The sequence below is a fragment of the Brachybacterium paraconglomeratum genome, assembly GCF_003994255.1.
GTDB classification, from domain to species: domain Bacteria; phylum Actinomycetota; class Actinomycetes; order Actinomycetales; family Dermabacteraceae; genus Brachybacterium; species Brachybacterium conglomeratum.
The window spans coordinates 169,267-224,828 of record NZ_ML133853.1 but is presented as its reverse complement, the minus strand read 5'-3'; the positions used below and the strand labels follow the sequence as shown (position 1 = coordinate 224,828).

The following is a 55,562-nucleotide window of genomic DNA, read 5'->3' as shown; positions in this document are numbered from 1 at the left end:
CCTGCAGGGACATGGGTGCTCTCCGTCGTCGGAGCGGTCACGGTCGCCGTCGATCCTAGTCACGCGGCCGCGGCGGCGGCCAATGCTCGCCCCGGGGCCCGTAGGATCTGCCGGATGACCACCGACCAGGACCCGCGCTGGCTGACGCCCGAGGAGCAGGCCACCTGGCGGGCTCTCACGAGCCTCCTCGTGCGGCTGCCCACGGCGCTCGACGCACAGCTGCGTCGCGACGCCGGGATCACCCACTTCGACTACCAGGTGCTCTCGCAGCTCTCCGAGCAGCCGGAGCGTCGCTTGCGCCTGCGTGAGCTCGCAGCGCGCGCGGACTCGAGCCTCCAGCGCCTCTCGCAGGTGGTCACCCGCCTGGAGGCGAAGGGCTGGGTGGAGCGCCTGCCCGACCCGGCCGACGGACGCACCACCCTCGCCGTGCTCACCGACGCGGGCTTCGAGAAGGTCGTGGCGACCGCGCCGGGCCATGCCGCCGAGGTGCTCGACCTCGCGATCGACCCGTTGGACGCCGCGCAGCTCCGCGCGCTGCGCGAGATCAGCGAGACGATCGTCGGCACGATCGAGCGGACGCGCTGAGCGCGGCCTCCGCATCCTTCGGCCGCTCGGCTTACGCTCTGCCGGCCCCCTCGCGCAGCACGTCGGTTGCAGCAGGCCCCGGCCCGGCCACGTGGGCCAGATCCGTCGCGAACCGCTCCGCTTCTGCGCCGGTGAGGTCGTGCACGGTCAGGCGCAGGTGCCGGGAAGCCTCGGCTCCGGGCCCGCCCGGGGCGAGGCGGAACTCGTCCCCGGTCCGCACCCGCCATCCTCGCCGGGCGAGCTCCGCCATGACCTCCCGGGCGGGGCGCGGGACGGGGACCCACAGGCTCATCCCGTCGGCCGCACGGACGGGCAGGCCCTGCGCCGTGAGCAGCGCAGCAACCTGCGCGTTCCGGGCGGCGTAGTGCTTTCCCGCGCGCTCGACGAGGGCGCGCGACGCGTCGTCGGCGAGGACCCCGTGGGCGAGGCGCTGCAGGAGGTGGCTGACCCAGGTGGTGCCAGGGCTGAGCCGCAGCGCGAGCCGCCCTGCGGTCTCCGGATCGGTCGCGGCGACCGCGAGGCACAGGTCGGGGCCGAGGAACTTCGAGACCGAGCGCACCAGCGCCCAGCGGCGGTGCCCGCGCGGCAGCGGCGAGCGGAAGGGCCGACGGGAGAGGAACGAATAGTAGTCGTCGACGACGACGAGAACGTAGGGGTGCTCGGCGAGCACGGCCCGCAGCTCCTCCGCGCGGCGGGCGCTGAGCGAGGCGCCGGTGGGGTTCTGGGCGCGGGGCGTGAGCACGACGGCGCGGGCCCCGGCCTCGAGCGCGGCGCGGAGCCCGTCCGGGGTCATGCCGTCCGCGTCGACGGGGACGGGCAGGGTCCGGTAGCCGGCGTGGCGGACCGTCTGGATGCTGGCCAGGAAGCACGGGTCCTCCAGCGCCACGGCGTCGTCGCGGACGAGGGACTGCGCCAGCAGCCGCTCGATCGCGTCGACGGCGCCGCTGGTCGGCGTCAGATCCGCATCGGCGCCGGTGGGCACGTCGGGCGCGACCCATTCCCGTGCCCAGGCCTCGAAGCCGGGGTCGATCACCGGTTCGCCGTAGAGCACGGGGCGGCCGACGGCGCCGGCGAGCGCCGGGGCGAGGTCCGGGATGAGGGCGGGGTCCGGATTGCCGGTGCCGAGGTCACGCAGCGTTACCGCGGGAACGTCCCCGGCACCCCGGCCTGCTCTCCCGGGGCTACCGGGAGCTTCGGGGGTGCCCAGTCCATCGGGATCCGCGGAGCCTGCGCGAGCGGCGCGGTCGGTGGGGACCGTGAGCGCGCCCGGGGCGGCGAAGCCCTCCTGCGCCACCGCCTGCGGTCCGGCGATGCGGGTGCCGGCACGGCCCTGCGCGACGACGGCGCCGTCGCGGGCGAGCTTCCGGTACGCGGCGACGGCGGTGTTGCGGTTGACGCCCAGTTGCTCGGCGAGGGCGCGCACCGGCGGCAGAAGGTCGCCGGGGACCAGCTCGCCGCGGTCGACCAGACCGCGCACGCTGCCGGCGATCTCCGCGGCGGTGCTGCCGCTGATCTGCGCGGCCGAGGTGTTCTCCACGCGCCCGAGTCTAGGGCGCGCGCAGGGCGGCGGCCGGAGTGGAGACGGGCCTTGCCGGAAGGGCGGCTGCGAATGGTGGCGCTCAGCCCGCATCCATCCCCGCATACGTGCCTCGCTGCGCGCTGAGCGCCACTTCTCGCGATGGCCGCCCAGATCCGCGCCGCCCTGTGGACCCCCGAGGACGCTCACGCGACCCCGTGCTACGTTTTGGCCTAGACCAAAGTGGTGCAGGGAGGGTCGCGGCGTCAGGAGCCGTCGGCCCGCGCCACGCGAGCTGAGAAGGAGCTCCCATGAGCGCCCCTGCCCCCACCCCGTCGAACGGCACCACCCCCTCCACCGGCACCGGCACCGTCAAGCGCGGCCTCGCCGAGATGCTCAAGGGCGGCGTGATCATGGACGTCGTCACCCCCGAGCAGGCGCGGATCGCCGAGGACGCCGGCGCCGTCGCCGTCATGGCGCTCGAGCGGGTCCCCGCCGACATCCGCGCCGAGGGCGGCGTCTCCCGCATGTCCGACCCCGACATGATCGACGGGATCGTCGAGGCGGTCTCGATCCCGGTGATGGCCAAGGCGCGGATCGGCCACTTCGTCGAGGCGCAGGTGCTGCAGGAGCTGGGCGTCGACTTCATCGACGAGTCCGAGGTGCTCTCCCCCGCCGACTACGTCCACCACATCGACAAGCACCGCTTCACCGTGCCCTTCGTGTGCGGGGCGACGAACCTCGGGGAGGCGCTGCGCCGCATCACCGAGGGCGCGGCGATGATCCGCTCCAAGGGCGAGGCCGGCACCGGCGACGTCTCCGAGGCGACGAAGCACATCCGCACCATCAGCGCCGAGATCCGGGCGCTGGCCGCCCGCTCGGAGGACGAGCTCTACCTCGCGGCGAAGGACCTCCAGGCCCCGTACGCCCTGGTCAAGGAGGTCGCGGAGGCGGGCGCGCTGCCCGTGCCGATGTTCACTGCGGGCGGGGTCGCGACCCCGGCGGACGCCGCGATGATGATGCAGCTCGGGGCCGACGGGGTGTTCGTCGGCTCCGGGATCTTCAAGTCCGGCGAGCCCGCGAAGCGCGCCGCCGCCGTCGTGCGGGCCACCGCCTCCTACGACGACCCCTCCGTGGTCGCGGAGGTCTCGCGCGGCCTCGGCGAGGCGATGGTCGGCATCAACGTCGCCGACCTCCCCGCCCCGCACCGCCTCGCCGAGCGCGGCTGGTGAGCAGGGGCCCGACGGTCACGGAGGCGCCCGGGGGCCCGTCGGCCGTCGCTCCGACCGCCGCTGCGCGAGACGCGACGACGGTCGTCGGCGCGGCCGGCCCGCGCATCGGGGTGCTGGCGCTGCAGGGCGATGTGCGCGAGCACGCCCGGATGCTCGAGCACCTCGGCGCGCAGGTCACGCCGGTGCGACGGCCGGCCCAGCTGGGCGAGGTGGACGGCCTGGTGATCCCGGGTGGGGAGTCCACGGTCATCGATCGTCTCGCCCGGCTCACCGGCCTGCGGGAGCCGCTGCGGGAGGCGATCGCGGGCGGGCTGCCGGTGCTGGGCACCTGCGCGGGGCTGATCCTGCTGGCCGCGCGGCTGCGGGACGGCGGCCCCGGTCAGGAGACCTTCGGCGGGCTGGACGTGACCGTGCGCCGCAACGCCTTCGGCCGGCAGACGGAGTCCTTCGAGACGGATCTCGTGGTCCCCGCGCTCGAGGGGCCCGGGGCCGACGGGCCGCCGGTGCGGGCCGCCTTCATCCGCGCCCCGCTGATCGAGGAGATCGGCCCGGCCGCGGAGCTGCTCGCCGCGCTGCCGGACGGGCGGGCGGTCGCGGCGCGGCAGGGACGGGTGCTCGGGCTCGCCTTCCACCCGGAGTCGACCGGCGAGACGCGCTTCCACGAGCTGTTCCTGCAGGTCGTGCGCGAAAGCTGACGCCCGCGGCCGCGACTCACCCCTGCAGCAGCGGCGCGATCTCCCTCCCCCATGCCGCGACGGCGGGCAGGTCGCGGAAGTCCCCGGTGGGGGTGCGCATGGACTTCAGCAGCACGCGCTCGTGCAGCGGGATGCGGTCCATGAGCACCCAGCCGGGGAAGTTCTTCGTCGCGACGGGGGTGTGGTCGAGGGTCGCGAGGAACGCGTCGGTCGCCTTCTGCTTCCCTCCCTTGGCGGGGTCGGAGGCGGAGCCGGAGCAGGAGAAGAAGGCGAAGGGCCTGGTCCTGAGGGCGTCGGCGTGCTGCGTCGCCCAGGCCGCGGCGCTCTTCTCGATGGACTCGACGCGCACGCCCGAGCCGAGCACGACGGCGTCGTAGCCGGACGGATCCGGCGCCTCCTCGAGGTCGACGAGGTCGCAGTCGAGGCCTGCCTCGCGCAGGGCGTCGGCGAGGGTCTCGGCGAGGGTGCGGGTGGCTCCGGAGTGGGTCGCATAGGCGACGAGCGCTGTCATACGAGGCATCGTGCCAGCCCCTCGGCCGCGACATGCGGGACCGAGGTCCGCCGCCTGCAGCCGCTCGTGCCGCTCATCGGGCATCAGGTGCCGATCTCCCTCGGCACCGGCCGACGCGATGGCTGCGGACAGTTCCGCTCCCGCAGGTCATCCCTAGATCACGATTCGGTCGTCATGACCTGCCGGTCACTGGATCGCGCTCGCGCGGGAGCGGACAATCCCGTCATACGGCCCTGGCCGCCGTGGCCTTCGCCGTCTCCTGAAGGAGGCAGCCGTGAAGAAGAGAATCCTGTCCGTCCTCGCCTCGGGCGCGCTGCTGGTGGGACTGGGCGCCGTCGCCCCGGCCACCGCGTCGGCCGCGCCGTACTGCGGGATCCGCTGGGGATCGCTCCCCGAGTCGGTCACCGCCACCACCTCGGCCCAGGTCGAGAACCTCCGCTCCGGCCGCCACGACTGCTTCGACCGGCTCGTCGTGGACCTGGACGGCACCGTCACCGGGTACTCCGTCTCCTACGTGAGCCGGGTGGAGCAGCTCGGCTCCGGGCAGGTCGTCCCGCTCTCCGGTGCGGCGGACCTGCAGGTCCTCGTCGAGGCGGCGGCCTACGACGACCGCGGCGAGGCGACCTATTCGCCGCGCACCCCGTCGCGCGCGGTGGACGTGACCGGCTATCGCACCTTCCGCCAGGTCGCCTTCACCGGCAGCTTCGAGGGGCAGACCCTGATCGGGCTCGGCGTCCGCGCCCGGCTCCCGATGCGGGCCTTCGTGCTCGACGGCCCCGGCGACGGGTCCCGCCTGGTCATCGACGTCGCCCATCAGTGGTGAGCCCCGGGTCCTCGCCCGCGCCGCCCACCGTCGCCTCGTCGACCGGTCCCCCGTCGTCCGACTCCCCTGCACCGGCGTTCCCGTCCTCGGGGGCGCCGGCGCTGCGCGTCGGCCCGGCGAGGGCGCCCAGCAGGAAGGCGCCGACGAGGAGTGCGGCGCACACGATCGCCGCGGCCGTCCCGCCCACCATCAGCGGGAAGTTCGCCAGCGAGATGCCGAGCACGACGAACAGTCCCAGCCCGCCGAGCCCGGTCGCGGCGAGGGTGCCCGCGCCCGCGCGTCGGCCGTTCGAGTCCCGGGCCGCGCCGGGAGCCGAGCGCACGCCGGGACCCCGTCGGCCGCCGAAGCGGAGCACCGCGAGCGCCGTCAGCGCCATCATCGCGATCACCCCGATCGCGCCGAGGCCCGAGTACCAGGTGTAGATCTCGACCACGGGGTCCAGCTGCGCGAGCGCCGAGACCAGCACGATCACGGCCGTGATGCCGGTGACGGCGAGCGAGGCGCGGGAGGGGGCGCGATGAACCCGGTGCACCTGCCCGAGCGCGGAGGGCAGCACTCCGCGCCGACCGAGGGTGAACAGGTAGCGGGAGACGATGTTGTGGAACCCCAGCATGCACGCGAACATGCTGGTCACGACCAGGACCTGGGTCACGTCGCGCATGATCGGCGCGACCACGTCCCCGGCGAGCGCGACCACCACCGAGTCGGGGCTCGCCGCCGCGGCGTCGAGGGCGTCCTCGGCGCCGAGCCCGGAGATCACCAGCCACGAGGAGACGGTGTAGAGCACGCCGATCAGCAGCACCGCGACGTAGGTGGCGCGCGGGATGGTGCGCAGCGGGTCGCGGGCCTCGTGGCGGAACACGGCGGTCGCCTCGAAGCCGAAGAAGCCGAGGAAGGCGAAGAGGAGCCCGAGGCCCGGTGCGCCCGAGAGCGCCTCGGCGGGGCTGAACGGCCCCGGGGTGAGCTCGCGGCCGGAGGCCAGCACGCCGAGGTCGATCGCGAGCACCGCGAGGATCTCCAGCACCAGCACCACCCCGAGCACTGCGGCGGAGAGATCGATGCGGCGATGCGCGAGCACGCCCACCACGGCGATCATCACCGCGGAGATCAGCCACCACGGCAGCTCGATCCCGGTCCACAGGGCGAGCAGGTTCCCGGCCTGCACGCCGAGATAGCAGGTCATCGACACGGTCAGCAGCACGTAGCTGAGCAGGGCGACCGCCGCGGTACCGAGGCCCGCCCGCCGGCCGAGCCCCTGGTGGACGTAGGCGTAGAAGGCGCCGGCGTCGGGGACGTGCGGGGTCATCCAGGTGAAGCCGACGGCGAAGAGCAGCAGGATGAGCGTGGCCGCGAGGATCATCAGCGGCGCGCCGATGCTCCCGGACTCGAGCAGGATCAGCGGGAAGTTCGCGACCACCACGGTGATCGGGGCCGCGGCGGCGACCACCATCAGCACGATGCCGGCCACTCCCAGCGATCGCGTCATCTCGGTGCGCACAGGGCCACCTCTTTCCGTCCACGGGCGCCCCGGGACGGGCGCAGCTGCTCAGAATAGGGCGCAGCGCCCGGGGCCGAGCCAGGCGTCCACGGCTGCGACCTGCACGGACTTCACCTCCGACGGTCAGGAGCCGCCGGCATGCCCTGCTTCCTGCGCCCTGCTCTCGGCGTGACCTGACGCCGTCCGCCCTCTCAGCGGATCAGCCGACGCTCCCGCGCGACCCGCAGCGCCGCAGTGCGGCTCTCGACCCCGAGCTTCTCGTAGAGGTGGACGAGGTGGGTCTTCACGGTCGACTCGGAGATGAACAGCCGCTTGGCCGCCTCGCGATTCGTCGCACCGGTCGCGAGCACCTCGAGGATCTCGGTCTCGCGCGGTGACAGGGCGGTGCGGGGCTCGGCCATGCGCCGCACCAGCAGCTGCTGCACCTCGGGGGCGAGCACGGAGCGGCCGGCGGCGGCCTCGCGCACGGCGTCCAGCAGCGCCTCGGTGGGCGCGTCCTTGAGCACGTAGCCGGTCGCGCCGGCCTCGAGCGCGCCGACCACGTCGGCCTCCGCGTCGAAGGTGGTCACGGCGAGGACCTGCACGCCCGGGTGCTGCGCACGGAGCTTCCGCGTGGTCTCGATCCCGCCGATCCCGTCGCCGAGGTTCAGGTCCATCAGCACCAGGTCGGGAGCGCCGTCACCGGTGGTCACCAGCCGGTCCAGCGCCTGCAGCGCCTCGTCGCCCGAGCCGACGTCGGCGACGACCTCGACCTCCGCATCGGCCTCGAGCAGGGCGCGCAGCCCGGCGCGGACGACGGGGTGGTCGTCGACCATCATCAGTCGGATGCTCACGGTCGGGCCTCCTGGTCGCGCAGCGGAAGGGACAGACCGACGGCGGTGCCCTCCCCCGGGGTCGAATCGATCGTCACGGTACCCCCGGCCCGGTCCATCCGGGCGCGCAGCAGGCGCAGCCCGTCGCCGCCCTCGGCGCGAGCGGGCGCAGGGGCGCCGACGGCCGGCCCGGCGGCGAGGGCGTCCGCCGAGCGGGCGGCGGGGGCGGTGCGCGCGGCGTCGCCGGTGGCAGCGCCGCCGGCCGCCCAGCCCACGGCCGACGGGTCGAAGCCGCGCCCGTCGTCGACCACGTCGAGGCTCACCCGGTCCGGCCACCAGGCCAGCGTGAGCACGCAGCGCTGCGCCTCCGCATGCCGCTGCACGTTCGCGACCAGCGACTGCGCCGCCCGGTGCAGGGTCTCCACCTGCTCGGGCGCGAGCTCGATCGGGGTCCCGTCGACCCGCAGCTCCCAGCGGGTCGGCCCGCCGAGGGCCTCGACACGGGCGATCACCTCGCGCAGCGCCTGCTCGAGGGTGGTGCGAGGGGCGCGGTCCGCGAGATCGCGGACCAGGCCGCGTGCGTCGGCGAGGTTCTCGCGGGCGGTGCGCTCGATCCGGGAGAATTCCTCGGCGGCCGACGGGTGGGCGGCGCCCGCGGAGCGGGAGAGCATGACGATCGAGTTCAGGCCCTGGGCGAGGGAGTCGTGGATATCGCTGGCCAGGCGCTGCCGCTCCTCGGCCACGCCCTTCCTCCGCTCGGAGTCGGCGAGCTCGGCCTGGGCGGCGCGGAGCTGCGTGACGAGCACCCGGCTGCGATCCGTCTCGCGCAGCAGGCGCCGGTAGACGGCATGCGCGACCAGGGAGAACACGGCGCCGATCAGCGGTCCGAGGATCTCGCCCACCCCCAGCAGGGCCTCGTCCCGCCCGAGCACCGGGGAGACGATCGCCCACAGGGTCACCAGCGCGAGCGCGAGGGGCCCGCCGACGGGGCCCAGCGCGAACAGGACCAGGAAGAACAGCGTGAAGGCGATCCACACGAACGACGGGGAGACGAAGGTGGTCGCCATCCAGGCGGCGGTCAGCGCGAGCACCCACGGCGCCGACGGGAGCAGCAGGTCGGTGGTGTCGGCGCGTCCGGCGTCGCCGCGGCGCAGGGCCCGCTGCGAGCCGAGCAGGTAGATCACGGCGAGCACGACGGCGCACAGGATCGCGAGCGGCGCGGGGACTCCGTCGGCCGTGATCGCGCGGACCGCGCCCACCACCGGCAGCACCAGGAACGCGATGTGCATCGCGCCGCGCAGGGTGGCGGCGAGGGCGGTGGAGGTGTCGCCCGTCGGCGCGGGGTCCTCCCCGATCCGGGGACGGCCCGACTTCTGCTCCGGGACTGGCTCTGCGTTCACCCTCGACACTCTAGGGCCAGTCCCGCCCCCCGCCCCCGCTCACGGCATCGTCCGAAAGGACGACTCGGCGCTCATCCTTCGGGTCATCGGGGACCATCCCGCACAGGCGATGTCGCAGGCCGGGATCCGCGATGGCATGGAGCCATGTTCGTCGCACTCAAGGACATCGTCCACGCCAAGGGTCGATTCACCCTAATGATCGGGGTGATCGCCCTGCTCACGCTGCTGCTGGTGCTGCTGACCGGCCTCACCCGCGGCCTCGCCCACCAGAACATCTCCGCCATCCAGGACCTGCCGGCCGACGCGGTCGTGCTCACCCCCACCCTCGGGGACGAGATCTCCTGGTCCGACTCGCAGATCTCGACCGACCAGGCCGCGACCTGGGAGGCGGCCGACGGGATCACCGCCGAGCCGCTGTCCGTCGGGCAGATGCGCATCGAGGCCGGCGACGCCGTGACCTCGCTGGCCCTGTTCGGCATCGCCCCCGACGGCGAGGCCGCGCAGGCGCTGCCCTCGGCGCCCGCTCCGGGCGAGGCGCTGCTGCCCGAGGACGTCGCCGCCGACCTCGACGTCACGGCCGGGGACACCGTGCAGGTCAACGGGCAGGACCTCACCGTCGCCGGCACCGCCCCGACCTCCTGGTACTCCCACTCCCCGGTCGGCTACGTCGACGTGGGCACCTTCAAGGACCTCGCCCACCAGGCCGAGGACACCGCGGGCTCCGCCCTGCTAATCCACGGCGCCGGACCGGACGACGCCGTCGTCGAGCAGGCCGCCTGGGACTCCGGCACCCGCGCCGTGAGCGTCTCCGACTCACTCGCCGCGCTGCCGTCCTACTCCTCGGAGAACGGCTCGCTGACCCTCATCCAGGGCTTCCTCTACGGCATCTCCGCCCTGGTCACGATCGCCTTCCTGTCCGTCTGGACGATCCAGCGCACCCGCGACATCGCCGTGCTGCGCGCCCTCGGCGCGACCGCCCGCTACGTCCTGCGCGACACCGTCGGCCAGGCCGCGATCCTGCTCGCCGTCGGCGCGGCGGTCGGCGGCATCGTCGGCGGGACCGGCGGTGCGGCGCTCGCGACCGTCGCCCCGTTCGAGTCCTCGGCGGTGACCGTGCTGCTGCCCGTCGCGGGAGTGCTCGTGATCGGCCTGCTCGGCTCCGTCCTCGCCACCCGGCGCGTCACCCGCGTCGATCCGCTGCTCGCCCTCGGAGGGAACTGACCCCCATGACCACCACCGCCACCATCACCACCCCCGACACCACGACGACCGCGCCCGCGCTCTCCGCGCGGGACGTCACCGTCACCTACCCCGACGGCCGGAACCCCGACGGCAGCGAGCGCCTGAACACCGTCCTGCACCAGGCGAGCCTCGACGTGGCCCGCGGCGAGTTCGCGGTGATCCTCGGCCCCTCCGGCTCGGGCAAGTCCACCCTGCTCAGCGTCGCCGCGGGGCTGGTCGTCCCGGGCTCCGGCTCCGTCGAGATCGAGGGCACCGACCTCACCGCCCTGGACGAGAAGCGCCGCACCGCTATGCGCCGTGACCGGATCAGCGTCGTCTTCCAGCAACCGAACCTGCTGCCCGCCCTCACCGTGCGCGACCAGCTGCTGGTCACGAAGCACCTCGCCGGAGTGCGCGGCCGGCGACTGCGCGCCGAACGAGACCGCGCCGAGGCGATGCTCGAGCGCGTCGGGATGGGCCAGTACGCCGGCCGACGCCCCCACGAGCTCTCCGGCGGTCAGCGCCAGCGGGTCAACATCGCCCGCGCCCTGTTCACCGATCCGGCGGTGCTGCTGGTGGACGAGCCGACCAGCGCCCTGGACCACGAGCGATCCCGCGAGGTCGTGGACCTGCTGGTGGGGATCACCCGCGAGCTGAAGGTCGCGACCGTGATGGTCACCCACGACCGCGAGTTCGCCGAGGACGCGGACCGCGTGATCACCCTGCGCGACGGGCGGGTGGAGGACCCGGCCGTCTGAGCCGCGGCGCTGCGCGGGTCCCGCTGTCCCTCGACATGCCGACGCCGACGCACGACGGGTCCGGGCCGCCGTGCGTCGGCGAGGTGCCGGTGCCCCTACTCCAGCGCGCTCCCGGCGTCAGGAGGGTCCGCGAACGAGTTGCAGGAGGCCTGGTCCGGACGGGGTGTCGGCGGACTGCCGGAGCGGTGCGAGCGAGTTCGCGCGACGCATGACGCGGCTGTGCGGGGATCCCCGGCATGACGCCGGCCCGCGGCATGACACCGGCCCGCGCCCCCTGCGTCAGGGGACACGGGCCGGAGCCGGCTGTGCTCAGGGCACGACGCCCGAGGGATCAGGCCTGCGGCACGACGAGACCGGACGCCGACGAGCGCGCGGCCTCGAAGCGGGCCTGCACGTCAGCCCAGTTCACGATGTTCCAGATCGCCTTGACGTAGTCCGCCTTCACGTTCTGGTAGTCGAGGTAGAAGGCGTGCTCCCACATGTCCAGCTGGAACAGCGGGATCGTCGCCACCGGCACACCGTTCTGCTGATCGTAGAACTGCTCGATGACCAGGTTCCCGCCGATCGGCTCGTAGGCCAGCACCGCCCAGCCCGAGCCCTGGATGCCCAGCGCCGCCGCGGTGAAGTGCGCACGGAAGGAGTCGAAGGAGCCGAAGAACTCATCGATCGCCTGCGCGAGCTCACCGGTCGGCTTGTCGCCGCCCTCCGGGGAGAGGTTCTTCCAGAAGATCGAGTGGTTCGTGTGACCGCCCAGGTTGAAGGCGAGATCCTTCGACAGCTGGTTGATCGACCCGAAGTCCCCGGCCTCGCGGGCCGCGGCGAGCTTCTCCAGCGCCGTGTTCGCACCCTTGACGTAGGTCGCGTGGTGCTTGGAGTGGTGCAGCTCCATGATCTTCCCCGAGATCGAGGGATCCAGAGCGCCGTAGTCGTAATCGAGATCGGGAAGCGTGTACTCAGCCATGATCAGTCCTTCCTTTCGTCGAACCCCGCCGGTCCGCCCGACGAGCAACAGCTCGACCATAGAACCTCAGGTCCGCTTGAAGGCAAACCCATGCGCCTTACTCCGCCACCAGCGGACGCAGAGCGCCGCGCTCACGCCTCGTCGTCGTCCTCGATGACGTCCTCGAGCCGGCGGGGCCCGGCGCCGGTCGCGGCGAGCGCGTCGTCGGGGTTCAGCAGCGCGCAGGCCTTCAGCGAGAGGCAGCCGCAGCCGATGCAGCCGGTGAGCTCGTGCTCGAGCCGCTCGATCGCGCGTCGACGCTCCTCGAGAGTGCGGCGCCAGCGGCGGGAGGCCCGCTGCCATTCGGCGTGGGAGGGCGTGCGGTCCATGGGGACGTCGCCGAAAGCGGCGCCGACGTCGGCCAGCGGGATCCCGAGTCGCTTGGCGACCGAGACCAGGGAGACGCGGCGCAGCATGTGCCGGGCGTAGCGGCGCTGGTTCCCGGCGGTGCGCACGGAGGCGATGAGCCCCAGGTCCTCGTAGTAGCGCAGGGCGCTCGCGGCGACGCCGGTGCGTCGGCCCATCTCGCCGATGGTCATGAGCTCCTCGGGTTCGTGGGGCGCGTTCATGCGCATCCGCTCCCTCCACCTTGACCTCAAGTGCACTTGAGATCCTACGGTGCTCGCAGCACCGCGGGAAGAGCCCGCACCGCACCACCGCTCCTGGGAGGACCGCATCCGATGACCTACGTGATCGCCCTGCCCTGCGTCGACGTGAAGGACCGCGCCTGCGTCGACGAGTGCCCCGTCGACTGCATCTACGAGGGCAGCCGGATGCTCTACATCCAACCTGACGAGTGCGTGGACTGCGGCGCCTGCGAACCGGTGTGCCCGGTCGAGGCGATCTTCTACGAGGACGACACCCCCGACGAGTGGGCGGAGTACTACAACGCCAACGTCGAGTTCTTCGACGAGCTCGGAGCGCCCGGCGGCGCGGCGAAGATGGGCGTCATCGAGAAGGACCACCCGCTGGTCGCGGCGCTGCCGCCGCAGGAGAACCCGCTGGAGTGAGGTCAGGGTGCCCGGCGTGGTGCCGTGGAGCGGGCCCGGCGGGGCGCTCGTCGCGCGCTCAGTGTTCGTCCTGTCGGGCCCTCGTCCTCTTGAGGTGTCGTGTGAGCTCGGCGTCGGTCGCGGCTCTCCCCGGCAGGTCCCGGAACCCGGCCTGGGCGAAGGCCCCGCCGCCATCCGCCTCGGGACGCCACCAGACCCCTGACTCCTCGAGGCGCAGCAGGGCGACCGTCCGCCTCCCGATCACGCGGGTGGTGAGGCCGCGATCCAGGTACGCCGTGGCCATGGTGACCGCGGCATCGCCCTCGCCGTAGTCATAGCCCTCCGGGCACCCCACCGTCCAGGGGCCGATGTCGACCTCGATCTCGTCCTCCTCGTCGACGGGCTCCTCGGCGTGTCGGACGACGACCGGAAGCTCCGCCGCGGCGTCCGAGGTGAGCGTGACGTCACCGCCCTCTCCGGCATGGCGGGCCACCTCGGCGGAGCACCGCGCGAGGATCGCTGCCGCGACGAACTCGCGGCTCGTCTCCGCATCGGGCCGTCCGACGAGGACGACCCCGGTGTCGGGCAGGCGCACACGGGGCTCTCTCCTCACCGCGGCCAGGATCTCCTGCACGACCCAGGCGACGGCAGCTCCTGCAACAACGAGGATCAGCATGACGAGCAGAAGAGGTGCGAGCACGATGAAGAGCACGGCGTTGCCGAGCCCGGCGAGCAGCCGCCTCACGCCAGCTCACCTGCCGCCCGCCCAGGCCGCGCACGGAACATCCACGCAGGGCGCTCCCGCACGCCGAAGGGCCAGCCCGGGCGCTCCCGGATGAGCTCGAACCCCAGCCCGCGGATCTCCTGGCGGAACCCGCGGTACTCGGCCTCCAGCTGCTTCGCGAGCTCCGGCGCGACGGGTGGAGGCTTCTCGGAGAAGTACTCGCCGTACGCACCCTCCATCTCCTCGCCCCACGCGTGGATTCGCGCGACGAGATCGGCGGGGAGCAGCTCCTCGACATCCGGCAGGTCGTCGCCCTCCGTGTCGGCCGACCAGTCCAGCAGCACTGAGTAGTCCCACACGAAGCGGAGGCGACGCGACGCGTCCCCTTCTGGCCGTCGGAGTGCGTTCATCCCGGCTCCTGGTCGTCATCGACTCGTCCCGAGCTCGGCGCACCATGGCGCCCCGGCTCGTCCCAGCGGAGCGTACTGCCTTCGCCGCGGGCCGTGAGCACATTGCGCGCCTGCGCGGGCACCGCCTGACGCACCTCCTCGGGTCCGAGCACCTTCGCCGTGCCCGGCAGCACTGCGCGCAGGTGCGCCACCCGGAGCAGATCGCACACTCCCCTCTACGATGCGTGCATGGACGATGCCCGTCCGCCCCGACGCGGGCGGCGCTCCCCCGGGGACCTCTCCCTCGCCCTCGGCCTGATCGCGCTGCTCTGCGCCCTGATCCCGATCATCGGCGACGTGCTCGCCATGCCGCCCGGTCTCGCCGCCGTCGTCCTGGGATACGCCGGGGTCAGCCGTCACGACCGCGGTCTCGAGCACCGCGCACTGCCCGCCTATGCCGGCGCGGCACTCGGCGCGATCGCGCTGCTCCTCGTGGCGGTCTCGCTCATCGCCACGCACGACACCGCCTGAGGCCGACGGGACGGCTCCGACCTGCACCCACCCCGCGAGGCGCCGGGGTGTGCACTGGCGCGGACGGGTTCGAGGCGCTCGCGCAGCACGCACCGTCATCTCGTACGCCTGTGCGATTGAGTCGCCGCGGGGACTAGACCATTTCTCGGGTGACCTCATCGTCGATACATGAAAATCAACCTCCGGAAGCGCATCTCAGATTCTGTCCAACCCGACGACGACGACCGTTCCTGCTCCGCGAGCAGTGCGGCCTCTCCGAACACCATTCCTCTCTGCCTCTCGCGGGAAGACTCCCCCGCAGCTCTGACATTCGACATCGGCCCAGGCGAACAGAACGATATGTCCGAAGCTTCGCACGTCGGGGCAGCTCGCCGACCGTGCCCTCTTGACGCACGCCCCGCCGCCGCAGCAGCGTCAGGACGGGACCGCCCTCCCCACCGTTCCTCCACACACCACGCTTTTCCACATTCTGTGCACAGCTGTGGAGGGGTTTCCACAGATCTCTTCCCTCTATCCGACAGAGATGCGATACTGGTCACATGACAGAGGATCCGCAGCGACGCGACGCCACCGGGGAGGCCGACGACGGCCACCGCCCGGCGCACGACGTCCCGCCCGCGGACGACGCCGCCGAGTGCGCGCCCGAGCCGGCGGACGTCCCCGTGCGTGTGGAAGAGAGCGCGGTCCTCGTCGGAGAGGTCGACGTCGCGGCAGTTCGAAAAGCCCTCATGACGCTCGGCGTGCAGGGCTCCCCGTCGCTCGACCGTCTGTCCGTGGCCGAGACCAAGGCGCTGCTGTCGAGCATCGTCGGGATCGAAGCTGCTCTGGATGCGGTGCGAGCTCGTGCGCTGGTGCGCCTCGAGGCCGCGGTGAAGGAGGACTGCCTGCAGCGCGAGGAGAGCCCGCGCCAGGCGATGCAGGTCGCCCGCTCCGAGGCGTCGCGGATGCTCAAGGAGTCGCGGTCCGTGGCCGGTCGGAGCCTGGCGACCTGCCGGCGACTGGTCCAGAGCATGCCGGGCATGCTCACCGCCCTGGCTGAGGGCACACTGAACCCCCGCTCGGTGCACACCGTCGGCTCGGCGATGGGGCCGGTGCCGCCGCATGTGCGGGAACTGGTCGACACGATGCTCACCGCGCAGCTCCCCGACCTGCAGGACTGCGGCACCCGGGAGATCTCCGACCACGTCGCACGGATGCTCCATGCGCTGGATCCGGAGGGGGCGGCGGAGCGCCATCGTCGGGCGATGAGGGACCGACACGTCACGATCACCCGCGAGGACCACGGTATGGCCTCCGTGCGGGCGCTGATCCCGGCGATCGACGCCGCCCGGATCCGGAAGGGGCTGTCCGTCGCGGCGGAGGGCGCGCGCGCCGCCGGCGACCGGCGCGGCCATCAACAGATCATGGCGGACATGTTCGCCGACGCCCTGGTCGGCCGGGGCGACGGCATCGATCCGACCACCCTGGACATCGGGATCATCATCACCGACCGGTCACTGCTCGCCCCGGCGCACGCCGACGCGGCGACCATCGAGGGATTCGGGCCGGTCCCCTACGACCACGTCCGCGAGGCGATGCTGCGAGCCGTGGACTCCGGGAGCGAGGACACCGACCTCGCGCTGACGATCCGGAACCTCTACGCCGACCTCGACGTCGGCCAGCTCGTCGGTGTCGAGGCGAGGTCCAGAGCCTTCCCCGCCTCCCTGAGGCGCTTCCTCACGCTCGCCCATCAGACCTGCCGGGCACCGTTCTGCAATGCCCCGATCCGCCAGATGGACCACATCGTGCCCTGGTCGCAGGGCGGTGCGACCAGCCTCGACAACGGGAACGGCACCTGCGGCGGGGACAACCAGAAGGAGGAGTCCGGGGAGAGCGTCCGCGTCATCCACGACGAGGACGGGACGCGGCGCACGGTCGAGTGGACCACCCGCTACGGCCAGAAGTCGCGGCGGGGCGGCATCAACTTCGACCCGGTCGGCACCTACCGACGGCAGCGCCGGCGTCAGCTGGCGGAGTCCGGGATCGCGGGCCTGCCCGCGCCTCCCGCCGCAGGCTCTTCCGCCCCTGCCCACCCTGCTCTCCCCGCAGCCACCGCACTCGACGGCGTCCCGCTGTCCGCTGCCGAGACTCCACCCGTCGTCGACAGCCCCCTTGAAACGGCGCCCCCGCCCGTCCCATCGGCCCACGGCACCGGAGCGACCGGAGAGGAACCAGCGTTGGACGAGGGCTCGCCGGCGAAGGGATGGTCGACGATCTACCGCGCCTTCGACCGCCTGCAGCTGCGGATCACGGACCTGCCGATCATCCGGCCCCGCCCTGTCAGCGACGGCGTCCTCGTCCTGCTGGACGACATGGCCAGGGGCAGTGCTCCGAGACCGTCGCAGCCACCTGGACCGACGGACGCTCCCGAGCCCCCAGCGCACTGATCCGGAGACCGCACAGATCAGGCGAGGACGAGCTCGATCCGGGGATGGTCCGCGAACACCTCGAGCACCGTGTCGAAGTACGTCGGCCCGCCCTCCGCCTCCAGCCGATCCAGCTTCCGACGCGCGATCGCCTGATCGAATCGGGGATCCTCGAGCTTCGCCAGCAGCTGTGCACGCGTGACCTCCACACCGAGCGCCTCCGCGGACGCGGCGTGCTCCGCCCAGATCACCCGCGCCTCCTCCGCGTCATGCAGTGCGCCGTAGCCGCCGCGCAGCATGTCGTCCAGCGCATCGAGGCTCGGCCCGAGCCGCCAGTCCTCCCCGGCCATGAACACCCTGTTGATCTCGTCGTAGAACGAGGGGATGTCGCAGATGCGGAGGCCATCGAGGCGCAGGGTCAGCATGGGGACAGTCTCTCCCGACGACTCTCCCGAAAGCGTCGATCCGCTCGGCCCGCCCACCGCAGGCCCGAGCTCCGCGTCCTTCAGACCGCGACCGGGCCGCGCCCCCTGCGCCGAGAGGGCGCCTCACCGGTGTCGACGGCAGGAGCGGGATCACATCGATGTCATTTATCGCGACACGACCCTGACCTGCACGATCTGATGGCGACTCGGACATACTGTGGCGCCATGACCGCTGTTGACACCCGTGTGAACCCTGCTGCGAGCACCGGTGCTCCCGCACGCTTCGGCATCGGCGAGCTGTCCGCGCGCACCGGCGTGAGCGCCCGCTCGCTGCGCTACTACGAGGAGCAGGGCCTGCTGACCCCGGCCCGCACCGCCGCCGGCCACCGACGCTTCGACGCCGAGGCGGTGGACCGGGTGCTGCTCGTGCAGCGGCTCTTCGCCGCCGGCCTCACGAGCACCGAGATCGCGCCGCTGCTGCCGCCGCTGCTCGGAAGGCACGACGGCGGGGCCGACGGGATCGACTCGCTGCGCACCCACCGCCGGGAGCTCGAAGGACGGATCGCCCGCCTCCGCGACACGGCGGAGATCCTCGACGAGGTGCTCGAGGAGTTCCCCGGCGCTCGCTGAGCACGCCCGCCCCCGCCGTCACCCCCGCCGGGCGAGGCCGTACTCCCGGCTGAACCCGCTGTCCAGGTCCGTGATCCGCAGCGTCACCGCGCCGGAGGGGTGCAGCTCGTAGCGCTCCTCGATGCGGGGCCCGCCCTCGCGGCGCGTCACCTCCACCTCGGCGAGCGCCGCCTCGTCGAGCGAGCGCAGCGCCGGATCGAAGGGGAAGAGCACGTCCGCGAACGGGACCAGGTCCCCGCGCGGCTCGCCGCTCGCATCCAGCGCCGCATGCTCCACGAAGCGGAACCATCCCAGGTCGTGCGCGGCGGTGTAGCTCCGGGTCACGGCGGTGGTGCCGGCGGTCGGCAGCGGCGCGTCGGGGGTGAGGACCTGGTCGAAGGAGACCCCCTCCCCCGCCCTGACCTCGCGGAACACGCCGATGCCGCGGGAGAGCCGGTCGGCGAGGGAGACCCCGGAGTCCGGGTCCGCGGCGATCGCGAGGCCGATCGCGGTGGAGGCCGCCGGGTACGGGGAGCGGTGCACGCGCCGTCCGAAGCGCTCGCGCAGCATCCGTCCCACCAGCGGCAGACCGGACCCGCCGCCGACGAGATAGATCCCGGCGATGCCGGACTCCGCATCAAGCTCGCCCACCAGCGGGGCCATGACCTCGAGGGTCCGCTCGATCAGCGGCGCGGCCGAGGCGTAGAAGTCCTCGACCGGGAGGATCACGGGGTCGTGCTCCTCGCCGAGGTCGATCATCATCCGACGCGTCTGCGGCAGCAGACGCTCCTTCGCCGCGCGGCACTCCTCGCGCAGCGCGTCCACGGCAGGCGCCCCGAGCTCCTCCACGGTCAGCCCTGCCCGCTCCAGCACCAGCTCGAGCAGCACCTGGTCCATGTCGTCGCCGCCGAGACGGCTGACGCCGTGGCTGCCGAGCACGGCGTGCCCGCCGCCGTCGGCCTCCACCAGCGAGCTGTCGAAGGTGCCGCCGCCGAGGTCGTAGACCGCGATGCGGGTGCGTCGGGCGGTGAGGCTGCGGGACTGGTGGTGGGTGTACTCGAAGCCGGCCGCGGAGGGCTCGTTGAGCAGGGCGACCACGTCGGTGCCGGCGCGCCGGAAGGCCTCGAGCGTCATGATCCGCTGGGCGGAGTGGGCGTGGGCGGGGACCGAGGCGGCGACCTGGCCGACCGGGACCGGCAGCGCCTCCCGCACCGCGGTGAGATAGGCGGTCATGAGGTCCAGCAGCAGGTGCTCGCGCCCGCCGAGCCGGACCGTCGTGCCGGGGTGCGTGTCCGGGTCGCCGAGCGGGCGCTTGAAGGAGCGCAGGTGCGGGGCGCCGGCGCGGGCGGCGCGCTCCGCCTCGAAGCCGTGGACGAGCTGCCCGTCGACCTCGGCGATCACGGAGGGGAAGTGGCTGTGCTCGTCCCCGTCGGGGTCGGTGAAGGGGAGGACGGGATAGTTGCCGCGGTCCACGCCCGCCGCGATGGTGCGGGTGGTGCCCATGTCGATGCCGATGCGCATGGCCTGAACATAGCCGGGCCGACGCACGGGTGTCCGATCTGTCCGGAACGCTCGACCGAGCACCTTCCGGACCTCACCCGTGCGCCGACCCGGTGCACCGTCACCTGCCCAACATCACGCCAGGTGGCGCTCGTACGCGCCGTTGGTGAGGAAGGCGGGGAACTCCTCGCCGAGGACCGCCTCCTTGAGCAGCTCGGCCGCCTCGGGGATGCGACTGCCCTGCTCGGTGTCGAGCTCGAGCACGGCCCGGTCGATGAAGTACTCGACCCGCTCCCGCGTCACCGGCATGCCCTCGTCGGTGAGCATCCCCTGGGTGATCCACTGCCACAGCTGCGAGCGGGAGATCTCCACGGTCGCGGCGTCCTCCATCAGGTGGTCGATCGCGACCGCGCCCGAGCCGCGCAGCCAGGCGTCCAGATACCGCAGGGAGACGCGGATGTTCTGCCGGATCCCCTGGGCCGTGATGGCCCCGCCCTCGACCTCGAGGTCGAGCAGGTCCTCGGCGGTCACATGCACGTCCTCGCGCAGCCGGTCCACCTGGTGCGGACGCTCGCCCAGGACCGCGTCGAACTCGGCCTGCGCGGCGGGCACCAGGTCCGGATGCGCCACCCAGGTGCCGTCGAAGCCGTCGCTCGCCTCGCGCTGCTTGTCCTCGGCGACCATGACCAGCGCCTGCCGCGTCACCTCCGGGTCCCGGCGGTCGGGGATGAAGGCGCTCATCCCGCCGATCGCATGAGCGCCGCGGCGGTGGCAGGTCGCCACCAGCAGCTCGGTGTACGCCCGCATGAACGGCACGGTCATCGTCAGCTGCGAGCGGTCCGGGAGCACGCGGCGTCGGCCCCGGTCGCGGAACATCTTGATGATCGAGAAGAGATAGTCCCAGCGCCCCGCGTTCAGCCCCGCGCAGTGATCGCGCAGCTCGTAGAGGATCTCCTCCATCTCGAAGGCCGCGGGCAGGGTCTCGATCAGCACGGTCGCGCGGATCGTGCCGTGCTCGATCCCGAGCCGGCGCTCGGCGGTCGTGAACACCTCGTCCCACAGCCGCGCCTCGAGATGCGACTCGAGCTTGGGCAGGTAGAGGTAGGGGCCGGAGCCGCGCTCGATCAGCTCGCGCGCGTTGTGGAAGAGGTACAGCCCCGCGTCGACCAGCGAGGCGGAGGCCCGCATCGAGCGGCCGTCGGCCCGCACCCAGCGCAGATGCTGCTCGGGCAGGTGCCAGCCGCGGGGCCGGAACACGATCGTCGCCGTCTCCTCGGCCAGGCGGTACTCCTTGCCGTTCTCGCCGGTGAAGTCGATCTGCCGACGGATCGCGTCGTGCAGGTTCAGCTGCCCGTCGATGACGGCGTCCCAGGTGGGGCTCAGCGCGTCCTCGTGGTCGGCGAGCCACACCCTCGCCCCCGAGTTCAGGGCGTTGATCGTCATCTTCCGATCGGTGGGGCCGGTGATCTCGACGCGTCGGTCCTCGAGGCCGGGCCCGGGGCCGGCGACGCGCCAGCTGCGGTCCTCGCGGATCGCACGGGTGGCGGGGAGGAAGTCGAACATGGCCCCGCCCGCGATGGACTCCCGGCGCAGGGTGCGGGCGGTGAGCAGCTCGGTGCGTCGGCTCGCGAAGCGGTCGTGCAGCAGGGCGAGGAAGTCGAGCGCCTCGGGGGTGAGGATCTCCTCGAAGCGGGGCCCCAGAGGGCCGACGACCTCGAGGCGTCCGCGCGGGGTGCTGCGGTCGGGGGCCGACGGGTCGGTCGAGGTGCCGGCGGCGGGGCGCTGCTCGGAGAGGGGGCGGCGGTAGTCGATGAGGGTCATGGCGAGGTCCTTCCGGGACACGTGGCTGGTCAGGATGGTCGTTGGGGTCCGGCGCGGGGTGGCGGGCCGAGGGGACGGGTCAGGTGGACGCTGGTTCTTCGCCCGGGGGCGGCGGGGTCTCCGCTCGCGGCCCCGGGGACGGGGCCGACGGCGCTCAGTGGAACTGGGCCGTCTCGGTGGAGCCCGCGAGGGCGAGCGTGGAGGAGGTGGGGTTCAGGGCGGTGGCGACCCGGTCGAAGTAGCCGGTGCCCACCTCGGCCTGGTGGCGATGGGCGGTGAAGCCGTGCTCGGCGGAGGCGAACTCGGCCTCCTGCAGCTCGACGAAGGCGCTCATCTGCCGGTCGCGGTAACCGCTGGCCAGCTCGAACATGGCGTGGTTCAGGGAGTGGAAGCCGGCCAGGGTGATGAACTGGAAGGCGTAGCCCATCGCGGAGAGCTCGCGCTGGAAGCGGGCGATCTGCGCATCGTCCAGGTGCCGCTTCCAGTTGAAGCTCGGCGAGCAGTTGTAGGCGAGCTTCTGGTCCGGGAACCGCGCATGGATCGCCTCGGCGAAACGGCGGGCGAGCTCGAGGTCCGGTGTCGAGGACTCGACCCACAGCAGGTCCGCGTACTCGGCGTAGGCGAGGCCCCGCGCGATGACGGGCTCGATCCCGGGGGTGACCTCGTAGAAGCCCTCCGCGGTGCGCTCCCCGGTGAGGAAGGGCCGGTCGCGCTCGTCGACGTCGCTGGTCAGCAGGGTCGCGGCGAGCGCGTCGGTGCGCGCGATGATCACCGTCGGGGTGCCGGCGACGTCCGCGGCGAGACGAGCGGCGTTCAGGGTGCGCACGTGCTGGGAGGTCGGGATGAGCACCTTCCCGCCCAGGTGGCCGCACTTCTTCTCGCTCGCCAGCTGGTCCTCCCAGTGCACGCCCGCGGCGCCCGCCTCGATCATCGAGCGCATCAGCTCGTAGGCGTTCAGGGCGCCGCCGAAGCCGGCCTCGGCGTCGGCGACGATCGGCGCCTGCCAGTCGCGGCTGGTGGTGCCGGTCTCGGCGAACTCGATCTGTCCGGCGCGCAGCAGCGCGTTGTTGATCCGGCGCACGACGGAGGGGACGGAGTTGGCGGGGTAGAGCGACTGGTCGGGGTAGGTCTGGCCGGAGAGGTTGGCGTCGGCGGCGACCTGCCATCCGGAGAGGTAGATGGCCTTCAGCCCGGCGCGGACCTGCTGGACGGCCTGGTTGCCGGTGAGCGCGCCGAGGGCGGAGATCCAGGAGCCGGGGTCCTCGTCGTTCTCGCGGATCATCTCCCAGAGGCGCTCGGCTCCACGCCGGGCGAGGGTGTGCTCCTCGCGGACGGGGCCGGTGAGGGAGAGGACGTCCTCGGCGCTGTGGTCGCGGCGGACCCCCGCCCAGCGCGGGTCGATCTCCCAGTCGCGGGCGAGCTCCTCGGCGGTCATGGTGGGGTCCCCGGGGCGGGTGGTGCTGCGCGGGGCGGAGGGGGTCGGGGTGGTCATCGTCGGCTCCTCGGGCTGCTCCGGCGGCCGGTGGGGCTGCCGTCCTCGGCGAACTTCGTCGAGTGGTCACACTCTTGCCGCTCCAGAGCCCCCTCAGAAGGCCCGATCCGGAAGAACTTCCGCCATATTTCTGCTCTTCAGAAGTTATCTGTGTCACTCTGGTCCGCATGACCGCTCAGCCCCGCACCTCCGGCCGACGCCCCGACGACGCCGCACGACGGCTCGCTGCCGGCGCCCCCGGCTCCGGCACGGGCGGGCGCCGGCCCGCCGGCCGCCCCTCCCCCGCGGCCGACGGGCCCGCGCCCGGCGCACCAGCCCCCGGCGCACTCGCGCCCGATCCCGACGACGACGTCGACCCGCTGCTCATCGGCCGACGGATCCGTGCCGCGCGCACCGCGAGAGGCCTCTCCCTCGCCGAGCTCGCCGCGGCCCTGGACCGCGCTCCCTCGCAGCTGTCCGTGATCGAGAACGGCAAGCGCGAGTTGCGCCTCGGGGAGCTGCGCCGCATCGCGCGCGTGCTCGAGGTGGGGGTCGAGGACCTGCTGGACCCGGAGCCCCCGTCGCGTCGGGCGGCGCTCGAGATCGCACTCGAGAAGGCGCAGGCCGGAGCCCTGTACCAGGGGCTCGGCCTGCCGGACCTGCCCGTGCGCAAGTCCCTCTCCGACGCGGCGATCGAGACGATCCTGACCCTGCACGAGGAGCTGCGGCGCCTGCACGAGCAGCGGGCCGCGACCCCGGAGGAGGCGCGGCGCGTCAACGGGCAGCTGCGCCAGGAGCAGTCCGAGGCGGGCAACTACTACCCCGCCCTCGAAGAGACGGCGCGGGAGCTGCTGGCCCGGATCGGGCACAGCGGCGGCCCGCTCTCGCACCGCAAGGTCTCGCTGCTGGCCGAGGAGCTCGGCTTCTCCCTCCACTCGGTGCCGGACCTCCCCCACTCGGCCCGCTCGATCACCGATGCGTCCTCGATGCGGATCTACCTGCCGCTCGGGCGCGACGCGGCCGATCCCCGCACCACGGTGCTGCAGGCCCTGGCCGCGCACGTGCTGGGGATGGACGAGCCCGCGGACTACGGCGAGCTGCTGCGCCAGCGGGTGGAGGTGAACTACCTGGCCGCGGCGATGCTGGTGCCGGAAGCGGGGGCGAGCGAGCTCCTGCAGCGGGCGAAGGCGCAGCGGGAGCTGTCGGTCGAGGACCTGCGCGACGAGTTCGCCGTCACCTACGAGCTGGCCGCGCACAGGTTCACGAACCTCGCCACCCATCACCTCGACATCCCGGTGCACTTCCTGAAGGTGCACTCCTCGGGCGCGATCGTGAAGGCGTACCAGAACGACCACGTCCGCTTCCCGACCGATGCGCTCGGCGCGGTGGAGGGGCAGCTGGTGTGCCGCTGGTGGAGCGCGCGGCGGGTGTTCCGCTCCGAGGACCGGATGCGGCAGTACAGCCAGTACACCGACAAGCCCGGCGGCACCTACTGGTGCACCTCCCGCATCGAGTCCGGCTCCGGCGGGGAGTTCTCCATCTCGGTGGGCACCGACTTCGCGCACACGAAGTGGTTCCGGGGCCGGGAGACGAGCGTGCGCCATTCCTCGAGCTGCCCCGACCCGGACTGCTGCCGGCGCCCCGCGCCCGAGCTGGTCGAGCGCTGGCACGGCTCGGTCTGGCCGGTCGCGCGCCTGCACGCCTCGCTGCTCGCCGCGATGCCGACGGGCACCTTCACCGGGGTGGACCGGGTGGCGATGCTCGAGTTCCTCGAGCGGCACGCGCCCTCGACCGAGGGGAAGACCAGTGGGGAGCCGAAGGGCGGGGCCGGCCCCGCGTCATCGGTGCCGCCGCGACGATGAGGATCTCCGGGCTCGTCGGGCCGTCGCCCTGCGCCCCAGCTCCAGGCGCCCCCCACGGCGTCGATGAGCACGACGCCGGCGACGCTCGCCCCGGTCAGCGGGAGCATCGATGCCCGCCGCGACGAGCAGCACCGGCCCCCCGCATAGGCGTCCGGCTCAGCGCACCGCGCTGCGGGGACGTGCTCGGGCCGCCATCGGCCGCCTGCTCACCAGGACAGCTCGCGGCGGGGCCGGACGTGGATGTCCGTGAGCTGCACGTCCTCGCTCGCGGTGATGGCCATGACCACCGCCCTCGCGACGGAGGAGGGGCGGATCAGCTCGCCCCGGTCGACGTCCCCGCCGAACATCGGGGTGTCCGTGGGGCCGGGGTACACGGTCGAGACCCGCACCCCGTTCCCCTCCTCCTCGGGGCGTTGCGGGGACGGGCGGCGGTGCCGGCGCCCGAGTTCACGAGCACCACGGTGCCGCGCGCGTCGCGCAGGGCGGGCAACGCGTGCCGGACGAGCGCCGCGCCGGCGGTGACGTTGAGGGCGAAGACCCGCTCCCAGTCCGCATCGGCCGTGTCCTCGACCCGGGTGGAGGGAGAGATCCCGGCGGCGTGGACCAGGGCGTCCACGCGGTCGGGCACGAGCGCGGCGAGGTCGCCGGTGAGCAGGTCCGCGGCGTGCGGGGTGATCAGCGCGGAGGCCTCCTCGAGCTGCGCGAGGGCCTCCCGGTCGCGGCCGACGGCGATCACCCTCCAGCCGAGCTCGGCGAGCTGCAGGGCGATCTCGCGGCCGATCCCGCTGGTCGCGCCGGTGACGAGAGCCGTGCGAGGGGTGGTGCTGTGCTGGTCGGCGGTGGTCATGCGTCCAGTCTGCTGCCGACCGGCGGCGCGGGTCTAGCCGTGCACGACCCCCATCACCAGCAGCACCGCGAGCGCGCCGTAGACGGTGCCGGCCGCGCCGTCGAGCAGGCAGCGCACGCGCGGCCGGCTGAGCACCGCGTCGCGGAAGAGCCCCGCGGCGCTGCCGATCGCGAGATCGGTGAGCAGGCCGGTCAGCTGCAGCAGCAGGCCCAGCATGAGGATCTGCGCGAAGGGGTTCTCCCCGGAGCCGCCCGTCGTGCCCAGGAACTGGGGCAGGAAGGCGACGAAGAACAGCGCGATCTTGGGGTTGGTGATGTTGACGACGAAGCCGCGGCGGAAGACGTTCGGGACGACCGAGGCCTCCGCGAGCGGGGCGCCGGCGCGACGCCAGGTGGTGATCGCGAGGAAGGCCAGATAGCCGGCGCCGGCCAGCCGGATCGCGTCCAGCGCAGCCGGCAGCTGGGTCAGCGCGACGCCGAGACCCGTCGCCGCGACGAGCACCCAGATCGTCATCGCCGAGGTGACCCCGAAGGCGCCCTGGACGGCAGCGCGCCTGCCCTGGTTGATGCCGGTGGCGACCATGAACGCCATGTCCGGTCCGGGAGTCACGAGGATGACCGTGACGGCCAGCAGGAAAGCGGGCAGGACGGACACGTCGAGCACTTCTCACCACCTTGATCTCACTGCGGGAGGAGCTCCCGGAATCACGCCCTCACCTGGGCCGACAGTGACTCTAGGAGGCGGCGATGCGGCGTCGCAATGATCGAGATGCCGGGCAGAACGGCGGGAGGTCGAGCAGTCTGCTGGGCGGTATTAGGCTGTCTGCGTGCTGGACGATCTCGACTACCGCCTCATCGCCCTTCTCCGCGCGAACAGCCGCACCCCGGTGGCCGTCCTCGCGCGCGAGCTCGGGGTCAACCGCTCCACCGTCACCTCGCGGATCGACCGCCTCGTGGACAACGGCGTGATCGAGGGGTTCACCATCCGGGTCAGCGGCGACATCGAGCACGACTCGGTCCAGGGCGTGATGCTGGTCGCGACCGAGAACAGCCGCAGCCCCGAGATCGTGCGCGAGCTGCGCGGCTATCCCGAGCTCGAGCAGTTCCACTCCACCACCGGCACCTGGGACCTCGTGCTGCAGATCCGGGCGCGGAACCTCGCCGAGTTCGACCTCGTGCTGGAGCGGGTCCGGGCGATCCCGGGCGTCCGCACCACGCAGACGAACCTGCTGTTCAGCTCGCTGCGGACGGTGTGACGCAGGGCTTTCTCCGGGCTCCGGCCCGCCTCAGGCCCCCTGCGGCACCTCCGCCGCCTCGACCGTCTCCCGCTCCCGGAAGAGCGCGGCGAAGAACAGCGCGACGCCGACGGCGAGCGCGGCCGGGATGAGCCAGATGGTGCGCCAGTCGTGGGTGCCGTCGGCCGCGAGGAAGGCGTCGACGATGGGGCCGGAGATCAGGGAGCCGATCAGCAGGCCCACGCCGTAGGTGGCCAGGGAGATCAGGCCCTGGGCGGCGCTGCGCACGTGCTTCGGGGCGAAGCGGTCGGTGTAGATCTGCCCGGCGACGAAGAAGAAGTCGTAGCAGACCCCGTGCAGCACGAGGCCGATGATCACCAGCCACAGCAGGGAGCCGGCGTCCCCGAACGCGAACAGGGCATAGCGCAGCGCCCAGGCGAGCATGCCGATCAGCAGCGTCCGCTTCACGCCGAGCTTCCTCAGCATCAGCGGCATGACCAGCAGGAACAGCGCCTCGGAGACCTGGCCGAGGGACTGCACGGCCGCGGCGGACTGCACCCCGATCTCGTTGAGGTAGAGGTTGGTGAAGTTGTAGTAGAACGCCAGCGGGATGCAGATCAGGATCGAGGCGAGGAAGAAGACGAGGTAGGAGCGGGACTTCAGCAGCGCGAGGGCGTCCAGTCCCAGCACGTCGCGGACGGTGACGCGGCCCTGGCCGGGTTCGGGCGGGGTGTGCGGGAGGGTGAACGCGTAGACGCCCAGCAGCGCCGAGCCGATCGCGGCCATGACGAAGGTGTTCTCGAGCGCTCCCCCGGCCTCCCAGCCGAGCCAGCCGATGAGCAGCCCCGCCACGATCCAGCCGATGGTGCCGAACACGCGGATCGCCGGGAACTGCCTCTCCGGGCTGGTCAGGCGGCGGAAGGAGATCGAGTTCGCCAGAGCCAGCGTCGGCATGAAGGAGATCATCGCCAGCAGCGCGAACACGAAGAACGCCCCGAAGTCGCCCTGTCTGCCGGCGAGGAAGAGCATCACGGCGCTGAACAGGTGCAGCACGCCGAGGATGCGCTGCGCGGCGAACCAGCGGTCCGCGATCAGGCCCACGATGAAGGGGGCGAGGATCGCGCCGAGGGACTGGGTGAGGAAGGCCAGGGCGATCTGGCTGCCGCTCGCGCCGAGGTCCGCGGCGAGGTACGTGCCGAGCGTGACGAACCAGGCGCCCCACACGAAGAACTCCAGGAACATCATCGTCGAGAGTCGGAGGCGGATCACGGGGTCGAGTGTCATGCATGGAGAATCTAGCCGACCGTCCACAGGAACGGGAGGGGGCGCTGACAGGGACTCCGCGCGACCGGGTCGCGGTCCGGCGGCGTCTCGACGGGGCGGCCGACGGGCTGGACCCGCCGGTCGGTCCGCTCCCCCCTCGCGCGTCGCGCCCGTACTCTGGCCCGTATGCGCATCCCCGCACTCTCGCGATCGTGCTCGCCGGCGGCCAGGGCTCCCGGATGGGAGCGCTCACCGACGAGCAGGCCAAGCCCGCCCTCCGCGTGGGCGGCTCCTACCGGCTGATCGACATCGCCCTGTCGAATCTCGCCAACAGCCACCTCTCGGCGGTGTGGGTGGTCGAGCAGTATCTCCCGCACTCGCTGAACGAGCACCTGTCGGCCGGCCGGCCCTGGGACCTCGACCGCACCCACGACGGGCTGCGCACCCTCACCCCCTTCGAGGGCGCCGAGGGCGAGGGCTTCGCCACCGGCAACAGCGACACCTTGTGGCGGCAGAAGGAGCTCATCGCCGAGTTCGCCCCGGAGATCGTGCTGGTGCTCAGCGCCGATCACCTCTACACGATCGATCTGCTGGACGTGCTGGACACGCACGCGGCCGCCGACGCCGAGCTCACCATGGTCACCACCCGCCTCCCGCAGGACGCCTCCCGCCACGGCGTGGTGCGCACCGGGGAGGGCGGCATCGTCGAGGAGTTCTGGTACAAGCCGGAGGACCCGCCCACCGATCTCGTCGCCACCGAGATCTTCTGCTTCGACGCCCCCGCGCTGCTCGAGGCCCTGAAGACTCTGCCGGAGCGGGTCGGCGAGCTGCAGGACTGGGGCGACGACCTCATCCCTCACTTCGTCGGGCGGCACCGGACCGTCGAGCACCGCCTCGAGGGGTACTGGAGGGACATCGGCACCCTCGCCTCGTACTGGGCGGCGCACATGCACCTGCTCGACGGCGACGGCGTGACCCTCGACGATCCCGACTGGCCGATCTTCTCCGCCCAGCCTCAGCTGCTGCCCGCCCGCGTCCGGGACGGCGCCGCGGTGAGCACCTCCCTGCTCGCCCAGGGCAGCGACGTGGCCGGCAGCGTGACCCGCAGCGTGATCAGTCCCGGCGCGGTCGTCGAGGCCGGTGCCGAGCTGGTGGAGTGCGTCGTCCTCGACGGTGCGCACGTGGGCGCCGGAGCCCGTCTGCGCGGCTGTCTTGTGCAGGACGACGCGCAGGTCCCGCCCGGGGCCCGTCTCGGCGACGACGACGTCGTCACGCTCGTGGGCGTCGACGGGACGGTCGCGGAGACGACGGCGCGGGAGTAGGCCGGCCCGAGTCGACGGCGGTGCGGACACGGCCGGACACGCAGAAGGCCCCTCCCGGGGGAGGGGCCTTCGTCTGTCCTGCCTGGTGGAGACTAGGGGGGTCGAACCCCTGACCTGAAGCTTGCAAAGCTACCGCTCTACCAACTGAGCTAAGTCCCCGTGGGTGGTGCCGATCGTACTCGCTGCGGCACCGGTGCGGATCAGGAGTGCTGCGCCTGCTTCCGCGCCGCCATGTCCTGCTCGACGGAGACGCGCTCCGCCTCGTTCCACAGATCGTTGCGGATCCGGTCGGACTCGACCTTCCGCCAGGTGAGGATCCCGGCGACGGCCGTGGTGAGCACGACAGCGGTGGTCGCGATGAACTTCTTCATGAGTTCCTCCGATCCTCGAAGTGGGCCTAGCTGGACTTGAACCAGCGACCTCTGTCTTATCAGGACAGCGCTCTAACCGACTGAGCTATAGGCCCGTGCAGGGTGATCTCCGAAAAGTCCCCGGGGATCTCCGCCGACGCACAACGTTACCCCGAGCCGGGTCGCCTCGTCCAACCGACCGGGGCGGTTGTTCGCGAGGTCACAGTATCGTGGCCGGCTCCACGCTTCCTGATCGTCGGGGCGCCGAGGGGCGGTCCGCCGAAGCTCAGGGCCGCGGCAGCCCGTCGTCGGCGACGAGGCCGTGCTCGCGGGCGAGGCCCCGCACCACCTCGGGGTCCGCAGCGAGACGGGCGCAGATCTCCGCCGCCGCGCCGATGAGCCGCTCGTCGCCGGTGAGGGCGTGGAGCTCGTCGAACAGCTCCTGCTGCCGGTGCCGCAGCGGGATCGGCACGCCGTCGCGGGCCAGCACGCCCCAGCGCGAGGCGTAGACGTCCACGTGCGCCGGCCGCTCGCCCGTCGCGAGCGCGAGCGGGACGTCCGCGGCCTCCAGCCGCAGACGGTCGTAGTTCGGCTCAGTCCGGTCGACGACGGCCAGCTGCTCCTCGTCGAACCAGGTCGCGACCAGCTCCATCCGTTCCCCGTCGGCGCGGTACGGAGCGGCGGGCAGGTATCCGGGCGCGGCGCTGCTCGGGACATGGCCGACGGCGAGGCCGTGCACGGTGCAGCGCACGAAGGGCGTGGTCACGTCGAGGTCGCGCCCCGAACGGCGGTACTTTCGGGCGATGGTCCAGGGGGTCTGGTTGGAGCCGACGGCGAGGACGAGGGTCCGCTCGGCCAGCGGCGCGGCGCCTGCGGCGGCGAGGACCTGCTCGATCGCGGCGCGGTCCACGAGCGGGGTGACCTGGTCCTCCGCCGGCTGCGCGGGGACAGCGGAGTCCTGGTGCGAGCCGGCGTCGTCGGCGCCCCCGTCCGCGCCGGGCTCGAGGTCCACCACCCCGTCGGCCAGCAGCAGCGCCGAGGTCGCCGACGGCCCGAGCCACGGGTACTCCTCGGGGGCGACGGTGCTCGGCAGGGAATCGGGAGGCGCGAGGGACATCCCTCGACCGTAGCCCCGTCTCTCGGCCCGTTCCCCTCCGGCGCGACGACTCTCACCCGCCGCCGGCCGCCCGGCTCACTATCGTGGTGCCATGAGCGAGCAGCGTGCGACCGACGCCCTGGAGGCCCTGGGCCTGCCCCACGAGATCACCCGGCACGGGAGGGTCGGCTCCCTCGCCGAGGCGGCCGCGGCCCGCGGCGTCGAGCCCCGCGACATCGTCAAGACCCTCGTGGTGCGCCGCGGCGAGGGCGACTTCCTCTTCGTGCTGGTGCCCGGGGACCGGGAGATCTCCTGGCCGAAGCTGCGCGCGCTGCTGGGCGTGAACCGCCTGTCGATGCCGGACAAGGAGGTCGCGAAGGAGGTCACCGGCTACGAGCGCGGCACGATCACGCCCTTCGGCGCAACGACGGCCTGGCCGGTGGTGGCCGACGCGTCCCTGGCCGGGGATCCCGAGCGACGCATCTCGATGGGCGCCGGCGCGCACGGGGTCGCCGCGACCGTCCCCGCCGAGGAGACCCTCGCCCGCCTCGACGCCCAGGTCGCCGACGTCACCGAGCTCCAGCAGCCCTGACCCCGGGCTGACGGAGAGGTTCTGCGCCCCTGACGACTCATGTCGGCCCCGCTTCGGTCCTGGGGCCGCAGAAGTTGCTCGCAAGGGGCCGCGCCGACCCGCGCGGTGGCTTTGGGTCGTACGGCGGGCCCATCCCCCCACAACCCCCCGTCTCGCCGGCCGGCGAGACGGGACACGGGGAGGGAGGACGACGTGGGCCCGCCGAGGGTGTGCGGCGGAGCCGGGGCGGGTCCAGGCGCACGCCGACGCCCCGTCGCCGCCGGAATCGTCCCGGACATGACGACGCCGCCGGCCTCGGGGAGGCGCGGCGGCGTCGGTGAGGTCATCGGTCCCCGGCGGGCGGACAGGTTCGTGCCCGGCGCGCGGGCAGCACGTGAGCCGTCCCCGCCCGCCCCGGGTTTCACTCGTCGGTGAAAGTCATCTTCAGCCCGCCCAGCAGGGCGGCGACGAGGTTGTAGAGGAAGGCGCCCAGGGTGCCGAGCGCGGTGATGATCACGACGTTCACCACCGCGACGATGGTGCCGTAGCTGGTCATCTTCGAGAAGCTGAAGAACTCCATGAAGGGCAGCGGGTTGCCGCCGTTCAGGTCGCGGCCCAGCTGGTCGACCTTGCCCCACAGGCCGATCGCCTCGACGAGGTTCCACAGCAGCACGACCGCGATCACGGTCGCGATGCCGACGGCGATCGCGACGAGGAAGGACAGCTTCATCACCGAGAACGGGTCCAGGCGGGCCAGGGTCAGGCGCACTCGGCGCGGGCCGCGGCGCTCCTTCTCCGCCCCGCCGGCCGGTGCCGATTTCTTCGGGCTGCGGCTCGCGCCGCGGGCCGCGGAGCCCTTGCCGGAGCCGAGTCCCTGCTCCGACGGCGAGGAGGCGCTGTCGAAGGCCGGGAGCTTCGAGGTGGACTCGGCGGCGTCGGTCTTCCCGGTGCCGGTCCTGGAGTCACTGGTGCTCACGGGTCACTCCTCGTTCTGGTCTGCATCGTCGGGCGAGGTCTCGGACTCGTCAGAGCCTAGAGCATCGCCCTGCCCGTCCTCGGTCGCGGAGGCGGCGGTGTCGGAGATCTCCACATCCTCCTCGCCTCCGGCCTCCTCGGCCGAGGCGGGGCTCACCGCGCTGTCCGCGGACTCCGCACCGCCGTCGCCGGCGTCCTCGAGGACCGGCTTCTCGGCCTCGTCCTCGTCGAGCTCGCTCTCCGGCCCGGTGGTGACCAGCAGGATCCGGTCGCCCTTATCGGGCTTGGCGAAGGTGACGCCCATGGTGGTGCGGCCCTTCGGCGGCACCTCGGAGACCTTCGAGCGGACCACGCGGCCGCGCTCCATCACCACCAGCAGCTCGTCCGTCTCCTCGACGACGGCGGCGCCGGCGAGGTGGCCGCGGTCGTCGGGCAGCTTCGCGACCCGGATGCCCAGGCCGCCGCGGCCCTGGAGGCGGTACTCGTCGACGCTGGTGCGCTTGGCGAAGCCGCCGTCGGTCACGGTGACCACGAAGGTGCCGGGGCGCACCACGTCCATCGCCAGCAGCTGGTCGTCATGGCGGAACTTCATGCCGGTGACGCCGCTGGTGGCGCGGCCGGTGGGGCGCAGGGTGCCGTCGTCGGCCGGCATCCGCACGGACTGCCCGTTGCGGGAGACCAGCAGGATCTGGTCGTCGCTGTTCACGGCACGCGCGGCGATCACGCGGTCGGGGCGGGTGCCGTCGATGCCGTCGACGTCGCGCAGGTTGATCGCGATGATGCCGCCGGTGCGGTTGGAGTCGAAGGCGGTCATCGCCGTCTTCTTGACCAGGCCCGACTCGGTGGCGAGCACGAGGTACTCGGCGTCCTCGTAGGAGTCGATCGCGAGGACGGAGGCGATGTGCTCGTCGGGCTGGAAGGCCATCAGGTTCGCGACGTGCTGGCCCTTCGCGTCCCGCGGCGCCTCGGGCAGCTCGTAGCCCTTGGCGCGGTAGACCCGGCCCTGGTTGGTGAAGAACAGCAGCCAGCGGTGGGTGGTCGTGGTGAAGAAGTGCTCGACCACGTCGTCCTCGCGCAGGGATGCGCCGCGCACGCCCTTGCCGCCGCGCTTCTGGGCCCGGTACTGGTCCTCGCGGGTGCGCTTGACGTAGCCGCCGCGCGTGATCGTGACGACCACGTCCTCCTCGGGGATGAGGTCCTCCATCGACATGTCGCCGTGGAAGGGGAGGATCTGGGTCCGACGGTCGTCGCCGTACTTGTCGACCAGCTCGCCGAGCTCCTCGGAGACGATCTGCCGCTGCCGCGCCGGGTCGGCGAGGATCGCGGTGTACTCCTCGATGAGGGCCTGGAGCCGGTCGTGCTCCTCGATGATCTTCTGGCGCTCCAGGGCGGCCAGGCGCCGCAGCTGCATCGCGAGGATGGCGTTGGCCTGGATCTCGTCGATCTCGAGGAGGTCGATCAGGCCCGTGCGGGCCTCGTCGACGTCCGGGGAGCGGCGGATCAGCGCGATGACCTCGTCCAGCGCGTCCAGCGCCTTGAGGTAGCCGCGGTAGATGTGGATCTGCTCCTCGGCCTTCCTCAGGCGGAACTTCGTGCGGCGCACGATGACGTCGATCTGGTGCTTCGTCCACTCGCGCACGAAGGAGTCGATCGAGAGGGTGCGGGGCACGCCGCCGGAGAGGGCGAGCATGTTCGCGGAGAAGTTCTCCTGCAGCTGGGTGTGCTTGTAGAGGTTGTTCAGCACCACCTTCGCCACGGCGTCGCGCTTGAGAGTGATGACCAGGCGCTGGCCGGTGCGGCCGGAGGTCTCGTCGGTGATGTCGGCGATGCCCTGGATCTTGCCGAGCTTGACCATCTCCGCGATCTTGCGGGCGAGGTTGTCGGGGTTGACCTGGTAGGGCAGCTCGGTCACGACGAGCGCCATGCGCCCGTTGATCTCCTCGGTGGAGACCACGGCGCGCTGGGTGATGGAGCCGCGGCCGGTGCGATAGGCGTCCTCGATCCCGTCGGTGCCGACGATCGTGGCGCCGGAGGGGAAGTCGGGGCCCTTGATGAACTTCATGCACGCTTCGAGCAGCTCGGGCTTGGTCGCCTCGTGGTTCGTGAGCAGCCACTGGACGGCGTCGGCCACCTCGCGCAGGTTGTGCGGCGGGATGTTCGTGGCCATGCCGACGGCGATGCCGGCGGAGCCGTTGACCAGCAGGTTCGGGAAGCGGGCGGGGAGGACGGAGGGCTCGTCGACGGTGTTGTCGTAGTTGCCCTGCATGTCCACGGTGTCCTGCTCGATGTCGCGGACCAGCTCGAGGGCCAGCGGCGCCATCTTGCACTCGGTGTACCGGGGGGCGGCCGCGCCGTCGTCGCCGGCGGAGCCGAAGTTGCCCTGGCCCAGGATCAGCGGGTAGCGCATGTTCCAGGGCTGGACCAGGCGCACCATCGCGTCGTAGATCGCGGAGTCGCCGTGGGGGTGGTAGTTGCCCATGACCTCGCCGACGACCTTCGCGCACTTGGAGAAGGAGCGGTCGGGGCGGTAGCCGCCGTCGTACATGGCGTAGACGATGCGGCGGTGGACGGGCTTGAGGCCGTCGCGCACGTCCGGGAGGGCGCGCGAGACGATGACGCTCATCGCGTAGTCGAGATAGGAGCGCTGCATCTCCTGGTTGAGGTCGACCTGGGTGATGCGGTCGACCTCGTCCTCGTCGAGGGGGTCGACGAGCGTGACGGTGCGGGAGGCGGCCTCGTCGGCCGAGAGCTCGCTGGAGCCCTCGGGCATCTCCTGACCGCCGATCCCGGCGCTCTCGGCGGGGGTCGGGGTCTCGGCCGACGGCTGGTCGTCCTCGGGGCCGGTGGGGTCGTTCGGGGTGTCGCTCATGGCGGGGAGGGCCTTTCGGGTGGGGCCGGTGGGTCGTGGGGGTCCCGGGGGCGCGCGAGAGGGGTCGGCGCCGCCCCGGGGCCCGCTCAGATGTCGAGGAAGCGGACGTCCTTGGCGTTCTCCTGGATGAAGCGGCGCCGGGACTCGACGTCGTCGCCCATCAGGACGGAGAAGATGGTGTCGGCGTCGGCGGCCTCGTCGACCGTGACCTGCTTGAGGGTCCGGGTGGCGGTGTCCATGGTGGTGGACTGCAGCTCCTTCCAGTCCATCTCGCCCAGGCCCTTGTAGCGCTGGATGCCGTTGTCCTTGGGGATGCGGCGCCCGGCGGACTGACCGGCGGCGAGGCGCTCGTCGCGCTCCTCGTCGCTGAAGACGTACTCGTGCGGCGCGTTGGACCACTTCAGGCGGTACAGCGGCGGCATCGCGATGAACACGTGACCCAGCTCGATCAGGGGCCGCATGTAGCGGAACAGCAGCGTCAGCAGCAGGGTGCAGATGTGCTGGCCGTCGACGTCCGCGTCGGCCATCAGGATGATCTTGTGGTACCGCAGCTTGGTCGCGTCGAAGTCCTCGCCGATGCCGGTGCCGAAGGCGGTGATCAGCGAGCGGACCTCCTGGTTGTCCAGCGCCCGGTCCAGCCGCGCCTTCTCCACGTTCAGGATCTTTCCGCGGATGGGGAGGATCGCCTGGGTGCGCGGGTCGCGGCCCTGCACGGCGGAGCCGCCGGCGGAGTCGCCCTCGACGATGAAGATCTCGGACTCGGCGGGGTTGCGGGAGGAGCAGTCGCGCAGCTTGCCGGGCATGCCGCCGGTCTCCAGCGGGGACTTCCGACGGGTCGCGTCGCGGGCCTTGCGGGCCGCCTCGCGGGCCATCGCCGCGGCCTGACCCTTCATGACGATCGCCTTGGCCTCGTTCGGGTGGGACTCGAACCAGTCGGTGAGCTGGTCGGTCATCACCTTGACCATGAAGGTGCGGGCAATGGTGTTGCCGAGCTTGGTCTTGGTCTGGCCCTCGAACTGCGGCTCGCCGAGCTTCACGGAGATCACCGCGGTGAGGCCCTCGCGGATGTCCTCGCCGGTGAGGTTGGCGTCCTTCTCCTTCAGCAGGCCCTGGGCGCGGCCGTAGCGGTTCACGATCGAGGTGAGCGAGGAGCGGAAGCCCTCCTCGTGGGTGCCGCCCTCGTGGGTGTTGATCGTGTTGGCGTAGGTGTGGACGGAGTCGGTGTAGGCGCCGGTCCACTGCATCGCGACCTCGACGGAGATCTTCGCGTCCGTGTCCTCGGACTCGAAGGAGATGATGTCGGGGTGGATCACCTCGGCGCGCTTGGCCGAGTTGATGAACTCGACGAAGTCCTGCAGGCCGCGCTCGTAGAGGTAGGAGACCGTGCGGGGGCCGCCCGAGGTCTCGCCCTGCTCGGCCTTCTCGGCCTCGAGCTCGACGTCGACCTCCTGGTCCTCCGGGGCCTCCTCAGCGCGCTCGTCGGTCAGCGTGATGCGCAGGCCCTTGTTGAGGAAGGCCATCTGCTGGAACCGCTTGCGCAGCGTCTCGAAGTCGTACACGGTCGAGTCGAAGATCTCGCCGTCGGCCCAGAAGGTGATGGTGGTGCCGGTCTCGTCGGTCTCCTCGCCCTTCTCGAGCGGGGCGACGGGGACGCCGCGGGCGTAGGCCTGGCGCCAGACGTGGCCCTGGCGGCGGATCTCGACCTCCATGCGGACGGAGAGGGCGTTGACCACGGAGGAGCCGACGCCGTGCAGACCGCCGGAGACGGCGTAGCCGCCGCCGCCGAACTTGCCGCCGGCGTGCAGCACGGTGAGCACCAGCTCGACGGCGGGCTTGTTCTCGGTGGGGTGCATGTCCACGGGGATGCCGCGGGCGTGGTCGACGACGCGCACGCCGCCGTCGGCGAGGAGGGTGACCTCGATGGTGTCACCGTGGCCGGCCATCGCCTCATCCACGGAGTTGTCGACGATCTCCTGGACCATGTGGTGCAGGCCGCGCTCACCGGTGGAGCCGATGTACATGCCGGGCCGCTTGCGCACCGCCTCGAGGCCCTCGAGGACGGTGATGTCCGAGGCCTCGTAGTGCTCGGGCGCGCGGGCCGCCTTCTCCCCCGCGGTGGTCGGCGCCGGGGCCGCGGGGGCCGTCGCCGCCTCGGGGGCCGGTGCTGCGCCGTCCGCTCCCGGTGACGGGTCCGAGGTGCCCTCGGGCAGGTCCTGGTCGGGCATGGGGCGGTCGCTGTCGCTCACCTGATGTGGCTCCTCGCAGTCCGGTCGTCCCTCGGTCGGACGGACCGAGGGTGGTCCGGCGGCACCGTGCGGCGGTGTCCCTGCGGCCCGACGCGTGCGGGATCCGCAGGAGCTCCTCGCGCACGCGCGCGAGCGGCACCCGCAGGCCTCGTCGATCGGGCCCGACGGCATCGAGGTGACCGGGCTGCTTCGACCCCGGTCGACGTCGGCCGAACCGCCCTCATCCTATCGGAGAACGGGTGCTGGGCCTATTCGACGCCCCGTTCCTGTGGACGACGCGACGCTGGATGCGTCCCAGACGCTTCGTGACGGCCTCTTCAACGCGCTCCGGGAGCCTCGGATGGGGGCGGGTACGCCCGAGGGGGTTCGGAGGCGGCACAGGCGCGCCTGGGATGTCCGCTCTCGGGCGTACCGCACGGGGCTCAGCGGGCGGCGTCCGGGAGCCCCGCGAGCACCTCGGCGGTGGCGAGCGCCGCCGCGGCCGCCTCGTGCCCCTTGTCCTCCACGGAGCCGGGAAGGCCGGCCCGATCCCGTGCCTGCTCGTCGGTGTCGCAGGTCAGGAGCCCGAATCCGACGGGGACGCCGTGGTCGAGGGAAACCCGGCTGAGCCCGTCGGTCGCCGCGGAGCAGACGTAGTCGAAGTGCGGGGTGCCGCCGCGGATCACGACGCCGAGGGCGATCACGGCCTCGTGGCTGCGGGCGAGGCGGTCCGCGACCACGGGCAGCTCGAAGGAGCCGGGCACGCGCACCAGGGTGGGATGGTCGATGCCGGCCTCGGCGCAGGCGCGCAGGGCGCCGGCGACCAGGCCGTCCATCACCTCCTCGTGCCAGGACGCGGCGACGATCGCGACGCGGGCGTCGGGGCGGGCGGTGATCTGGGGGGTGGGGGCGCCGTGGCCGCTCATGAGGTTCCTCCGGGGGTCGTGACAGGGGTGGTGGTGGGATCGAGCGCGGGAAGCCCGGTCAGGTGGTGGCCCAGTCGGTCCCGCTTGGTGGTGAGATACGCGAGGTTCTCGGGGGTGGGGTGGGCCTCGAGGTCGAGGACCCGGTGCACGCGCGTGCCGCCGGCGCGCAGGGCGTCGGCCTTCTCGGGGTTGTGGGTGAGCAGGTCGATCGCGGTGACGCCGAGGTGCTCGAGGATCCGCGGGACCGCGGCGAAGCTGCGCTCGTCCACGGGCAGTCCGAGGTCGAGGTTCGCCTCGACGGTGTCGCGGCCCGCGTCCTGCAGGGCGTAGGCCCGCAGCTTCTGGACCAGGCCGATGCCGCGGCCCTCGTGCCCGCGCAGCAGCACCAGCACGCCGCGGCCGGCGGCGGAGATCCGGGCGAGGGACTCGTGCAGCTGGGGTCCGCAGTCGCAGCGCAGCGAGCCGATCACGTCGCCGGTCACGCACTCGGAGTGGACCCGCGTGAGCACGGGCTCCTCCCCGGTGACGTCCCCGGCCACGAGCACCAGGTGCTCCGCCGTCCCCTCCCTCACCGCGAGGGCGCGGAAGGCGCCGTGGGCCGAGGGCAGCGGCACCGCCTCGGTGAACTCGAGCAGAGCGGGGACCGGCCCGGCCGACGCGGCCGACGCCGGGGCGGCCGGTGCGGCCGGTGCGGACGACGGCACTGCCGACGCGAGCGGCGCCGCCTCCCCGATCTCCCGCCGGTGCGCGGCGAGGTCCTCGATGGAGATCATCGCCAGGCCGTGCTCGTCGGCGAAGACGCGCAGCGCAGGCCCGCGCTGCATGGTGCCGTCGTCGTGGATGAGCTCGACGATCATCCCGACCGCGGGCAGACCTGCCATCCGTGTGAGGTCCACGGCGGCCTCGGTGTGGCCGCGCCGCTCGAGCACCCCGCCGGCCTTCGCCCGCAGCGGCAGCACGTGCCCGGGCCGGATCAGGTCGGTCGGGACGGAGCCGGGATCGGCGAGGACGGTGAGGGTGCGAGCCCGGTCCGCTGCGGAGATGCCGGTGGTGACCCCCTCTGCCGCATCGACCGTGATCGTGTACGCGGTGCGGAAGGGGTCCGCGTTGGCGGCGACCATCAGCGGCAGCTCGAGGGCGTCGGCCCGCTCGGCGCTCATCGGCGCGCACAGCAGCCCGCTCGAGTGCCGGACCGCGAAGGCGACCTGCTCGGGGGTGGCGGTCGCGGCGGCGAGGATCAGGTCGCCCTCGTTCTCGCGGTCCTCGTCGTCCACCACCACGACGGGCCGGCCGGCGGCGATCTCCGCGATCGCGGCGGGCACGGGATCCAGGCGCAGGCCGGTCATCGTCCCTGCTCCGACCCGGTCACGGCCTCCGGGGCGCCCGCGGGCAGCAGACCGGCGGTGAGCTTCTCGACGTACTTCGCGAGCACGTCGACCTCGAGGTCCACGCCCTCGCCGACGGCGCGGGTGCCCAGCGTGGTGCGCTCGAGGGTCTCGGGGATCAGGCCGATGGTGACCTCGTCGCCGTCGATCGCGGCGACGGTGAGGCTGACCCCGTCCACGGCGAGGGAGCCCTTGGGCACCACGTAGCGGGAGAGGCCGCCCGGCAGGCGCAGGCGCAGGAGGGTGGTGCCGGCCTGCTCGTCGCGGGAGAGGATCTCGCCGACGCCGTCGACGTGGCCCTGCACGATGTGCCCGTCCAGGCGGCCGTCGGCCCGCACGCAGCGCTCGAGGTTCACGCGGTCGCCGGGGCGGAGCTCGCCGAGCGTGGTCGCGGCGAGGGTGGTGGCGATGACGTCGGCGCTCCACGTCTCGCCGACGACGGCGGTGACGGTGAGGCAGCAGCCGTTCACGGCGATCGAGTCGCCGAGCGCGATGCCCTCGAGCACGCGCGGGGAGCGGATCCGCAGGGCGGCGGGGTCGGCGCCGAGGTCGAGCGCCTCGACGGTGCCGAGCTCCTCGATGATTCCGGTGAACATGGTGGTGTCCTTCCTGGTCAGGCCGGGGCGGGGGTGGTGCGGGGACGGAGGGTGAGGCGGAGGTCCCTCGCGCCGCCCGGGGTGGGCAGCGAGGCGACGTCCGTGAGCTCGAGGTCGAGCCGCTGGGCGAGGGTGGTGATCCCGAGGTCGGCGACGCCGGGACGGCCGGCGCCGAGCAGGGTGGGGGCCAGGTGCACGATCAGCTCGTCGACGAGCCCGGCGCGGAGGAAGGCGGCGGCGAGGGTGGGCCCGCCCTCGAGCAGCACGTGCCGGATCCCGCGGTCGAAGAGCGTCGCGAGCACGGCCGACGGGTCGCGGGTGGGCAGGTGCAGCGCCTCGCCGGCCCCGTCGACGGCGGGAAGGTCCGGCGCCTCGGAGGTGCCCATCACGACGCGCAGCGGCTGGCGGGGGTGCAGGGTCCCGTCCGGCCGACGGGCCGTGAGCGTGGGGCGGTCGCTGCGGGCGGTCCCGGTGCCGACGAGGACGGCGTCGCAGGTGGTGCGCAGCCGGTGCACCTCCTCGCGGGCGGCGGGGCCGGTGATCCACCGGCTGGTGCCGTCGGCCGCGGCAGCGCGCCCGTCGAGGGTGAGCGCGGTCTTCGCCGTGACCAGGGGCCGGGCATGGACGAGGCCGTGCTCCCAGCCTCGGTTCAGGGCCGCCGCGGTGGCGGCGAGCTCGGCGGGGACGTCGCCGACGACCTCGACCCCGGCCGCGTGCAGGCGGTCGATGCCGCCTGCGGCCTGCGGGTTCGGGTCGCGCCTCGCGATGACGACACGGGCGATCCCGGCCTCGAGCAGCGCCTGGGTGCAGGGGGCGGTGCGACCGGTGTGGTCGCAGGGCTCGAGGGTGACCACGGCCGTCGCGCCGCGCAGGGCCGCGGGGGCACCCGGCAGCTCCCGGGCACGGGCGAGGGCGTCGGCCTCGGCGTGGGCGGTGCCGGCCCCGCGGTGATGGCCCTCGGCGAGGATCGTCCCGTCGGCGGCGAGGAGCACGCAGCCGACGCGGGGGTTCGGGCCGAGCGGCACAGCGGGGTCCGCGGCGATCTCGAGTGCGCGGCGCAACGCGGCGATCTCCGCAGGGGTGATCCTCGCAGCGTCCTGCGTGGTGCCGGGGTCCATGGCCTCTCCTCCGTCCGCTGCTCGCGGTCCCGGAGGGAGAGGAAGTAAGGGGACGACGTCACCGGGGGCGCCGGCCGGGCCCGGAGGGTCGGCAGGGACGCCAGGCGACGTCGACCGCGTGCGCTTCCCATCCGGACTCTCACCGTCGGTCCAGGAGTTCCACCTGGTCAGCCTCGGGCCATGGGCCCTCGGGTCGCGGACTGTCACCGCCGGCTCGGAATTTCACCGACCCCAGTGCACGCGAGCATCATCAGCTCGTCGAGAGCACACCGTAGCAGGGTCGGCCGGGAGGATGACGGCGGATGAACGCCGCCGCCCATCCATCAGACGCACTACCCGGCGCCCACCCGCTGATCTCCTACCACTCGCCCCTCGCAGCACGTCGATCAGGCTCCACCCACCCGCTGATCTCCTACCGCTCGTCCCTCGCAGCACGTCGATCAGGCTCCACCCACCCGCTGATCTCCTACCGCTCGTCCCTCGCAGCACGTCGATCAGCCATACGTATCCCGGGGTCCGCGCCAGGTCACCGTCCGTCGGCCCTTCTTCCAGCTGCGCTCGGCGGCGGCCGGGCCGGTGACCTTCAGCTCCGAGACGACGTGGGAGCCGACGTGCTCCTCGATGGTGGTGATCAGCTGCGGGGTGAGCATCCGCAGCTGCGCCGCCCACGCCGAGGAGGAGGCGCTGACCACCAGCACCCCGTCCTCGAAGGAGACCGGGCGGCAGTGCGTCGCGAGCCGCTCGCCGACGATCTCGTCCCACTCGTCCAGCACCCGTCCGGTGCTCATCCCGGCGTTCCAGCCGAGGTTCCCCAGCACCTTCTTCAGCACCAGCTCGATGCCCTGCGGGTCCCGCGGGTCCGGGCGCGAGCCGGAGTAGCCGGGCGCCCGGCCGGACCGGTCGCGCACGTCCCTGGCCTGCGTCTTCGCGGAGATCGGGAAGAGGCCGCGGTCGCGGGCGGCGGCACGGGAGCGGTTGACGGTGCGGCGGGCGAGCTCGAAGGGATCCGCCGGCGCCGGCAGGTCCGGCGGATCGTAGAGCACCTGCTCCTCGCGGTCGGGATCCCCGGGGCCGACGGGCGTCGGTGCGCCGGAGCGGGACGCGACGGACCCACGAGCCTCCTCGCCGCCCGGCCGCGCTCCGCCGCGGGCACGCTCGGCACCGTCCCCGTTCCGGGCACCGCCCCGCACGGGCACGGCAGCCGGAGCCGTCGGCGAGGTCGACTGCTCCTCGGACCCCGCCGCTGCCCCGCTCCAGGTGCCGAGCCCGTACGGGTTCGCGATCCTCGGGCGCGGAGCACCGCCGTTCATCGCAGCCCGCCCCCGCTGCGCGGGACCGCCTCGCCGAGCGTCACGTCGACCACGTGGATCTCGCCGTCGAGGGAGGCGGGGATGTCGGTGTCGTTCGCGGTCGTGATCAGCACCTGCGAGGCGTCGGTGACGATCCTGCCGAGCCGCTCGCGGCGATGGACGTCCAGCTCGCTGAAGACGTCGTCGAGGATCAGGATCGGCTCGCCGTCGCCGAGGTCGCCCTCCTCGAGGCGCAGCAGGTCGTAGCTGGCCAGGCGCAGGGCGAGCGCGAGGGACCAGGACTCGCCGTGGCTCGCGTAGCCCTTCGCGGGGAAGTCGTGCAGGCGGATCTCCAGGTCGTCGCGGTGCGGGCCGGTGAGGTTCGTGCCGCGGTCGATCTCCTCGTCGTGCCGTGCGGAGACCAGGGCGAGCAGGGCGTCGTGGATCTCGCGGGTGCCGGGAAGCTCCCCGGGCGCGGCGCCGAGCTCGTCGAGCACGTCGGAGCGGTAGCGGACGTCCGCCGGGGAGGCGACCTCGCCGCGCTGGTCAGGGGGCAGGTCGAGCGCCTGCTCGGCCCCCTCGTCGGTCGAGACCCGCAGGTAGGAGTACCCCAGGTGGGGGCGCAGACGGTTCACGAGGTGGAGCCGGGCGCGCAGCAGCTCGGCGCCGTGACGGGCGAGCTGCTGGTCCCAGACCTCGAGCGTGGAGGCCGCCGACTCGGCCGGGTCCAGCCCGCCGACGCTGCGTCCCGAGCCGCCGCGCCGCATCGAGCGCATCTGCTTGAGCAGGTTGCCGCGCTGCTTGAGGACCCGGTCGTAGTCGGCCTTGATCGAGGCGAAGCGGGGCGCGATCTCGAACAGGAGCTCGTCGAGGAAGCGGCGCCTGCCCTCGGGATCGGCCTTGACCAGTCCCAGGTCCTCCGGGGCGAAGAGCACCGCCCGCACCTCGCCGAGCAGGTCACTCAGCCGGGAGACGTTCTGTCCCTGGAGCCGGGCGCGGTTCGCCTTGCCGGGGGTGATCTCGAGGTCGATCTGCAGCGGCCGGCCGGCGCGTTCGAAGCTCGCGCGGACGATCGCGGTGGACTCGCCGCGGTGCACGAGCGCGGCGTCGTGGGGGACGCGATGGCTCGAGAGCGTCGCGAGGTACCACAGCGCCTCGACGATGTTGGTCTTGCCCTGCCCGTTCGGGCCCACCATGACGGTGATGCCGGGACGGACGGGCAGGCTCAGCTGCCGGTAGGAGCGGAAGTCGGTGAGTTCGAGCGCGGTCAGGTGCACGGAGGGAGCTCGCCCTCCCTCAGATCCGCATCGGCATGATGAGGTACCGGTAGGAGTTGTCGGGCTCGCCCTCGAGCGAGTCCTGCCCGGTCATCACCGAGGGCTTGATCGAGTCGGTGAAGGTCAGGCGGGCGAACTCGCTGCCGAGCGCGCCGAGGCCGTCGAGCAGGAAGCCCGAGTTGAAGCCGACGACGAGGTCCTCGCCCTCGAGCTGTGCCTCGAGCACCTCGCTGGCCTGGGCGTCGTCGCCGGCGCCGGCCTCGAGCGCGACCTGGCCCTCGGAGAAGGACAGGCGCACGGGAGTGTTCCGCTCGGCGACCAGGGAGACGCGCTTGACCGCGTCGATCAGCGCGCCGGTGGAGACGACGGCAGTGATCGCGGTGGTCTCGGGGAACAGGCGTCGCACCGGCGGGTAGTCGCCGTCGACGAGGGTGGAGGTGGTGCGGCGGCCGCCGGCCTCGAAGCCGATCAGGTTCGCGGAGTCCTCGTCGGACAGCGCGATCTCGACGCCGCCGCCGGTCGCGAGCGAGCGGGCGACCTCGTGGAGGGTGCGGCCGCGGACCAGGGCGGTGAGCTCGGCGCCGGGCGACGAGGGGTTCCAGGTCAGCTCGCGCAGCGCCAGGCGGTAGCGGTCGGTGGCCATCAGGGTCATGGTCTCGCCGCTGATCTCGACCTTCACGCCGGTCAGCAGCGGGAGGGTGTCGTCCTTCGAGGCCGCGACGGTGACCTGCGAGATCGCCTCGGCGAACACGTCGGCCGCGACGGTGCCGGCGACCGGGGGCATGGTGGGCAGCTGCGGGTACTCCTCGACCGGGAGGGTCGCGAGCGCGAAGCGGGCGCTGCCGCAGCGGACCTGGAGCTTCGTGCCCTCGAGCGCGACGGTGACGTCCTTGTTCGGCAGGGCGCGGACGATGTCCGAGAGCATGCGCCCCTGGACCAGCACCTCGCCCGGCTGCTCGATCTCCGCCTCGAGACGGATCTGGGCGCTGACCTCGTAGTCGAAGGTCGAGAGCTGCAGCTCGCCGCCCGCATCGGCGACGATGCGCACGCCCTGCAGGATCGGCATCGCCGGACGGACAGGGAGGGTGCGGGTGGCCCAGGAGACGGCGTCGCCGAGGACGCCGCGGTCGAGGTGGAACTTCACCGTTGCCACTCCTTCACAGTGGTCGAAAGCCTGATCGTGATCGAACGGTGGACAGCGTATCGGTTCTCGGAGCCGTCCGACGACACACCGCCGCAGATCCTTGACTTCCGCCCCTGCTCCTCCGTGCTCCTCGGCCGCTGCTGCCGACCCCCCGCCCTCCACATCCACGACGAGCAAGAACCTACAGACCTCATCATCACGGCTGTGGATCTCGTGGATAACCGACATCTCAGCAGGTCATAGCCGACACTGTCGACGTGGACGACTCGTCGACAATCACAGGAAGCTCGTGCACGACCTGTGCACGGATCGCCGCCGCCGTCAGATTCTTGTCATTCCTCCATGCACATCGGCTCCTGCGCAGATGCTCGTCATTCCACACTGTCCACAGAGTTATCCACAATTGGGGAGAACGTCGGCCTGACCTGGGATGACATTCTCCGGCATGCTCACGCGGTCGGCTGCGTCACTGCCGCGTCATTCCCGCGTCACTGCCGGGCCGAGGAGCTCGAGCTCTTGATCCTCGCCGTGAGCTCCGTGACCTGGTTGAAGATCGCCCGACGCTCCTTCATCAGCTCGCTGATCTTCTTGTTCGCGTGCATGACGGTGGTGTGGTCGCGGCCGCCGAACTCCTCGCCGATGCGGATCAGCGGCATGTCCGTCAGCTCCCGGCACAGGTACATGCCGATCTGCCGCGCGGAGACCAGGCGCCGACTGCGGCCGGTGCCCACGATCTCCTCCACCGAGAGCCCGAAGTAGGTCGCGGTCTGGGCGATGATCGTCGAGGCGGTGATCTGCGCGCCGTCGTCGTGGGAGAGCAGATCCTTCAGCACGGACTCGGCGAGGGTGACGTCCATCGGCTGGCGGGAGAGGGAGTGCAGCGCCTGCACGCGGATCAGGGCGCCCTCGAGCTCGCGGATGTTCGTGGCGATGTGGCTGGCGATGTACTCCAGCACCTCGTGCGGCACCTCGCCGGTGTTCTCCTGGGCGACCTTCTTGCGCAGGATCGCGATGCGGGTCTCGAGGTCCGGCGGCTGCACGTCCGTCATCAGGCCCATCTCGAAGCGGGAGCGCATCCGGTCCTCGAAGCCGCCGAGCTCCTTCGGCGGCAGGTCCGAGGTGATCACGATCTGCTTGTCCGAGTTGTAGAGCGTGTTGAAGGTGTGGAAGAACGCCTCCATCGTCTCCGGCGCTCGCTGCAGGAACTGGATGTCGTCGATCAGCAGGATGTCGATGTCGCGATAGCGGCGCTGGAACTCCTGCGCCTTGCCGAACTGGCCGGACTGCACTGAGTTGATGAACTCGTTGGTGAACTCCTCCGAGTTCACGTAGCGCACCACCACGTCGGGGTAGAGGCTCTGGGCGTAGTGGCCCACCGCGTGCAGCAGGTGGGTCTTGCCCAGACCGGATCCGCCGTAGATGAACAGCGGGTTGTACGCCTTCGCGGGCGTCTCCGCGACGGCCGACGCGGCCGCCTGCGCGAAGCGGTTCGAGGAGCCGATCACGAAGGTGTCGAAGGTGTATTTGCTGTTCAGGCGCGAGTCCTCGCCGAGGGTCAAGGCGCCGCCGGCGGGGGCGGGGCGGGGCGGCGCCGGTCCCGGGGAGGGGGCGGAGGCGCCGCTGAGGGCGGACATCCCCGCATAGGCGCTGGGATCGTCGGCCGCGGAGCCGTGGAACTCGTCCTCCCCGCGGCCGAAGCGCGAGGCGGCGGAGGCGGCCGAGTCCGGGGTGCTGCTCGAGGGCAGCGCGGGCCGGCCGGAGGCGGGCTCGGAGGGGAGCACGGAGCCCCGTCCACGACGGAAGGGCGGGGTGTGGACACCCCCCGTGGAACTGTCCACATCGTTGTCCACAGGATGTGCACTGCGGGCGGTCGAGGAGGAGGTCAGCGGCGGTGCAGGGGCCTCGTCCTCGTCGTCCCCCTCCAGCAGCAGCGACTCGTCGACCGTCACGGCGAAGCGGAGGTCCTTGCCGGTGGCCTCGCTGAGGGCGGCCTTCAGGGAGCCCGCGATCCGGTTCTCGATCAGCTCCTTCGCCGAGGTGGAGGGCACGGCGAGCAGGGCGGTGTCCGCGACCACGGCCATCAGGCGGGAGAGGGTGAGCAGGGCCATCACACGCTGGGAGACGGTGTCGTCGCGGCGCAGGATGCTCAGCGTGCTGTCCCAGATCGCGTCGGCGTTCGCCTCCGGCATCAGGTGTCCCCCTCAGGTCTCGGGCGCGGGTCGCCACAGTTTTCCACATTATCCTCACCGCTGTGGATCGCTGATGTGGACAACAGGTCGGGGAACCGCCTCCGACGTGACCGGGACGACCGTGACGATGTGAGCGGCGCCGCCCCGTCGGGCGTCGCTGGGTCGGAGGGACAGGACCCGAAGGGCACGACGGGCCCTCGGGGCCGTCACGACACGCCCCCGGAAGTGAGAATCGGGCCACAACCGGCCCTCAACGGGGCTCCTCCGTTGACCCCGTGCACCCCCGCGCCTAAAATCGTGCAGTCAGCGCTGCGCGCCGCCCGACGGCACCGTCCCGATGTGGGACACGGCAGCCGCCCCGCCCCGGCGGGTGCGCCCGGACATCCGTTCGCGCAGCAGACCACACGCCACCGCGAGGGGCACGCCCGTGCCCACGATCGAGGAGAACCATGAGCAAGCGCACGTTCCAGCCGAACAACCGCCGCCGCGCCAAGAAGCACGGCTTCCGCGCCCGCATGCGCACCCGCGCCGGCCGCAGCATCCTGAACGCCCGTCGCGCCAAGGGCCGCGCCGAGCTCTCCGCCTGAGACGACGGTGACCAGGGCCGAGGCGTCACGTCGTCGTGTACTGGTCTAGTCGCCGGCTCCACAGCGGCGACGAGTTCCGTGCGGTCACCCGCGGTGGCGCGCGCAGCGCTCGATCCCACGTGGTCGTGCACCTGACCCTGCTCACGCAGGAGGAGGAGGCACCCCGCGTGGGATTCGTCGTGTCCAAGAAGATCGGCAACGCCGTGGTGCGCAACCGCGTCACCCGGCGCCTGCGCGAGATCGTGCGCCCGCATCTCGAGACCCTCCCCGCCGGCAGCGCGATCGTGCTGCGGGCGCTGCCGGGCATCGAGGCTCAGCCCTTCGCCGAGCTCCGCGAGGACGTGGACTCGGCGCTCGCCTCCGCCTCCCGCAAGCTCGCCCGCCGCGAGGAGCGGTCGCGGTGAGCGGCGTCCCGCCGGAGCGCGCGCGAGGTCGCGAGGGCGCGCTGCGGCGCCTGGGCCGCCTGCCGCGCCGGCTGCTGATGCTGCCGGTGCGCGGCTACCAGGTGGGCATCTCGCCGTACACCCCGCCCGCCTGCCGGTACGACCCCGTCTGCTCGCAGTACGGCATGGACGCCCTGCGCACGCACGGGGCCCTCAAGGGGATCCTGCTCACCACCTGGCGGATCCTCCGCTGCAACCCCCTGACCCGCGGGGGCCTCGATCCGGTCCCGGCGCCGGGCATGTGGAGCAATCCACGCCGACTGCGGCACCCGGCCCCCTAGGGCCTACCCTTGTCCGAGACTCCCGACCACAGCCGGCACCTCGCATGAACGACATGCGCATCCGTGCGGCAGGAAGACCAGGCCGATGAATCCCCTGTATCCGATCGAGTGGGCCGTCGCATGGCTCATGGTGAAGTTCCATGCGGTGCTGTCGCTGTTCATGGATCCGAACTCGGGCATCACCTGGGTGCTGTCCATCGTCGGGCTCACCGCCGTGGTCCGCACCCTGATCATCCCGCTGTTCGTGCGCCAGATCCGCGCCTCGCGCGCGATGCAGATGGTCTCGCCCGAGCTGCAGGCGGTGCAGAAGAAGTACAAGGGCAAGACCGACCAGGAGTCCCGGCAGAAGATGGCCGAGGAGACCATGGCGGTCTACAAGGAGGCCGGCGCCAGCCCGTTCTCCTCCTGCCTGCCGGTGCTGCTCCAGATGCCGATCTTCTTCGGCCTGTTCCGGGTGCTGTTCAACAAGCTGCCCGACGCGGCCGAGGGGAAGCCCTTCGGGCCCCTGACCACCGAGCTGGCCCAGAGCGCCAGCAACTCGACCATCCTCGGCAACGTCACCATCGCCGACAGCTTCCTGAACTCCGGCGACGGCGGGATCACCACCAAGATCGTCGCCGGCATCATCATCGCGGCGATGTGCGCGGTCACCTTCTTCACCCAGAAGTCGCTGACCATGAAGAACATGCCCAAGGCCGCCCTCGAGGGCCCCATGGCCAGCACCCAGAAGATGATGCTGTACATGCTCCCGTTCATCTACGTGATCACGGGGCCGGGCATGCCGATCGGTGTGCTCATCTACTGGCTGACCACCAACGTGTGGACCTTCGTCCAGCAGTACATCGTCATCCGCGCGACCCCCACCCCCGGCTCCGACGCGGAGAAGGAGCGCCAGGAGCGCATCAACGCCAAGCGCGAGCGGAAGGGTCTGGAGCCGCTGGACTTCACCCCGCCGAAGAAGGTCGCCGAGCCCGATCCGGAGCCCGAGCGGAACATCCGCGTACAGCCCACCTCCAAGAACAAGGGCGGCAAGAAGCTCTCCGACGAGGAGAAGCTGCAGCGCGCCCGCGAGGCCCGCGCCAAGGCCGCCGAGGAGCGGCGCAGGGCGCAGGAGGAGTCCGGTGACTTCCCGGTGCCCCCGCCGAAGAGCTCCCCCCTGGACAAGGGCAAGAAGAAGCGGAAGAAGTGACCTCACGGCCCGGGAGCACGGTCGCTCCCGGGTCGTCCATCCCTGCATTCCCGGAGGACCCTGAATGAACGAGACCATCACCGATCCGTCGTCGGCCGACGAGACCGCCGCCCGGCAGGCGCACGAGGGCACGGACGCCCCGGCCGCCGAGGCCGCGGAGACCGCCGCCCCCGCGGACTCCGCCGGCTCCGCCGAGGCCGCCGAGACGCAGGACGCGGTCGAGAGCGAGTCCGAGGACGAGTCCGACGGCGAGTCCGACGAGGAGCGCCTGCGCCGCCTCGAGGAGGAGGGCGACATCGCCGCCGACTACCTCGAGGAGCTGCTGGACATCGCGGACCTCGACGGCGACATCGACATCGACGTGGACGGCGACCGCGCCTCCGTGGAGATCCGCGGCGCGGACCGTCTCGCGGAGCTGAACCGCCCCAAGGGCGAGCTGCTGGACGCCCTGCAGGAGCTCGCGCGCCTCGCGGTCCAGACCCGCACCGGCGCCCGGTCGCGCCTGATGCTGGACATCGGCGGCTTCCGTGCCGAGCACAAGGGCGGACTCGAGGAGCTCGCCGCCTCCGCGATCGCCGAGGCGAAGGAGTCCGGGCAGCCGGTCCCGATGCGGCCGATGAACCCCTTCGAGCGCAAGGTCGCCCATGACGTCGCCAAGCGCGAGGGGCTGCGCTCCGAGTCCGACGGCGACGGCAAGGGCCGTCACGTCGTGATCTACCCGACGTCCTGAGGCCTGCCGTGACGACGCTCCCCGCATCGCTCCGACCCCTGGCCGAGCGCCTCTTCGGCGACCGGCTCGAGCTCGCCGAGCGCTTCGCCGCCCTGCTCGCCGAGCAGGGTCCCGAGCGCGGTCTGATCGGACCGCGCGAGGTGGAGCGGCTCTGGGAGCGCCACCTGCTCAACTGCGCGCTGATGGCCGACGCCATCGACTCGTCGGTCAGGACCCTGGCCGACGTCGGCTCCGGGGCCGGGCTGCCCGGCGTCGTGATCGCGATCGCCCGCCCTGAGCTGCAGGTGATGCTGATCGAGACGATGCAGCGTCGCACCACCTGGCTGGAGGAGGTCGACGCCGAGCTCGGCCTCGGCCTCGAGGTCGTCCGCGCCCGTGCCGAGGAGCTGCACGGCGAGCGGGAGTTCGAGGTGGTCACCGCCCGGGCCGTCGCGGCGCTGGACAAGCTGGCCCGCTGGACCCTCCCGCTGGTGGAGGAGGAGGGGCTGCTGCTGGCGATGAAGGGCTCCTCGGCCGCCGACGAGATCGAGAGGGCCCAGAAGGTGCTCACGAAGCTCGGCGGGATCGACCCCACCATCACCCGGTACGGGATGGGCGAGGTCGAGGTTCCCACTACAGTGGTCCAAGTGCGTCGCCGGCCGAAGGCGAGCAGGAAGGGAGATGCGCGTGGCTGAGAAGCGCGAGGGCTCCTCCCAGGGGGCGGGGTCGATGGACGACACCCCGCTGATGCGCGAGCTCACCCGGGACCACGCCCGCCGCCGGCAGCTGGAGGAGGTCGAGTTCACCTCCCCCGAGCACACCAGGATCGTGACCATCGCGAACCAGAAGGGCGGGGTGGGGAAGACCTCCACCACCGTGAACCTCGCGGCCGCGCTGACCATGGGCGGCCTGCACGTGCTCGTGATCGACGCCGACCCGCAGGGCAACACCTCCACGGCGCTGAACATCGAGCACCATGCCGAGGTGCCCAGCATGTACGAGGTGCTGGTCGAGTCCGCGCCGCTGTCCGAGGTGGTCCAGGACGTCCCGGACATGGAGCGCCTGCAGTGCGCCCCCGCGACGATCAATCTCTCCGGCGCCGAGATCGAGCTGGTCTCCCTCGTCGCCCGCGAGAACCGGCTGCGCAACGCCATCCGCGAGCACCTCGAGGAGCGGGAGGCCCAGGGCCTGCCCCGCCTGGACTACGTGCTCGTCGACTGCCCGCCCTCCCTCGGCCTGCTCACGGTCAACGCGCTGGTCGCGGCCCGTGAGGTGATGATCCCGATCCAGGCCGAGTACTACGCGCTCGAGGGCCTGACGCTGCTGCTGAACAACATCGACCTGATCCGGCAGCACCTGAACCCGGATCTCGTGGTCTCCACGATCCTGCTGACCATGTACGACGCGCGCACGCGCCTCGCCGCACAGGTCGCCCAGGACGTGCGGGACCACTTCCCCGACCAGACCCTCGAGACCACGATCCCGCGATCGGTGAGGATCTCCGAGGCGCCGAGCTACGGCCAGACCGTGCTCACCTACGATCCCGGCTCCAGCGGGGCGCTCGCCTACCGGGCGGCGGCCTTCGAGCTGAACTCCCGGCCCGCTCCCTGACCTCGACCTCCCCTCACCGCGCGATGTCGCGCCCGGCACGGAGGTCACCCCCACGGTGACGACATTTCTCGGAAGGACAACGGCCATGACGCAGAAGCGAGGACTCGGCAGAGGTCTCGGCGCCCTGATCCCGGGGGCAGGCTCCTCGCCCGCTCCTGAGCAGGAGCTGCGCACGCGCACCCGTCCGCAGGAGGAGGGCAGCTCCGCCGCGTCGAGCACGCGCCCGGTGGACATGTTCTTCTCCGGCGAGAAGGTCTCCTCCGAGGACGCCCCCCAGCGGGGCGGCGCCCGTGACCTGGCGACCGGCATGGCGCGCGCCGCCGCCGAGCGACGCGGCCGCACCGCGGGCCGCTCCGGCAGCTCGTCGACCGCGAAGCGCTCCGGAGCCGGGAACTCCTCCGGTGGCGCGGACGCGAGCGGTTCCGGCGCCGGGACGGCCGCCGAGGCCTCGACGACCTCCAAGGGCACGGCGGCACAGCGCGGCACGTCGAGCTCGGCGGGCACCGGCTCCCGCTCGACCTCGTCCAAGGGCACCGCGTCCAAGGACTCCGGCACCGCCTCGAAGGGCACCACGTCGAAGAGCACCACCTCGAAGAGCACGACGGCGAAGAGCACTGCGTCGAAGAGCACTGCCTCGAAGAGCACCTCGGCGACGTCCGCGCCGTCGACGACCGCGAAGCGCTCAGGAGCCGCGAAGAGCACCGGGACTGCCAAGAGCACCTCCTCGTCCAGGACCTCCTCGCCCGCGAGGAGCACCTCCAGCTCGAAGGGCGCCTCCTCCCCGGCGAAGCGATCCACCGGCGCGAAGAGCGCGGCCGTGCCCACGGCTGCCGCCGACTCGACCGGCACCGCGGAGGGCACCGCCGCCTCGAAGGACGCGAGCGCGACCGCTCGGCCCACCTCGGCGCCGACCACTCCCACCCCCGCCCCCGCGACGGGCGGAGCAGTCGACGAGACCGCTCCGGTCAGGACCGACGAGGTCCCGACCGTCGCCTCCTCGTCGGCCGAGCAGGAGCAGGCTTCTTCGCAGGCCGCTCCTGCCGCCGCAGAGAACGAGGCGACGGCCCCGGCGTCGAGTGCGCAGGATGCGCAGTCCGAGACCGATGACGCGCCGGAGGAGGCTCCGCAGGCCGGCTCCGCGGAGTCGGAGGCCCCCCTGCGCGGCGAGGACAGCCCGATCGTCGACGTCGAGGCGGTCGAGTACACCCGAGTGCGCGACACCGCCCCGTCGGAGGACGCCGAGCCGGCAGCGCCTGCCGAGCCCTCCACGACCGAGCTGCCTGCTGCCGCCCCTCAGGAAGCCCCTGCCGCTCAGAACAGCTCCGCGCCGGCCGGCGAGCACCCTGCGACCGACGAGCCCGCTGAGACGGACTCCGAGCACGCAGCTGCGGTCGGTCCCGATGGGGATGCGCGCGATGACGCCGGGGAAGCGCCTTCCGACGCTGCCGACCAGTCCGCCGCCGGCTCGGAGCGAGCTCCTCTCGCGAGCCAGGGCCTCGTCAGCGTCCCTGGCGCGGAGTTCGCGGAGATCCCGATCCACGAGGTCCGGGAGAACCCCCGCAACCCGCGCACGATGTTCGACGAGGAGGAGCTCGACGAGCTCGCGTACTCGCTGCGCGAGGTCGGCGTGCTGCAGCCCGTCGTGGTGCGCCCGATCCCGGTCACCGAGGACGGGGAGTCCTTCGAGCTCGTCATGGGCGAGCGCCGGTGGCGCGCCGCCCGCCGTGCCGGTCTCACCGCCATCCCCGCGATCATCCGCGAGACCAGCGACGACGACCTCCTGCGCGACGCGCTCCTCGAGAACCTGCACCGCACCCAGCTGAACCCGCTGGAGGAGGCGAACGCCTACCAGCAGCTGCTCGACGACTTCGGGTGCACGCAGGACGAGCTGGGAGAGCGCATCGGGCGCTCGCGCCCGCAGATCACGAACACGCTCCGCCTGCTGCGGCTCCCCGCCCTCGTGCAGCGCCGTCTCGCCAGCGGAGCGATCAGCGCCGGCCACGCCCGTGCGCTGCTCTCTCTGGACGATCCGACCCTCATGGAGGAGCTGGCCCAGCGGATCGTGAGCGAGGGCCTCTCCGTGCGCGCCGTGGAGCGTCTGGTGGCACGCGGCGGACAGCAGCAGGCTCCCCGCACCGTTCGCCGCAGCACCTACGATCCGCACGTCGTGGACCTGACGAGCCGGCTGTCGAACCGCCTCGAGGCGCCTGTGCGGATCGATGTGGGCAAGCGCAAGGGCAAGATCACCCTCGAGTTCACGAACCTCGAGGACCTCGAGCGCCTCATCGAGAACATGGGCCTGGAGCTCCCGGCCCCGGAGTGACTCGGGGAGTGCGGAGTCCGTTCCGCACCCGCTCGCTGCAGCGCTGACGTGCTGCGGTGTGGAACGTGCGCCATGCCGTCGTCCCGATGACGAGCGCGCTCCTCTTCTGACCGACGAGAGCGTGCTCGTCCCGTCCCCCTCCCGCCGGTCAAACTCCGCGTTCGCCCGCGAGGAATACCAGCATCCCGAGGGGACCCTTCAGCGAAAGGGTCCCTCCTCTAGTGTGAGCGGTGTCACAGTAAACACGGATCTGCCATAGACGCTATGTGTGTCAGCTCCGTACGGTGCTCGCGGTGTGGACGCACCTGTCTTCCTCTTCCCTCCGCAGCCCCTTCCCCAGCCCCGCGTCGCCCTCGTACCGGGGGATGAATCCGCGCCATCGGTGCAGGCCAGGGTCCAGAACGGAGCTTGTCCACCGTTGTGTACAACTCTGTGGACTGCACTTCTCCACCGGAGAGTGGTTGTCCACAGATGTGTGCACCCTTGTGGAAGCGGAGTCCTTACGTGCCTCGGTCCCTCGTGGTTTCCCGGGAAACATGTGGCTCCCCGCTGCAGATTGCGAGGGCCGCAGGTGTCGGCACTGAGATGCTCCGGTCTCCTGAGGATGCCTGTGCGAGCATCTGATGCCATTCATGCAACGCTGGCCTCGGCTGACTCGCTCCCCTGGGGAGTTCCACGGGAAACCGAGTCGCCTGGTCCTGGGACGTGCGTTCCAGGGCTCGCGGTGCACGATCCTCGAAGGAGGAGAGTCCGCGGTATGCGGGGGACGAGCTGCCCCGCCTCTGCCGGGCCGGTGGTACCCACGTGGAAGATGTCCGTCGCGGGGAACAGTGCCGTATCCGTCGCAGTGATCCCGTCATGTCAACTTGCCCAGTGCACTGTTCCACGCGAAACGCTGGCCAAAGTCCGCCGACCAGGGCTTTCGGACCGCTCTTATTCTGCTTCGCGCGACGCCTCATGGGTCAT

At 72.2% G+C, this 55,562-nt stretch carries 54 protein-coding genes, 2 tRNA genes and 1 riboswitch (1 of these 57 running past the window's edge); of the genes, 22 read left to right on the top strand and 34 right to left on the bottom strand.

Annotated features, from left to right (window positions below):
* Nucleotides 1-13, bottom strand: the beginning of a protein-coding gene (locus tag DS079_RS07040) for a Gfo/Idh/MocA family protein (protein WP_126986067.1). Its footprint begins 980 nt before the window's first position; 13 of the gene's 993 nt are visible here — the first part of the coding sequence; it begins with the start codon at nt 11-13; the stop codon falls past the left edge of the window.
* Nucleotides 14-114: 101 nt separating this feature from the next.
* Between DS079_RS07040 and DS079_RS07035 the strand changes: the two genes are divergently transcribed.
* Complete coding sequence (locus DS079_RS07035) at nt 115-585, top strand: MarR family winged helix-turn-helix transcriptional regulator (RefSeq protein WP_126986065.1); 471 nt, start codon at nt 115-117, stop codon at nt 583-585.
* A 31-nt stretch (nt 586-616) separates the two neighbouring features.
* On the opposite strand, the gene DS079_RS07030 is transcribed toward DS079_RS07035, so the two are convergent.
* On the bottom strand, nt 617-2,122 hold the full coding sequence (locus DS079_RS07030) for an aminotransferase class I/II-fold pyridoxal phosphate-dependent enzyme (RefSeq protein ID WP_126986063.1): 1,506 nt from the start codon (nt 2,120-2,122) through the stop codon (nt 617-619).
* A 290-nt stretch (nt 2,123-2,412) separates the two neighbouring features.
* Between DS079_RS07030 and pdxS the strand changes: the two genes are divergently transcribed.
* Together pdxS and pdxT are read left to right on the top strand one after the other, a co-directional pair.
* Nucleotides 2,413-3,333, top strand: coding sequence for a pyridoxal 5'-phosphate synthase lyase subunit PdxS (pdxS, locus tag DS079_RS07025; protein ID WP_126986061.1), 921 nt, complete (start codon nt 2,413-2,415; stop codon nt 3,331-3,333).
* A 149-nt stretch (nt 3,334-3,482) separates the two neighbouring features.
* On the top strand, nt 3,483-4,028 hold the full coding sequence (gene pdxT / locus DS079_RS07020) for a pyridoxal 5'-phosphate synthase glutaminase subunit PdxT (protein WP_241237586.1): 546 nt from the start codon (nt 3,483-3,485) through the stop codon (nt 4,026-4,028).
* 16 nt (nt 4,029-4,044) lie between these two features.
* Here pdxT and DS079_RS07015 read toward each other — a convergent pair whose 3' ends face one another.
* Nucleotides 4,045-4,539, bottom strand: a complete 495-nt coding sequence (locus DS079_RS07015) for a flavodoxin domain-containing protein (RefSeq protein WP_126986059.1) — start codon at nt 4,537-4,539, stop codon at nt 4,045-4,047.
* 274 nt (nt 4,540-4,813) lie between these two features.
* On the opposite strand from DS079_RS07015, the gene DS079_RS07010 reads away from it, so the two are divergent.
* Nucleotides 4,814-5,362, top strand: a complete 549-nt coding sequence (locus DS079_RS07010; protein WP_126986057.1) for an AMIN-like domain-containing (lipo)protein — start codon at nt 4,814-4,816, stop codon at nt 5,360-5,362.
* On the opposite strand, the gene DS079_RS07005 is transcribed toward DS079_RS07010, so the two are convergent.
* From DS079_RS07005 to DS079_RS06995, 3 genes are all read right to left on the bottom strand, one after another.
* Nucleotides 5,337-6,860, bottom strand: a complete 1,524-nt coding sequence (locus tag DS079_RS07005) for an APC family permease (protein ID WP_126986055.1) — start codon at nt 6,858-6,860, stop codon at nt 5,337-5,339. The two genes, DS079_RS07010 and DS079_RS07005, sit on opposite strands and share 26 nt — an antisense overlap.
* Nucleotides 6,861-7,051: 191 nt before the next feature.
* Nucleotides 7,052-7,693: a response regulator gene (locus tag DS079_RS07000; RefSeq protein WP_126986053.1), complete on the bottom strand. Its 642-nt coding sequence runs from the start codon at nt 7,691-7,693 to the stop codon at nt 7,052-7,054.
* Entirely contained in the window at nt 7,690-9,072 is a 1,383-nt protein-coding gene (locus DS079_RS06995; RefSeq protein WP_126986051.1) for a sensor histidine kinase, read from the bottom strand. The genes DS079_RS07000 and DS079_RS06995 overlap by 4 nt, the downstream gene beginning before the upstream one ends.
* A gap of 144 nt (nt 9,073-9,216) precedes the next feature.
* Here DS079_RS06995 and DS079_RS06990 point away from each other — a divergent pair, with 144 nt between their 5' ends.
* Both DS079_RS06990 and DS079_RS06985 read left to right on the top strand, forming a co-directional pair.
* The gene (locus DS079_RS06990; protein ID WP_126986049.1) at nt 9,217-10,293 is read left to right on the top strand and encodes an ABC transporter permease; all 1,077 of its coding nucleotides are present in this window, start codon (nt 9,217-9,219) and stop codon (nt 10,291-10,293) included.
* A 5-nt stretch (nt 10,294-10,298) separates the two neighbouring features.
* Complete coding sequence (locus tag DS079_RS06985) at nt 10,299-11,051, top strand: ABC transporter ATP-binding protein (protein ID WP_126986047.1); 753 nt, start codon at nt 10,299-10,301, stop codon at nt 11,049-11,051.
* Nucleotides 11,052-11,382: 331 nt separating this feature from the next.
* Here the strand turns inward: DS079_RS06985 and DS079_RS06980 are convergent, their stop codons facing one another.
* Together DS079_RS06980 and soxR are read right to left on the bottom strand one after the other, a co-directional pair.
* Entirely contained in the window at nt 11,383-12,012 is a 630-nt protein-coding gene (locus DS079_RS06980; protein ID WP_126986045.1) for a superoxide dismutase, read from the bottom strand.
* Nucleotides 12,013-12,143: 131 nt separating this feature from the next.
* Nucleotides 12,144-12,626 carry a redox-sensitive transcriptional activator SoxR gene (soxR, locus tag DS079_RS06975; protein ID WP_010551988.1) on the bottom strand — a complete coding sequence of 161 codons (483 nt, stop codon included), beginning with the start codon at nt 12,624-12,626 and terminating at the stop codon, nt 12,144-12,146.
* 105 nt (nt 12,627-12,731) lie between these two features.
* Between soxR and fdxA the strand changes: the two genes are divergently transcribed.
* The gene (gene fdxA / locus DS079_RS06970) at nt 12,732-13,061 is read left to right on the top strand and encodes a ferredoxin (protein ID WP_010551989.1); all 330 of its coding nucleotides are present in this window, start codon (nt 12,732-12,734) and stop codon (nt 13,059-13,061) included.
* Between the two features lie 58 nt (nt 13,062-13,119).
* Here the strand turns inward: fdxA and DS079_RS06965 are convergent, their stop codons facing one another.
* The 3 genes from DS079_RS06965 to DS079_RS06955 are packed head-to-tail and all read right to left on the bottom strand — an operon-like array spanning nt 13,120 to nt 14,383.
* Nucleotides 13,120-13,785, bottom strand: a complete 666-nt coding sequence (locus DS079_RS06965) for a hypothetical protein (RefSeq protein ID WP_126986043.1) — start codon at nt 13,783-13,785, stop codon at nt 13,120-13,122.
* Nucleotides 13,782-14,174: a hypothetical protein gene (locus DS079_RS06960; RefSeq protein WP_126986041.1), complete on the bottom strand. Its 393-nt coding sequence runs from the start codon at nt 14,172-14,174 to the stop codon at nt 13,782-13,784. The genes DS079_RS06965 and DS079_RS06960 overlap by 4 nt, the downstream gene beginning before the upstream one ends.
* Nucleotides 14,171-14,383: a hypothetical protein gene (locus tag DS079_RS06955; RefSeq protein WP_010551992.1), complete on the bottom strand. Its 213-nt coding sequence runs from the start codon at nt 14,381-14,383 to the stop codon at nt 14,171-14,173. The genes DS079_RS06960 and DS079_RS06955 overlap by 4 nt, the downstream gene beginning before the upstream one ends.
* 19 nt (nt 14,384-14,402) lie before the next feature.
* Between DS079_RS06955 and DS079_RS06950 the strand changes: the two genes are divergently transcribed.
* The gene (locus tag DS079_RS06950) at nt 14,403-14,684 is read left to right on the top strand and encodes a hypothetical protein (RefSeq protein ID WP_010551993.1); all 282 of its coding nucleotides are present in this window, start codon (nt 14,403-14,405) and stop codon (nt 14,682-14,684) included.
* 539 nt (nt 14,685-15,223) lie between these two features.
* The gene (locus DS079_RS06945) at nt 15,224-17,110 is read left to right on the top strand and encodes an HNH endonuclease signature motif containing protein (protein WP_126986039.1); all 1,887 of its coding nucleotides are present in this window, start codon (nt 15,224-15,226) and stop codon (nt 17,108-17,110) included.
* Between the two features lie 17 nt (nt 17,111-17,127).
* Here the strand turns inward: DS079_RS06945 and DS079_RS06940 are convergent, their stop codons facing one another.
* A complete protein-coding gene (locus tag DS079_RS06940; RefSeq protein ID WP_010551995.1) occupies nt 17,128-17,514 on the bottom strand; it encodes a barstar family protein in 387 nt (128 codons plus the stop codon).
* 225 nt (nt 17,515-17,739) lie between these two features.
* Between DS079_RS06940 and DS079_RS06935 the strand changes: the two genes are divergently transcribed.
* Nucleotides 17,740-18,144, top strand: a complete 405-nt coding sequence (locus DS079_RS06935) for a MerR family transcriptional regulator (protein WP_126986037.1) — start codon at nt 17,740-17,742, stop codon at nt 18,142-18,144.
* An 18-nt stretch (nt 18,145-18,162) separates the two neighbouring features.
* On the opposite strand, the gene DS079_RS06930 is transcribed toward DS079_RS06935, so the two are convergent.
* The 3 genes from DS079_RS06930 to aceA all read right to left on the bottom strand — a co-directional run bounded on the left by DS079_RS06930 (nt 18,163) and on the right by aceA (nt 22,936).
* On the bottom strand, nt 18,163-19,644 hold the full coding sequence (locus DS079_RS06930; protein WP_126986035.1) for an Hsp70 family protein: 1,482 nt from the start codon (nt 19,642-19,644) through the stop codon (nt 18,163-18,165).
* A gap of 114 nt (nt 19,645-19,758) precedes the next feature.
* On the bottom strand, nt 19,759-21,444 hold the full coding sequence (gene aceB / locus DS079_RS06925) for a malate synthase A (RefSeq protein ID WP_126986033.1): 1,686 nt from the start codon (nt 21,442-21,444) through the stop codon (nt 19,759-19,761).
* Between the two features lie 154 nt (nt 21,445-21,598).
* Nucleotides 21,599-22,936: an isocitrate lyase gene (gene aceA, locus DS079_RS06920; protein ID WP_126986031.1), complete on the bottom strand. Its 1,338-nt coding sequence runs from the start codon at nt 22,934-22,936 to the stop codon at nt 21,599-21,601.
* 167 nt (nt 22,937-23,103) lie between these two features.
* On the opposite strand from aceA, the gene DS079_RS06915 reads away from it, so the two are divergent.
* Nucleotides 23,104-24,777 carry a helix-turn-helix domain-containing protein gene (locus tag DS079_RS06915; protein ID WP_126986029.1) on the top strand — a complete coding sequence of 558 codons (1,674 nt, stop codon included), beginning with the start codon at nt 23,104-23,106 and terminating at the stop codon, nt 24,775-24,777.
* Nucleotides 24,778-24,983: 206 nt separating this feature from the next.
* Here the strand turns inward: DS079_RS06915 and DS079_RS17390 are convergent, their stop codons facing one another.
* From DS079_RS17390 to DS079_RS06905, 3 genes are read right to left on the bottom strand one after another with little or no spacing between them, the layout of a single operon-like run.
* Complete coding sequence (locus DS079_RS17390) at nt 24,984-25,124, bottom strand: hypothetical protein (protein WP_241237577.1); 141 nt, start codon at nt 25,122-25,124, stop codon at nt 24,984-24,986.
* Nucleotides 25,091-25,624 carry an SDR family NAD(P)-dependent oxidoreductase gene (locus DS079_RS06910; protein ID WP_241237576.1) on the bottom strand — a complete coding sequence of 178 codons (534 nt, stop codon included), beginning with the start codon at nt 25,622-25,624 and terminating at the stop codon, nt 25,091-25,093. Before DS079_RS06910 ends, DS079_RS17390 begins: the two co-directional genes overlap by 34 nt.
* 33 nt (nt 25,625-25,657) lie before the next feature.
* On the bottom strand, nt 25,658-26,287 hold the full coding sequence (locus DS079_RS06905) for a LysE family translocator (RefSeq protein ID WP_126986027.1): 630 nt from the start codon (nt 26,285-26,287) through the stop codon (nt 25,658-25,660).
* Between the two features lie 163 nt (nt 26,288-26,450).
* Here DS079_RS06905 and DS079_RS06900 point away from each other — a divergent pair, with 163 nt between their 5' ends.
* A complete protein-coding gene (locus DS079_RS06900) occupies nt 26,451-26,879 on the top strand; it encodes an Lrp/AsnC family transcriptional regulator (RefSeq protein WP_053918947.1) in 429 nt (142 codons plus the stop codon).
* Between the two features lie 30 nt (nt 26,880-26,909).
* On the opposite strand, the gene DS079_RS06895 is transcribed toward DS079_RS06900, so the two are convergent.
* Entirely contained in the window at nt 26,910-28,142 is a 1,233-nt protein-coding gene (locus DS079_RS06895; RefSeq protein WP_126986025.1) for a nucleoside permease, read from the bottom strand.
* A gap of 218 nt (nt 28,143-28,360) precedes the next feature.
* Here DS079_RS06895 and DS079_RS06890 point away from each other — a divergent pair, with 218 nt between their 5' ends.
* Nucleotides 28,361-29,443, top strand: coding sequence for a glucose-1-phosphate adenylyltransferase family protein (locus tag DS079_RS06890; RefSeq protein ID WP_126986229.1), 1,083 nt, complete (start codon nt 28,361-28,363; stop codon nt 29,441-29,443).
* An 83-nt stretch (nt 29,444-29,526) separates the two neighbouring features.
* Here DS079_RS06890 and DS079_RS06885 read toward each other — a convergent pair.
* From DS079_RS06885 to DS079_RS06870, 4 genes are all read right to left on the bottom strand, one after another.
* Nucleotides 29,527-29,602, bottom strand: a tRNA-Ala gene (locus DS079_RS06885).
* Between the two features lie 41 nt (nt 29,603-29,643).
* A complete protein-coding gene (locus DS079_RS06880) occupies nt 29,644-29,814 on the bottom strand; it encodes a DLW-39 family protein (RefSeq protein WP_126986023.1) in 171 nt (56 codons plus the stop codon).
* 21 nt (nt 29,815-29,835) lie between these two features.
* Nucleotides 29,836-29,909: transfer RNA gene (locus tag DS079_RS06875), tRNA-Ile, on the bottom strand.
* A gap of 170 nt (nt 29,910-30,079) precedes the next feature.
* Nucleotides 30,080-30,910, bottom strand: a complete 831-nt coding sequence (locus DS079_RS06870; RefSeq protein WP_126986020.1) for a hypothetical protein — start codon at nt 30,908-30,910, stop codon at nt 30,080-30,082.
* A 91-nt stretch (nt 30,911-31,001) separates the two neighbouring features.
* Here DS079_RS06870 and DS079_RS06865 point away from each other — a divergent pair, with 91 nt between their 5' ends.
* Nucleotides 31,002-31,481 carry an aminoacyl-tRNA deacylase gene (locus DS079_RS06865; RefSeq protein ID WP_126986018.1) on the top strand — a complete coding sequence of 160 codons (480 nt, stop codon included), beginning with the start codon at nt 31,002-31,004 and terminating at the stop codon, nt 31,479-31,481.
* 400 nt (nt 31,482-31,881) lie between these two features.
* On the opposite strand, the gene DS079_RS06860 is transcribed toward DS079_RS06865, so the two are convergent.
* The 11 genes from DS079_RS06860 to dnaA all read right to left on the bottom strand — a co-directional run bounded on the left by DS079_RS06860 (nt 31,882) and on the right by dnaA (nt 47,453).
* Nucleotides 31,882-32,436, bottom strand: a complete 555-nt coding sequence (locus tag DS079_RS06860; protein ID WP_010552009.1) for a DUF3566 domain-containing protein — start codon at nt 32,434-32,436, stop codon at nt 31,882-31,884.
* A gap of 3 nt (nt 32,437-32,439) precedes the next feature.
* On the bottom strand, nt 32,440-35,304 hold the full coding sequence (gyrA, locus tag DS079_RS06855; protein WP_126986016.1) for a DNA gyrase subunit A: 2,865 nt from the start codon (nt 35,302-35,304) through the stop codon (nt 32,440-32,442).
* Between the two features lie 86 nt (nt 35,305-35,390).
* On the bottom strand, nt 35,391-37,550 hold the full coding sequence (gyrB, locus tag DS079_RS06850) for a DNA topoisomerase (ATP-hydrolyzing) subunit B (RefSeq protein WP_126986014.1): 2,160 nt from the start codon (nt 37,548-37,550) through the stop codon (nt 35,391-35,393).
* Between the two features lie 422 nt (nt 37,551-37,972).
* Nucleotides 37,973-38,455 (bottom strand): 6,7-dimethyl-8-ribityllumazine synthase, encoded by a 483-nt coding sequence (ribH, locus tag DS079_RS06845; protein ID WP_126986012.1) that lies wholly within the window; start codon nt 38,453-38,455, stop codon nt 37,973-37,975.
* Entirely contained in the window at nt 38,452-39,801 is a 1,350-nt protein-coding gene (ribB, locus tag DS079_RS06840; RefSeq protein ID WP_126986010.1) for a 3,4-dihydroxy-2-butanone-4-phosphate synthase, read from the bottom strand. The genes ribH and ribB overlap by 4 nt, the downstream gene beginning before the upstream one ends.
* On the bottom strand, nt 39,798-40,436 hold the full coding sequence (locus tag DS079_RS06835; protein ID WP_126986008.1) for a riboflavin synthase: 639 nt from the start codon (nt 40,434-40,436) through the stop codon (nt 39,798-39,800). Before DS079_RS06835 ends, ribB begins: the two co-directional genes overlap by 4 nt.
* Nucleotides 40,437-40,453: 17 nt before the next feature.
* Entirely contained in the window at nt 40,454-41,554 is a 1,101-nt protein-coding gene (ribD, locus tag DS079_RS06830; protein WP_126986006.1) for a bifunctional diaminohydroxyphosphoribosylaminopyrimidine deaminase/5-amino-6-(5-phosphoribosylamino)uracil reductase RibD, read from the bottom strand.
* Between the two features lie 114 nt (nt 41,555-41,668).
* Nucleotides 41,669-41,798, bottom strand: a riboswitch (FMN riboswitch).
* Nucleotides 41,799-42,048: 250 nt separating this feature from the next.
* The gene (locus DS079_RS06825) at nt 42,049-42,597 is read right to left on the bottom strand and encodes a DciA family protein (RefSeq protein ID WP_234695663.1); all 549 of its coding nucleotides are present in this window, start codon (nt 42,595-42,597) and stop codon (nt 42,049-42,051) included.
* 263 nt (nt 42,598-42,860) lie between these two features.
* Complete coding sequence (gene recF, locus DS079_RS06820) at nt 42,861-44,120, bottom strand: DNA replication/repair protein RecF (protein ID WP_126986004.1); 1,260 nt, start codon at nt 44,118-44,120, stop codon at nt 42,861-42,863.
* A gap of 19 nt (nt 44,121-44,139) precedes the next feature.
* Complete coding sequence (dnaN, locus tag DS079_RS06815) at nt 44,140-45,264, bottom strand: DNA polymerase III subunit beta (RefSeq protein ID WP_126986002.1); 1,125 nt, start codon at nt 45,262-45,264, stop codon at nt 44,140-44,142.
* Nucleotides 45,265-45,752: 488 nt separating this feature from the next.
* Nucleotides 45,753-47,453 (bottom strand): chromosomal replication initiator protein DnaA, encoded by a 1,701-nt coding sequence (gene dnaA / locus DS079_RS06810; protein WP_126986000.1) that lies wholly within the window; start codon nt 47,451-47,453, stop codon nt 45,753-45,755.
* Between the two features lie 449 nt (nt 47,454-47,902).
* Between dnaA and rpmH the strand changes: the two genes are divergently transcribed.
* The 8 genes from rpmH to DS079_RS06770 all read left to right on the top strand — a co-directional run bounded on the left by rpmH (nt 47,903) and on the right by DS079_RS06770 (nt 54,596).
* Nucleotides 47,903-48,040, top strand: coding sequence for a 50S ribosomal protein L34 (gene rpmH / locus DS079_RS06805; protein ID WP_010552021.1), 138 nt, complete (start codon nt 47,903-47,905; stop codon nt 48,038-48,040).
* Nucleotides 48,041-48,075: 35 nt separating this feature from the next.
* Nucleotides 48,076-48,444 carry a ribonuclease P protein component gene (gene rnpA / locus DS079_RS06800; protein ID WP_029360897.1) on the top strand — a complete coding sequence of 123 codons (369 nt, stop codon included), beginning with the start codon at nt 48,076-48,078 and terminating at the stop codon, nt 48,442-48,444.
* Complete coding sequence (yidD, locus tag DS079_RS06795; protein WP_082358693.1) at nt 48,441-48,764, top strand: membrane protein insertion efficiency factor YidD; 324 nt, start codon at nt 48,441-48,443, stop codon at nt 48,762-48,764. Before rnpA ends, yidD begins: the two co-directional genes overlap by 4 nt.
* 85 nt (nt 48,765-48,849) lie before the next feature.
* Complete coding sequence (gene yidC / locus DS079_RS06790) at nt 48,850-49,953, top strand: membrane protein insertase YidC (protein ID WP_126985998.1); 1,104 nt, start codon at nt 48,850-48,852, stop codon at nt 49,951-49,953.
* Between the two features lie 64 nt (nt 49,954-50,017).
* Nucleotides 50,018-50,683, top strand: coding sequence for a Jag family protein (locus DS079_RS06785; RefSeq protein WP_126985996.1), 666 nt, complete (start codon nt 50,018-50,020; stop codon nt 50,681-50,683).
* Between the two features lie 8 nt (nt 50,684-50,691).
* Nucleotides 50,692-51,357 (top strand): 16S rRNA (guanine(527)-N(7))-methyltransferase RsmG, encoded by a 666-nt coding sequence (gene rsmG, locus DS079_RS06780; protein WP_126985994.1) that lies wholly within the window; start codon nt 50,692-50,694, stop codon nt 51,355-51,357.
* Nucleotides 51,344-52,273 carry a ParA family protein gene (locus DS079_RS06775; RefSeq protein ID WP_224765401.1) on the top strand — a complete coding sequence of 310 codons (930 nt, stop codon included), beginning with the start codon at nt 51,344-51,346 and terminating at the stop codon, nt 52,271-52,273. Before rsmG ends, DS079_RS06775 begins: the two co-directional genes overlap by 14 nt.
* Before the next feature lie 85 nt (nt 52,274-52,358).
* Nucleotides 52,359-54,596, top strand: a complete 2,238-nt coding sequence (locus DS079_RS06770) for a ParB/RepB/Spo0J family partition protein (RefSeq protein WP_126985992.1) — start codon at nt 52,359-52,361, stop codon at nt 54,594-54,596.
* Nucleotides 54,597-55,562 lie beyond the last annotated feature (966 nt).

Coding starts and splice junctions, on each gene's coding strand:
- DS079_RS06980 (WP_126986045.1), bottom strand. CDS start 12,012: ATGGCTGAGTACACGCTTCCCGATCTCGATTACGACTACGGCGCTCTG.
- DS079_RS06770 (WP_126985992.1), top strand. CDS start 52,359: ATGACGCAGAAGCGAGGACTCGGCAGAGGTCTCGGCGCCCTGATCCCG.
- DS079_RS07015 (WP_126986059.1), bottom strand. CDS start 4,539: ATGACAGCGCTCGTCGCCTATGCGACCCACTCCGGAGCCACCCGCACC.
- ribD (WP_126986006.1), bottom strand. CDS start 41,554: ATGGACCCCGGCACCACGCAGGACGCTGCGAGGATCACCCCTGCGGAG.
- DS079_RS06990 (WP_126986049.1), top strand. CDS start 9,217: ATGTTCGTCGCACTCAAGGACATCGTCCACGCCAAGGGTCGATTCACC.
- ribB (WP_126986010.1), bottom strand. CDS start 39,801: ATGACCGGCCTGCGCCTGGATCCCGTGCCCGCCGCGATCGCGGAGATC.
- DS079_RS06940 (WP_010551995.1), bottom strand. CDS start 17,514: ATGCTGACCCTGCGCCTCGATGGCCTCCGCATCTGCGACATCCCCTCG.
- aceA (WP_126986031.1), bottom strand. CDS start 22,936: ATGACCACCCCGACCCCCTCCGCCCCGCGCAGCACCACCCGCCCCGGG.
- DS079_RS06775 (WP_224765401.1), top strand. CDS start 51,344: ATGCGCGTGGCTGAGAAGCGCGAGGGCTCCTCCCAGGGGGCGGGGTCG.
- soxR (WP_010551988.1), bottom strand. CDS start 12,626: ATGCGCATGAACGCGCCCCACGAACCCGAGGAGCTCATGACCATCGGC.
- fdxA (WP_010551989.1), top strand. CDS start 12,732: ATGACCTACGTGATCGCCCTGCCCTGCGTCGACGTGAAGGACCGCGCC.
- DS079_RS06895 (WP_126986025.1), bottom strand. CDS start 28,142: ATGACACTCGACCCCGTGATCCGCCTCCGACTCTCGACGATGATGTTC.
- DS079_RS06945 (WP_126986039.1), top strand. CDS start 15,224: ATGACAGAGGATCCGCAGCGACGCGACGCCACCGGGGAGGCCGACGAC.
- pdxS (WP_126986061.1), top strand. CDS start 2,413: ATGAGCGCCCCTGCCCCCACCCCGTCGAACGGCACCACCCCCTCCACC.
- DS079_RS06835 (WP_126986008.1), bottom strand. CDS start 40,436: ATGTTCACCGGAATCATCGAGGAGCTCGGCACCGTCGAGGCGCTCGAC.
- pdxT (WP_241237586.1), top strand. CDS start 3,483: ATGCTCGAGCACCTCGGCGCGCAGGTCACGCCGGTGCGACGGCCGGCC.
- DS079_RS06910 (WP_241237576.1), bottom strand. CDS start 25,624: ATGACCACCGCCGACCAGCACAGCACCACCCCTCGCACGGCTCTCGTC.
- ribH (WP_126986012.1), bottom strand. CDS start 38,455: ATGAGCGGCCACGGCGCCCCCACCCCCCAGATCACCGCCCGCCCCGAC.
- DS079_RS06915 (WP_126986029.1), top strand. CDS start 23,104: ATGACCGCTCAGCCCCGCACCTCCGGCCGACGCCCCGACGACGCCGCA.
- yidC (WP_126985998.1), top strand. CDS start 48,850: ATGAATCCCCTGTATCCGATCGAGTGGGCCGTCGCATGGCTCATGGTG.
- DS079_RS06870 (WP_126986020.1), bottom strand. CDS start 30,910: ATGTCCCTCGCGCCTCCCGATTCCCTGCCGAGCACCGTCGCCCCCGAG.
- DS079_RS06985 (WP_126986047.1), top strand. CDS start 10,299: ATGACCACCACCGCCACCATCACCACCCCCGACACCACGACGACCGCG.
- DS079_RS06960 (WP_126986041.1), bottom strand. CDS start 14,174: ATGAACGCACTCCGACGGCCAGAAGGGGACGCGTCGCGTCGCCTCCGC.
- dnaA (WP_126986000.1), bottom strand. CDS start 47,453: ATGCCGGAGGCGAACGCCGACGCGATCTGGGACAGCACGCTGAGCATC.
- rpmH (WP_010552021.1), top strand. CDS start 47,903: ATGAGCAAGCGCACGTTCCAGCCGAACAACCGCCGCCGCGCCAAGAAG.
- gyrA (WP_126986016.1), bottom strand. CDS start 35,304: ATGAGCGACACCCCGAACGACCCCACCGGCCCCGAGGACGACCAGCCG.
- aceB (WP_126986033.1), bottom strand. CDS start 21,444: ATGACCCTCATCGACTACCGCCGCCCCCTCTCCGAGCAGCGCCCCGCC.
- DS079_RS17390 (WP_241237577.1), bottom strand. CDS start 25,124: ATGTTCGGCGGGGACGTCGACCGGGGCGAGCTGATCCGCCCCTCCTCC.
- DS079_RS06785 (WP_126985996.1), top strand. CDS start 50,018: ATGAACGAGACCATCACCGATCCGTCGTCGGCCGACGAGACCGCCGCC.
- DS079_RS06880 (WP_126986023.1), bottom strand. CDS start 29,814: ATGAAGAAGTTCATCGCGACCACCGCTGTCGTGCTCACCACGGCCGTC.
- DS079_RS06935 (WP_126986037.1), top strand. CDS start 17,740: ATGACCGCTGTTGACACCCGTGTGAACCCTGCTGCGAGCACCGGTGCT.
- DS079_RS06890 (WP_126986229.1), top strand. CDS start 28,361: ATGGGAGCGCTCACCGACGAGCAGGCCAAGCCCGCCCTCCGCGTGGGC.
- DS079_RS06865 (WP_126986018.1), top strand. CDS start 31,002: ATGAGCGAGCAGCGTGCGACCGACGCCCTGGAGGCCCTGGGCCTGCCC.
- DS079_RS07035 (WP_126986065.1), top strand. CDS start 115: ATGACCACCGACCAGGACCCGCGCTGGCTGACGCCCGAGGAGCAGGCC.
- DS079_RS06950 (WP_010551993.1), top strand. CDS start 14,403: ATGGACGATGCCCGTCCGCCCCGACGCGGGCGGCGCTCCCCCGGGGAC.
- DS079_RS06930 (WP_126986035.1), bottom strand. CDS start 19,644: ATGCGCATCGGCATCGACATGGGCACCACCCGCACCATCGCGGCGGGC.